Genomic DNA, 56917 nt, shown 5'->3' on the forward strand with positions numbered 1-56917 from the left:
GTCCCCGACGAGGCGCGCACCTTCGGCATGGAGTCGCTGTTCCCGTCCCTCGGCATCTACTCGCCCAAGGGCCAGACGTACGAGCCGGTCGACCGCGACCAGCTGATGTACTACAAGGAGGCGAAGAACGGCCAGATCCTCAACGAGGGGATCACCGAGGCCGGTTCGATGGCCGACTTCATCGCCGCCTCCACGGCGTACGCCACGCACGGCGAAGCGATGATCCCGTTCTACATCTTCTACTCGATGTTCGGCTGGCAGCGCACGGCCGACCAGATGTGGCAGCTCGGCGACCAGCTCGGCCGCGGCTTCCTCGTCGGCGCCACGGCCGGCCGTACGACGCTGACGGGCGAGGGCCTCCAGCACGCCGACGGCCACTCGCCGGTGATCGCGGCGACGAACCCGGCGGCGCTGACGTACGACCCGGCGTTCGCGTACGAGGTCGCGACGATCGTGAAGGACGGCCTGCGCCGCATGTACGGCGAGGCTCTGCCCGGTGAGGACCCGAACGTCTTCTACTACCTCACCGTCTACAACGAGCCGCTGCCGCAGCCCGCGAAGCCGTCGGCCCCCGGCGTCGACGAGGGCATCGTCAAGGGCCTGTACCGCTTCAACACCGTGGAGTCGGCAGGCGTGGAGGTGTCCGGGGCGAACGCTCCGCGCGTCCAGCTGCTGGGCTCCGGCACGGCGATCCACTGGGTCCTTCAGGCGCAGAAGCTGCTCGCCGAGGAGTGGGGCGTGGCGGCCGACGTGTGGTCCGCGACGTCCTGGACCGAGCTGCGCCGCGACGCCCTGGAGGCCGACGCGGCCCTGCTGCGCGGCGAGGAGCGCGTGCCGTACGTCCGGCAGGCGCTGCAGGGCGCCGAGGGCCCGGTGCTCGCGGTCTCCGACTACATGCGCCAGGTCCCGGACCAGATCGCGCAGTGGGTCGAGCAGGACTACTCCTCGCTGGGCGCCGACGGCTTCGGCCTCTCCGACACCCGTGAGGCGGCACGCCGCCACTTCGGCGTCGACGCGCAGTCGATCGTCGTCGCGGCCCTGGCCCAGCTCGCCCGCCGCGGCGAGGTAAAGGCCTCGGCCGTGAAGGAGGCCCGCGAGCGGTACGGCCTGTAAGGGCTCGGTTCCACCTCGGTGAGTTCGGCACCGCCGGGCTGCCGCGTGATGGTCGAGCGCCCTTGCGGCGGAGAGGGAACCGGCGAGATGCGGCTGCCGGTGACGTCTTCCCGCCGCGACGGGTGCCCGGCCACGGCGCCGGTGACCGGCGGTGCCGAAGTCGTCCCGGCCCCACTGTCGGTGGTGCCGGGCACCATGGGCGTATGCGTGCTGCCCGGCTGATCAAGATGGTGCTGCTGCTCCAGTCCCGTTCCTCCATGACCGCCGCCGAGCTGGCGCGGGAGCTGGAGGTGTCGGAGCGGACGGTCACACGGGACGCGCAGGCACTGTCCGAGGCGGGCGTCCCGGTGTACGCGGACCGGGGGCGGGCCGGGGGGTACCGGCTGATCGGCGGGTACCGGACCCGGCTGACCGGGCTGGCCCGGGGCGAGGCCGAGGCGCTGTTCCTGTCGGGCGTGCCCGGGGCGCTGCGGGAGATGGGGCTGGAGGACGCCGCCTCCGCCGCCCGCCTCAAGGTGTCCGCCGCGCTCCTGCCGTCGCTGCGCGATGCCTCCCGTACCGCCGCACAGCGGTTCCACCTGGACGCGCCGAGCTGGTTCCGGGAGCCGCAGACGCCCGAACTGCTGACCGCGGTCGCGGACGCGGTGTGGGACGACCGGCGGATCGACGCGCGCTACCGCGTCCGGGAGGCCGAGGTGGCGCGCGGGCTGGAGCCTTACGGGCTCGTGCTCAAGGCGGGGGTCTGGTACTTGTGCGCGAGGGTGCCGGGGCGAGGCTCCTTCCGGGTCTACCGGATCGACCGGTTCACGGCGGTGGAGGCGGGCCGGGAGCGCTTCGAGCGGGACGACGAGTTCGACCTGCCGGGCTTCTGGGAGGAGCGGGCCGAGCAGTTCGCGCGGTCGATCCTGCGGGCCGAGGTCGGGATACGGCTGTCGGAGGAGGGGGCGCGGAGACTGCCGCACGCCGTCGATCCGCTCGCCGCCCGTCAGGCGCTGGGATCCGCGGGGCCCGCGGACGGCGACGGGTGGGTGACGGTGACCCTGCCCGTGGAGTCCGAGGAGGTCGCCCACACCCAGCTCACGGCGCTCGGCCCCGAGGTCGAGGTGCTGGCGCCGGAGAGTCTGCGGGCGCGCTTCTCGGACGCCGCGCTGCGGCTCGCCCGGCTGTACGGGACATAACAATCCGTCGCACTCCGCGTGCGCCCCACCCGTCCAGGGCCGATGCTGGACCCGTGATGGACGAGACGGAGTTCTGGGAGCTGGTCGACGACGCCCGCGATGCCGCCGGGGGCGACCCCGAGGATCAGGCCGACGTGCTCGTGGAGCGGCTGCTCCAGCTGGACCCCGAGTCGGTCCTCGACTTCGCCCGTCACTTCGAGTCCCGCTACAACCGCGCCTATACCTGGGATCTTTGGGGCGCCGCCGCGGTCCTGCTGGACGGGGCGAGCGACGACGCGTTCGACTTCTTCCGGTGCTGGCTCATCGGCCAGGGACGTGAGGTGTACGAGCCCGCGGTGCACGAGCCCGACGCGCTCGCCGACCTCCTGGACGACTTCGACGAGGAGGTCGACGGCGACGGCGAGGACCTCGGCTACGCCGCCGACGAGGCATACGAACAACTAACCGGCACCGTCGCCCCCGACCTCGGCATCCCGCCGGCGGCCCCCGAACCGGAGGGCGCGCCCGTGGACTTCGAGCACGACCGGGTGCTGGCGGAACGGTTCCCCAGGCTGTGGGAGCGGTTCAGGTCCTGACGCTGAGAGCATCCCCGGCCGGGACCTGGCCTCATGCCGCGACCCGGCGGCGGGTCGTGTCCGACGCGATGTACGCCTGCGCCTGGCCGATCCCGACCGCGTGGTGCCGCGGTGCCTTGTTCGCCTGGTCGAGGGCGGACGCCGTCGCGGCGGCCGGTCCCAGGACGACGGTCGCCACCGCGCAGACCACGGTCCACACACGACTGCTGCCGCTGACGCTGCTGCTCATGATCCCCACCTCCGGTCGGCTTCTGGTGAAGACCGTAGATCGCCGGCCTCGGAATGCCCTGCACAGCGGCTGTGCCGTTCCTGTGAACCGCACGTCCGGCCTCATTTGCGGCCCTGCAGCCGCGCCGCCCGCTCCCTGATCTCCGGCAGGCGGACGCTGAGGGCCGCGCCCGGGCAGCTCGTCATGTAGCCGTCGTCGTGGCCCGCGAGGGCGGGCAGGACGGCGGCGGTGCCGGCCGCGTACCGGCTGTGGCTGTTGCTGGAGACCAGGTGCACCCTCGCGCGCGGGTCGATGTCCGCGAGGCCGAGTTTCCAGGCGGCCAGCGCGGCGATCGCGTCGGTCATCGCCCGGGGCACGGCCACGCCGGCCGTGAAGGTGCCGAGGGCGGCGATGCCCGCGGTGCGGTGGTTGAAGCCCTGGGTGTGGGCTCCGGTGACGGGGCGGTCTGTGCCGCCGGCGCGGCCCTCGTAGATGGTGCCGCAGCGGTCGACGAGGAAGTTGTAGCCGATGTCGTCCCACTGGCGGGCGCCGGTCTGGCCCGCGGCGATGTAGCGGATGACGCGGGGGGTGTCGGCGCAGTCGTAGTCGTTCGGCGAGTCGGTGTGGTGGATGAACACGGCGACGACCTCGTCGTCGTAGCGCGGGGGCGGGCGGGTGCGGTCGTAGTCGGCGGGCGCCCAGGCCGACCTGGGCACGATGTGCGGTCTGGGCGCGTGGTGGTGGACGGCGGGACGGGCCACGGCGTCCGATCGCGCCGCCGGCGCGCCCGTACGGTCGACGCCGATCGCGCACAGCGCCAGCGCGAGGGCGGCGGCCGTTCCGGGCAGACAGGCCAGCGGCACGACCGCGGCGCCGGGTATTCGTACCCGGCGGCGCTTCCGTGCGCCCCGCGGCCTTCGGAAGACACGCATGGTCCCACTCTCCGACGGATTCGTTCCGCCCGCGATGTGTGCTGTGCCGTCCGGTGGAACCAGCGTCCCGGTCCGAGACGTTTTCCGGGGTACACGCACGCGTGGCCGGTTCCGGGCGCCACGCGCGCGTGGCTGATCACTGGGCCCGTCCCGCGCGTACTAGGTGACGACGCCCCTGGGTCCTGGAGAAAGGCGGCCTCGTGGACCTGCTCGACATCCTGCTGTTACTGGTGGTCCTGGCCTACGCTGCCTCCGGCTACCGGCGGGGACTGGTGGCCGGCTGTGTCTCGCTGGCCGGCTTCGTGGGCGGTGCGGTCGTCGGTGTGTGGGGGCTGCCGTGGGTGATGGACCTGGTGGCTCCGGGGACGACGACGGCCACGGTGACGGCGGTGCTGACCGTGCTGGTCCCGGCGGTGGCCGGACACGAGGTGGCGGGGCGCCTCGCGCTCAGGCTGCGGCGCGAGCTGGACCGTTCCGGCAGGGGTCCGCTCCGGGTGGCCGACGGGGTCGGCGGGGCCGCGGCGAACTCGGTGGCCGTGCTGATCGTGGCGTGGGTGGCCGCCAGCGTGCTGGGCGCGTCCTCGTCCCCGCTGGTCACGACGGCGATCCGGGACTCGACGCTGCTGGGCACCGTGCAGGACGCCATGCCGGACACCACCCCCACCTGGTTCTCGCGCGCCACGTCCGCGCTCGCCGAGGCGGGCTTCCCGCAGGTCTTCAACCCGTTCGAGAGCGAGTCGACCGCCGAGGTCGCGAGGCCCTCCGGCGACAGCGTCACGACGAGCGCCACGAAGGCCGCCAAGCTCAGCACTGTGAAGATCGAGGGCGCCTTCGGCAACCAGGGCCGCGAGGGCAGCGGCTTCGTGTACGCGCCGCGGCACGTGATGACCAACGCGCACGTGGTGGCCGGCATCGACGAGCCCAGCGTGCGGATCGGGGGCGTCGGGCGGTCGTACGAGGCGCGGGTGGTGCTCTTCGACCCGGACAAGGACGTGGCGGTGCTGTACGTCCCCGGCCTGAGCGCCCCCGTGCTGCGCTTCGACGACGGCGCCGCACGCGGCGACTCGGCGGTCGTGGCCGGCTATCCGCAGGCCGGCGGCCTGAACCTGCAGGCGGCGACCGTCGCGGGCCGCGTCCGGGCGACCGGCCGGAACATCTACAGCGACGCGAACGTCACCCGTGAGATCTACTCGATCCGCTCCACCGTCCGCCCCGGCAACTCCGGCGGGCCCCTGCTGACCACCGACGGCAAGGTCTACGGCGTCGTCTTCGCCCGCTCCACCTCGGACGACGAGACCGGTTACGTACTGACGGCGGCCGAGGTCTCCTCCGCCGCCGAGCGCGCGGCGAAGGAGACGGCACCGGTGGACACGGGCGAGCTGGTCACCTCGTGAGCCCGCACCGCTCAGAGACCGCGCCCCATGAACACGTCGTCGACGTACTTCCCGTCGAGGAAGAACTCCTCGGGCAGGATTCCCTCGACCACGAACCCCTCGGACTCGTAGAGCCCGCGGGCCGGGCCGTTGTGCCCGAGGACGCGCAGGGTGATGCGCCGCGCCCCCTGCCGCCCGGCCTCCGCCACCACGGCCCGCAGCAGCGCCCGCCCGACCCCGGCGCCGCGCGCCTCCTCGGCGACGACGAGCCCCTGGATCTGCCGGACGTGGGCGTGGCACGCCAGGGGCGTCGGGAAGCCCAGGCGGACGTATCCGACGACCGTGCCGCCGAGCTCGGCGACGAGGTGGTCGCGCGGCCCGAAGCGTTCGTTGAAGAAGGGCGGGTACGGCGGCCGGGGGCGCGGCTGGACGGAGTGCAGCGTGGACCAGGTGACGCGGTCGAGGAGACCGAGCGTCTCCTCGTCGTCGAGCGTGGCGTGGCGTATGTGCGGTACCGGCATGACGGTCACCCTAAGCCGGACGACGGCGAGGCCCTGGTCGGGTTTCGGCGGGTCCACTGAGCACAATGGGCGGCATGGAACGTTCCCGAATCGCGGTGGCCGGCGCGTCCGGTCTCATCGGCGGCGCCCTGGTGCGGTCCCTGACCGCGGACGGGCACGAGGTGGTGCGCCTGGTGCGCCGGGCGCCCCGGGCCGAGGGCGAGGTCCGGTGGGACCCCGAGCGGAAGTACGTCGACGCGGCCGGGCTCGCCGGGTGCGACGCCGTGGTCAACCTGGCCGGGGCGGGGGTGGGCGGGCGCCGCTGGACGGACGCGTACAAGGCGAGGATCCGGTGCAGCCGGGTGCTGGGCACGGCGGCCCTCGCCGAGGCCGTGGCGGGCCTGGACAGCCCGCCGCGGGTCTTCGTGAGCGGCAGCGCGATCGGTATCTACGGGGAGACCGGCGACCGTGCCGTGGACGAGGACGCGCCGCCCGGGGACGGTTTCCTGCCCTCGCTGTGCGTGGAGTGGGAGGGGGCCGCGGCGCCCGCGCGGGAGGCGGGCGTACGGACGGTGTTCGCGCGGACCGGGCTGGTGGTGGCCCGCGGCGGCGGGGCGTGGGGGCGGCTGTTCCCGCTCTTCAAGGCGGGGTTGGGCGGGCGGCTGGGCAGCGGACGGCAGTACTGGTCGTTCGTCGCGCTGCACGACGAGGTGGCCGCCCTCCGCCATCTCATCGACACCGACGGTCTGTCCGGACCCTTCAACGTGACCGCACCGCATCCCTTGACGAACCGTGAGGTCACCGAGGCGATGGGGCGCGTGCTGCACCGGCCCACGGTGTTCGCGGTGCCCGAGCCCGTGCTGCGGGCCGTGCTCGGCGAGCTGGCCGGGGACGTCCTGGGCAGCCAACGGGTGCTGCCGATGCGCCTGTTGGAGTCGGGCTTCACCTTCGCGTTCCCGGAGATCGAGGGGGCGATCCGGGCCGCGTTGTGACGCGGGACCCTTCGCGACCGTATGCGACCGCGTGCGACCGTGCCCTGTCGATGCGCGACTTCCTCTGGCCGGTCCCAGCCCTAACCTCGACCCGAACTCGGGTATTCCCAGGGCCGGTTGGGGGCAAGACGTCTCCACCGGCCGCGCAACCTCGAGGAGGGGCACGTGCTTGAGCCCGCGTATGAGGCGGATGTCGTCGTCGTGGGAGCCGGGGTCGCCGGACTGTCGGCGGCGCTTCGGCTGACCAGCGCAGGAGTGACGACCACCGTGTTGGAGGCCGCCCCTTGCGTGGGCGGCCGTATGTCGACCGAGAAGATCGACGGCTTCCGGCTCGACCGGATCGGACAGCTCATGTCCACCTCGTATCCCGAACTACGGCTGACACCCGGGCTCGACGCGCTCGTCCTGCGTCCCTTCGCGCCCGGTGTCCTGCTGCACGGCGACGGGCGCCACCACCGCGTGGACGCACCGCCGACCGCGAGGGGCGCGAGGGGCGCACTCCATGCTGTGCGCGCCCTGGCAAGCGCCCCCTTGAGCACTCCCCGCCCGGCGTCCGTGCCCCGGGTCCGCGCGAGTGCCCCGCCGGGTACCGCCGTCGCGCCCCTCCGGCTCCGCGCCGCGCTCACCCGGCTCGCGGCCACGCCCGTCGAACGGCTGCTGTCGCGCCCCGAACTGCCCGCGGGTCAGGCCCTCGCCGCCCGCGGAGTCCCCGGCCGCACCATCGGCGGCTTCCTGCGCCCGCTGCTGGCCGCGCTGCTGTGCGATCCGGAGCTGACCACGTCCAGCCGGTGTGCGGACCTCGCGCTGCGCGCCTTCGCGAGCGGGCGCCTGTGTGTGCCCGAGGGCGGCGCCGAGGTGCTGCCGGAGCTGCTCGCGCAGGCGCTGCCGCCGGGCACCGTGCACACCGGTGTGCGGGTCACAGCCGTCTCCACGACGTCGGTGAGCACCGCCGAGCACGGCGAGATCCGCTGCCGGGCCGTGCTCCTCGCGACCGACGCCCGTGCCGCCGCCGGACTGCTGCCCGGCCTGCGCGTACCGGACTTCCACCCGGTGACGGTGGTGCACCACACGGCCGACGAGCCGCCGGGGACCGGTGCCTCCCTGCTGCTCGACGCGGACCGGGGCGGCCCGGTCGCGCACACGGCCGTGGTCAGCGAGGTGGACCCGAGCCGGGCGCCCGCAGGCCGCGCACTCGTCTCGTCGACGGTCCTCGGACCGCCGCCGGCCGACGTCGACACCGCCGTACGCGTGCACCTGTCCCGCCTGTACGGCACCTCGACCGCGCGCTGGGAGACGCTCGCCGTGAACCACACCGCGGCGGCGGTGCCCGCGATGCGGCCGCCGCACGATCTGCGGCGGCCGGTGCGGCTGATGGCGGGCCTGTACGTGTGCGGGGACCACCGGGACACCAGCACCGTGCAGGGGGCTTTGCGCTCGGCTCACCGGGCCGCCTCGGCGGTGCTGGCGGATCTGGGAGCACCCGGATCGATGCACAGCGCGGAGTCGTTGCGTGCGGCGGCCTGAAAGGAGTGTGCGGCGGCTTGCGCGATGACCGTGCCGGTCACCCAAGGGTCGCCACCTTGTCGCGGTACCCCCGTACCGGAGCCGCGTCCTTGTACGGTTCCAGTCTCCGTTCGAAGTCCCTGACGTACTCGACCGCTCGCACCGACCTCATCTCCGCCGCCTGTCCGGCCGCCTCGGCGGCCAGCTGGCAGGCCTGGTCGAGTTCGCCGAGGCCGAGGCGGGCCGAGGCGAGGACGACCCGGCAGAACAGGCGGCTTCGGGCGTAGGCGGGGGCGCGCAGCTGCAGGGAGCGTTCCGCGTGCTGGGCGGCCGCGCGGAACTGCTGGAGGTCCCGGTGGCTGTGCCCCAACTCGTCGGCGAGCTGCGCCTCGTCGAAGAACCGCGCCCAGTGCGGGACCTCGTCGCCGGGCCGGGCGGCCTCCAGGGCCCGCTCGGCACGGGCGAGGGAGGCCGTGCAGGCCCGCACCTCGCCGAGCACCGCGTGCCCGCGCGCCTCGACGGCGTGCAGCAGCGCCTGCACGACGGGCGGGGCGTTGGTCCCCACCCCCTGCTGCGCCACGCGCGCGAGCTGCACGGCCTCCCGCCCGTGCCCGAGGTAGACGGCCTGCCGGCTCATCGTGACGAGGACGTACGAGCCGTAGGCCCGGTCCCCGGCCGCCTGCGCGAGCCGGAGCGCCTGCACGAAGTAGCGCTGGGCGAGTCCGTGCGCGGCGATGTCGTACGACGTCCAGCCCGCGAGCCTCGTCAGGTCGGCGGCGGCCGCGAACAGGCGGCGGCCCGTCTGCTCGCCGTAGCTGCCGCGCAGCATGGGCTCGCACTCGTGCTCCAGGTAGCGCACGAGGGCCTGGCGTGCGTGGCCGCCGCCGTACATGTCGTCGAGGGAGCGGAAGAGGTCGCCGACCAAGCGCAGGGCGGCGATGTCGCCCGCGGTGACCTTCTGGCCGGGGCCGCGTTCGGCCGCGCCGCGCTGGCGGGGCAGCGCCGGCCGGCCCTGCGCGGGGAGACGAGTGGGCGGTTCGCCGCGGGCCACCTTGTCGTCGGGCCGTCCGATGAGCCAGTCCCGGCTGGGGACGACGAGCCCCGCCGGGGTGAACGCGATCTTGCGGAGCTCGGCGTGGCTGCCGGAGTCCTTGCGCCACAGCCCGCCGACGATGTCGACGGCCTCTTCGGGCGTCGAGGCGAACTCCAGGCCCGCGTAGACGGGCGCGCAGGCGTCGAGCCCGAGGTCCTGGGCGGTCAGGCGCCGTCCGAGGCGCCGGGTGAAGACCTCGGCGATCAGGGCGGGGGTGGTGCCGCGGGGCTGCTGACCGCGCAGCCACCGGGTGACGGACGTCTTGTCGTATCTCAGGTCCAGCCCGTGTTCGAGACCGAGCTGGTCCACGCGTCTGGCGAGACCCGCGTTGGAGAACCCCGCTTCTGCGATGAGCGCGGCGAGCTGTCGATTGGGAGTGCGCTGCGCGGGTCGTTCCGTCATCTGCGGTGGGGTCTCCTGCCTTTCGGGCCTCACGGAGGCCGCTGTGGCCGCCGCGGTGCCCGGATCGCCTGTGAGCAGCCCTTTTGGCCTCGTGAACGGCGCGAATGTAGCGGAGCGTAAGCAGTCGATCGCACCCTTCGACCTTCATTCATCCGATCGTGTGAGGATTGCCCCACGGCTGACGTGGATCGGCCGGACGTACAGTGGCGTGGGCACGCTTCGTGCCTTACGAGCTTCCGAGGGGGCGCTTGCAGTGAGTGGGTTGCGGTTCGTCCGCATGGGATTCGGTGCCGAGGCCGTCGAGTACCAGGAGGCCTGGGACGAGCAGCGCCGGGTGCACGCGGCGCGCTTCGCGGACGAGGTCCCCGACACCGTGCTGCTCCTTGAGCACCCGCCGGTCTACACGGCCGGCCGGCGCACCGCCGACAGCGAGCGCCCGCTCGACGGCACCCCGGTGATCGACGTGGACCGCGGCGGCAAGATCACCTGGCACGGTCCCGGCCAGCTGGTGGGCTACCCGATCCAGAAGCTGCCGCGCCCGGTGGACGTGGTGGCACATGTACGGCGCCTGGAAGAGGCCCTGATCCTCACGTGCGCGGAGTTCGGCCTGGAGACGACCCGGGTCGAGGGCCGCAGCGGGGTGTGGATCCTCGGCGACGCCAAGGACCTCGCGGAGCAGCGTCCGTCGATCGGCGGCCTGTCACTGGACTTCGACCCGCGGCTGCACGACGAGGAGTTCGACGCCCGCCTCAACGGCCCGGAGTACGCCCCGTCCAACGCCGGCCAGCGCCGCGAGGACCGCAAGATCGCGGCGATCGGGATCCGGGTCGCCAAGGGCGTCACGATGCACGGCTTCGCCCTGAACGTGAACCCGGACAACAAGTGGTTCGACAGGATCATCCCGTGCGGGATCCGGGACGCCGGGGTCGCCTCGCTCGCGAACGAGCTCGGCCGGGACGTGACGATCGACGAGGTGCTGCCGGTGGTCGAGCGGCACCTGAGGGGCGTACTGGAGAACGCGGAGCTCAAGCCGCGGGAGACCGGGAAGGCGCCGGCAGCGCCCAGCCCGTCCGGCGCTTGAGGACCAGGCCGTTCAGGCCGAAGCGGGGGTCTGGGCGCGGCGGCCCCCCAGCAGGGTCGGCACCACCGCCGGACATTCAAATCCACGGGCGTACCCTTGAGGGCGCCGAAGAATCAATCGCTAGGGAGCCGGTCGTGTCCGCAGTCGCACCCGACGGACGCAAGATGCTGCGCCTGGAGGTCCGCAACAGCCAGACCCCCATCGAGCGCAAGCCCGAGTGGATCAAGACCCGGGCGAAAATGGGTCCCGAGTACACGCAGATGCAGAACCTCGTGAAGAGCGAGGGCCTGCACACGGTCTGCCAGGAAGCCGGCTGCCCGAACATCTACGAGTGCTGGGAGGACCGCGAGGCGACTTTCCTCATCGGCGGCGACCAGTGCACACGGCGCTGCGACTTCTGCCAGATCGACACCGGCAAGCCCGAGGCGCTGGACCGCGACGAGCCGCGCCGCGTGGGCGAGTCCGTGGTCACCATGGACCTGAACTACGCCACCATCACCGGCGTCGCCCGTGACGACCTGGAGGACGGCGGCGCCTGGCTGTACGCGGAGACGGTGCGCCAGATCCACGAGCAGACCTCCTCCCGCGAGGCCGGCCGCACCAAGGTGGAGCTCCTCGCCCCCGACTTCAACGCCGTGCCCGAGCTGCTGCAGGAGGTCTTCGCCTCCCGCCCCGAGGTCTTCGCGCACAACGTCGAGACGGTGCCCCGGATCTTCAAGCGCATCCGCCCCGGCTTCCGCTACGAGCGCTCGCTGAAGGTCATCACCGAGGCACGCGACTACGGCCTGGTCACCAAGTCGAACCTGATCCTCGGCATGGGCGAGACCCGCGAGGAGGTCAGCGAGGCGCTGAAGCAGCTGCACGAGGCGGGCTGCGAGCTGGTCACCATCACCCAGTACCTGCGTCCGTCCGTGCGGCACCACCCCGTGGAGCGCTGGGTCAAGCCGCACGAGTTCGTGGAGCTGAAGGAGGAGGCCGAGCAGATCGGCTTCTCGGGCGTGATGTCCGGCCCGCTGGTACGGTCCTCCTACCGTGCCGGGCGGCTCTACCAGATGGCCGTCGAGAAGCGGGGTTCGTACGTCGCCTCGCAGGCCGTCTGATCGTCTGACACTCCGTCACCCCCCTTGCCCGCTCGATATGAGGCAAGCGTGTGAATTCACGCACAAGCTGCTACCCGTCAGTAACGGCCGATTCGGCGCGGTCCTGACCGTCCTCGCAGATGAGGGCCCCGTCAGGGCCGCGTCAGCGTTTCGGCCCAGCGCATCAAGGCTTCATTGGTGTTTGACCGGCCGGTCACGCCCTGGTAACACCAATCAGTGACCCTGGAATCACACCACGTACACCCTCACCCGCAGCCGTCCCGAGGGGGGACCCCCATCATGCAGGCCGCGCCCGTTCGCGCCACAGCCATTCCGACGTTCACCGACGCGCTGCGTGCGGTCGAGTCGCTGCTCATGAGCAGCGGCCAGCGCACCGCCCGCCGCAACGCCTGGACCTCCGTCCTGGAGGACCGCCGTCGTGCCAAGGACCGCGTCGAGGCCCAGCGCGTCCTGGAGCAGACCTTCACCGTGCGCTCCTGAGGCCGCTCTCCCCTTCCCGCGGGCACTGCCGTCGTCGGCGCTTGTGGGGCCACGTAGACTTCACGGCATGGCGAGGAAGGACACGGCAGCGGATGCTGCGAGCCCCGGGCGACTGAAGCAGATCGCCCTGACCTACAAGATGACCCGCAAGGCCGACAAGAAGATCGGTCTTGTACTCGCGGCTGTCGGCATCATCACCTTCGGTGTCTTCCTCGCGATCGGTTTCCTGATCGGTCATCCCATCTATCTCGGCATCCTGGGCCTCCTGCTCGCCTTCCTCGCGACGGCGATCGTGTTCGGGCGCCGGGCCGAGCGAGCGGCCTTCGGGCAGATGGAGGGCCAGCCGGGCGCAGCAGCGGCCGTGCTGGACAACATCGGCCGGGGCTGGACGACGACCCCCGCGGTGGCGATGAACCGCAGCCAGGACGTGGTGCACCGGGCCGTCGGCAAAGCCGGCATCGTCCTGGTCGCCGAGGGCAACCCGAACCGGGTGAAGAGCCTGCTGGCCGCCGAGAAGAAGAAGATGAACCGCATCGTCGCGGACGTGCCGGTGCACGACGTGATCGTCGGCACGGATGACGGCCAGGTCGAGCTGAAGAAGCTGCGCACGACCATGCTGAAGCTGCCGCGCGTGCTGACCGGTCCGCAGGTCACCGCGACCAACGACCGGCTGCGTGCGATGGGCGACCTGATGAGCAACATGCCGCTGCCGAAGGGCCCCATGCCCAGGGGCATGAAGCTGCCGAAGGGCGGACCGAAGGCCCGCTGATCCCTCCTACGTCGGAAAAGGGGCCGCCCGGATCACTCCGGGCGGCCCCTTCGTCATGTTCGTCGTGCGGGGACGTACAAGGGTCAGATCCGCACCTCGACCGTGCGGGCCAGCCGGTCGTGCAGGCCGCGGCCGTCGCGGTCCCAGATCAGGGCGGGGAGGGCGAGGAACAGCAGGACCGTGCGCAGCAGGACACGCAGCGGGTGGACGCGCCCGGTGTCCAGGGCGATCACCCGCAGGCCGAAGAGCCGCTTGCCCGGGGTGAAGCCGACCGTGCCGACCGTGACGACGATCAGTACGAACAGGACGAGCGGCGCCCAGATCTGGGCCGCCTCGTTATAGCTGTCCGTGATCAGGCCGTATGCGATCAAGAGGCACAGGCCCCAGTCGACGGCGAGGGCACCGAGCCGCCTGCCGGGGCGGGCGATCGAGCCCGGCCCCTCTTCCGGCAGACCGAGCTGCTCGCCCCGGTATCCGAAGTCGACACCGGCTTCTTCCGCGGCCGCGCGCGGCCCGGAGAGCCACGATCCGATTGCTTGCCTGTTGTCCACCCGTCCACGGTACTGCGCACCCATATGCCCCTGGGACGGCGGGGTGTCGGCGAGCTAGGCTCGAACCGAGCCCGTTAACCCCTGCGAAACAAATGAGTCACGCCCGAGAAATCACCCGTCCCTAGGGTCGAGGCCAGCGTGTGCCACCGCACTGGCCGCACGAACGAACTACCACCCCGGCACGGAACGGTCGGGAGTAGGAGGAGCTGGATGTTCCAGAACGCCGACGAGGCCAAGAAGTTCATCGCGGACGAGGACGTCAAGTTCATCGACGTCCGTTTCTGCGACCTGCCGGGCGTCATGCAGCACTTCACGCTGCCGGCGGAGGCCTTCGACCCGGACGAGGAACTGGCCTTCGACGGCTCCTCCATCCGCGGCTTCCAGGCCATTCACGAGTCGGACATGGCACTCCGGGCCGACCTGTCCACCGCGCGCGTCGACCCGTTCCGCCGCGACAAGACGGTCAACATCAACTTCTTCATCCACGACCCGATCACGGGCGAGCAGTACTCCCGTGACCCGCGCAACGTGGCCAAGAAGGCCGAGGCCTACCTCGCCTCCACCGGTATCGCGGACACCGCGTACTTCGGCCCCGAGGCCGAGTTCTACGTCTTCGACTCCGTCCGCTTCGCCACCAGCGCGAACGAGTCCTTCTACCACATCGACTCCGAGGCCGGCGCCTGGAACACCGGCGCCATCGAGGACAACCGTGGTTACAAGGTCCGCTACAAGGGCGGCTACTTCCCGGTCCCGCCGGTCGACCACTTCGCCGACCTGCGCGCCGAGATCTCCCTGGAGCTGGCCAACTCCGGTCTCCAGGTCGAGCGCCAGCACCACGAGGTGGGCACCGCCGGCCAGGCTGAGATCAACTACAAGTTCAACACGCTGCTCGCCGCCGCCGACGACCTCCAGCTCTTCAAGTACATCGTGAAGAACGTGGCCTGGCGCAACGGCAAGACCGCGACCTTCATGCCGAAGCCGATCTTCGGCGACAACGGCTCGGGCATGCACGTCCACCAGTCCCTGTGGAGCAACGGCGACCCGCTGTTCTACGACGAGGCCGGCTACGCGGGCCTGTCGGACACCGCCCGCTACTACATCGGCGGCATCCTCAAGCACGCCCCGTCGCTGCTGGCCTTCACCAACCCGACCGTGAACTCGTACCACCGTCTGGTCCCGGGCTTCGAGGCCCCGATCAACCTGGTGTACTCGCAGCGCAACCGCTCCGCCGCGATGCGTATCCCGATCACCGGCTCGAACCCGAAGGCCAAGCGCGTCGAGTTCCGCGCCCCGGACTCCTCCGGCAACCCGTACCTGGCGTTCTCCGCGCTGCTGCTCGCGGGCCTGGACGGCATCAAGAACAAGATCGAGCCGGCCGAGCCGATCGACAAGGACCTGTACGAGCTGGCTCCCGAGGAGCACGCGAACGTCGCGCAGGTCCCGACCTCGCTCCCGGCCGTCCTCGACTCCCTGGAGCGCGACCACGAGTTCCTGCTCGCGGGCGACGTCTTCACGGCCGACCTGATCGAGACGTGGATCGACTTCAAGCGCGCGAACGAGATCGCTCCGCTGCAGCTGCGTCCGCACCCGCACGAGTTCGAGCTGTACTTCGACGTGTGATCGGCCCACGCGTGGCCGACGCGTGAGCCGTCCGGCGCCCCCGTTCCTGTTTCTCAGGGCGGGGGCGCCGTCGTATGGTTTCCGGCACTGCTGTTCGAGATATGTGACTGGGGGATACGGGGATGTCCGAACAGGACGACTTCCAGGGAGAGTTCGACCTCAAGTGGGCTGACAACGCCGAGCACAAGGAGCCCTCCGCCCGGGCCCGGATGCTCGCCGCGCGCTGGAAGGAGAACCCTCCCGAGCCGCAGCCCTTCCGCGCCGACCCCGAGCCGTCGGCACCGCGCCGCTCGTCGTGGGTCTCGACGGCCATCGTGCTCGGCAGCGTGGCCGCGATCATCGTGCTGCTCGGATACGCGAGCTACCGCACGCCGTACTAGGGCGTGGCGGCCGGGATCCTCTGAGGTGTGACACAGGTTCCGAGGCTCGTGGGGAGCCTTTGCAGCCCCCAGAGCTGATCGGGACCTCCTCATGAAGGGGTCGGGTGCACACTGGGCAGTGGGACGAGTGCCTGAACTGCGGGGTGATGCAGATGCAGAGCCGCTTTGGTACCGACCGGCGACTGACCGTGCGGATGACGGTCACGCTGTTCCTGCTCGGGCTCCTGTACGTGGCCTTCGTCGCCGCGTTGATCGTCTTGCTGAAGTCGTGGCTGCTGGTCGTCGTGCTCGTGGGGGCGATGTTCGTCGCGCAGTTCTGGTTCTCCGACCGGATCGCGCTGTTCGCGATGCGCGGGCGGGTCGTGGAACGGGAGGAGTATCCCGAGCTGCACGCGGTGGTGGACCGGCTGTGTGCGATCGCGGACATGCCCAAGCCGGTGGTCGCCGTGTCGCCGATGGACATGCCGAACGCCTTCGCGACCGGCCGCAACCCCGACAACGCCGTGGTCTGTGTGACCACCGGGCTGCTGCGGCGGCTGGAGCCGGCCGAGCTGGAGGGCGTGCTCGCGCACGAGCTGTCGCACGTGGCGCACAAGGACGTCGCCGTGATCACGATCGCGTCCTTCCTGGGCGTGATCGCGGGGCTGATCGTGCGGTTCGCGTTCTACTCACAGCTGTTCGGCGGGGGCCGCAGGGACCAGAACACCGCCGTCGTCTTCGCGGCCGTGATGGGAGTGTCGGCGGCCGTGTACGCGATCAGCTTCCTGCTGATCCGGGCCCTGTCCCGGTACCGGGAGCTGGCGGCGGACCGGGCGGCGGCGCTGCTCACCGGCCGTCCCTCGGCACTCGCGTCCGCGCTCACCAAGGTCTCGGGCGACATCGCCCGGATCCCGACCAAGGACCTGCGGACCGCACAGGCCTTCAACGCCTTCTACTTCACCCCGGCGCTGGGCTCCGAGCCCGGCGTGGCACGGCTCTTCTCCACCCACCCGAGCCTGGAGCAGCGACTCGGCCAACTGGGGCGGATCTCCGCCGAGTTGGGCGAGGCTGCGCGACCCGGGAAGGCGGACTGAGGATGGGCTTGCTGGACATCCTGCTCGGCCGGACGAAACCGGTCGCGCCCGACCTCGACCAGCTCTTCGCGCTGCCCTCGGCCGCCGTGACCCTGGAGGCCGCGGCGGGCTTCACGCCGACCGGGAACGGCGCGGTGTGCTTCGCCACGGTCGAGGGCGCCGCCTTCGAGCAGACGCATCGCGAGGTCCAGGCCCTGCTCGACGCGGACGCCGACCGGGACGGCCCGCCGGTGGAGCTGCGCCGGGACGAGTACGGCTACTCCTGGCTGGTCTCACGCCGCACCCCCGACCAGCTTCCCCTGCTGGTCAACGATCTGCACGCGGTGAACAGTGCGATGGAGGCCAACGGCTTCGGCCCGCAGCTGCTGTGTTCGCTCGCCGGGTTCCAGGACCCGGAGGGCCGGCGGCTCGCGCTCGTCTACCTCTACAAGCGCGGCACCTTCTACCCATTCGCGCCGCTGCCCGGCGCGGGACAGCGGCGCGACAACCCGCTGGAACTGCGGGTCAGGGCGGCACTCGCGGACGACCTGCGGATCGAGCAGGACCTGAACCGCTGGTTCCCGGTGTGGGGCGCCCCGGGTCTGTGACCTTCGGACGCCTGGCTCACCGGCGGTCTCATCCGCTCTGTTCGCGCTCCTGACGGCGGGTCTCGAAGGGGCGCTCGCGGCGGTAGCGGCGCTCCCACTTGGCCTGCTGGTCACGACGGTCGCGGTAGGCGCGGTAGCTCCCGGGCGCGGGCCCCGGGGCGGGTCCCCCTGGGGCGGGTCCCCCCGAGGAGGGACCTCCGGCCGTGGGCGCCGAGGACGAGCTCCGCCCGTACTGCGTGTACAGGAAGAGCACGGCGACGGCGGCGAGCCACCAGATGTGGTTTCCGAATCCCAGGACAACCAGGACGACGGTCCCGGAAATGACGATGGTGCCCATCACGGGCCTCCGTGGGCGTGGGTTGGTCCGAGCGGTGATCGGTGTCTGTGACGGGGCGCTGGGGGAAGGGCGGCCGTCCGTCGGTGCGTAGAGAGTAGCCCCGAGTCCGCCGGGTGATGCCTGTCCTGCGGAAAGCGGTGGTGGGCGCCTCCGTAACGCCTCTCCAGCGTAGGGAAGCGGTCACTCGGCGTGCATCTCCTTTTCCCGCGGCGTGGAGCCGGGGCTCGTGAGTGAATGGGGGCATGAGTGAACTCCTGCCTTTCACGCACGAGTACGACGGTGAACGCCTCAGCTGCGTGTACGGCGGCGGCGGTCCGGGAGCGGCCACCGCCGTCGCACTGCACGGTGCCGGCAACGGCAGCAAGGAGCGGTTGCTGCCGCTGCTCGGCGAGTTCACGGCACACGGCTGCCACGCCCTCGCCCTCGATTTCTCCGGGCACGGCGAAAGCACCGGGGAACTCTCGGAGTTGAGTCTGCGGCGGCGCTTCGAGCAGGCCGTGTCCGTCATCGACGCCCGGGTTCCCGCGGACGGCCCGCTGATCCTGGTCGGGTTCAGCATGAGCGGCCAGACGGTGGCGGATCTCGCCGCGCACTACGGGGACCGGGTGGCGGCGCTCGGGCTGTGTGCGCCGGCCGTGTACGCGGCCGAGGCGTGGGACGTGCCGTTCGGCGAAGGGGACGGCCGGTTCAGCGGGATCATCCGCCGGCCGGACGGCTGGCGCGGGGCGCCGGCCCTCGACGTGCTGCGGGCGTACGAGGGCCGGGCGGTGCTCGCGGTACCGGGCACGGACGACGTCATCCCGCCCGCCGTGACCGATGCCGTCCAGGACGCACTGGCCCGGCGCGCGCAGTTCACGCGCTTCGAGCTCCCCGGCGCCGACCACATAGTGGGCCTGTGGTTCCGTGACCACGCAGACGACCGGCGGGAGTTCGTTGACGCGGTGCTGGCCGGCCTCGGTGACCGGGGCTGGACGGCGACCCGCACCTGGGTGGCCAAGCAGCTCCCGCAGGGCCGGACGGTGACGGGCACGCGCTTCCTCTCCGGCGGCTGGAGTTCCCAGATGCGCCGGCTCGCTCTCGACGACGGCACGGACCTCGTCCTGCGTTCCTTCGTGAAGCCCTTCTTCCGACGGCACGCCCCCGGGCTGCTCACCCGCGAGGCCTCCGTCCTCACCCTGCTGGCCGGGGAGGACGGCGTCCCGGCCCCCGAGGCGGTGGCCGTCGACGCCACAGCCGAACACTGCGACCACCCTTCGCTGCTGATGTCCCTGCTGCCGGGCCGCGTACGGCTCGACGAGGAGGACCTCGACCGCCGGCTGGACCTGCTGGCGGCCCAACTCGTACGGATCCACGGGGTCGTGCCCGGGGAGCGGCCGCGCCCCTGTCAGGCGTGGACATCTCCGGAACGGGTGCGCACACCGCGGGGCGCGCTGTGGGAGCGGGCCGTGAACGTGATCCGCCGCGACCCGCCGCCGTACGAGGGGTGCTTCCTGCACCGGGACTTCCACCCCGGGAACGTGCTGTTCACGGGGGCGGGCGCGGAACTGCGGATCAGCGGGGTCGTCGACTGGGCGGAGACCTCGTGGGGCCCCGCCGACCTCGATGTCGCGCACTGCGCGACGGCCCTCGCGCTGCTGCACGGCCCGGAGCACGGCCTGGGCTTCCGGGAACGGTACGAGGCGCAGGGCGGGCTGATGTCGGCCGACGGGCCCGACCACCTGTACTGGCGGCTGATCGACGCCCTGGCCTACTCCCCCGACGCGGCGAAGCCGGCGGGCCCGTGGCGGGAGCTGGGGCGGACGGACCTGACGGCGGAGGTCCTGGGCGGGCGGCTGGAGGAGTACGTGCGCGGACTGGTCGAACGGTACGGCTGAGCCCGCTCTCAGACCCCCGGCTCCGCCCGCACCACGCCCGCCGCCACGGCCGCGCCCAGCGCCGCGTGGTCGGCGTCGGTCTGGTCGGCGTAGCTCAGCGCGAACTCCGCGACGGCCCTTTCGAAGGTGTCCGCGCCGCCCAGATAGGCGGCGATCGCGACGCGGTCGCCGGAGCGGGCGTGCGCGCGGGCCAGCGTGGTGCCGCACAGCCGGGCGTAGGCGAGCAGGTCGGCCGGGCCCATCCCGGCCACGTCCGCGGAGCCCTTCATGTCGCGCAGCTGCCGCCAGTAGAAGGCGCGGTCCTGCGGCCCGGTCATCCAGCCGAGGAAGATGTCGCCGGCGGCCTGCAGCAGCCGCTGCCCGGCGACGACCCGGTGCCCGGGATGGACGTACGGGCCGCTGGGCAGGTGCTCCTCCAGTACGGACCTGCGGGCCTCCTTGATCTGCAGGAACAGGGGGTCGTCGGAGTCCCGTCCGGCGAACAGCACGATGAAGCAGCGCATGCCGACGCTGCCGACGCCGACGGCCTTGCGGGCGGCGTCCACGAAGCGGAAGCGGTCCAGGAGCAGACGGCGTTCCTCGGAGAGGGTGGAGCGGTAGTCGCTGAAGCTCTTCCGCAGGGTGGCGGTGTCGGCGGCGCCGGCGGGTTCGAGGAGCGGCGGGTCGTGGATGATGCGCCGGCGGCCGTCGACGACCTCGGTCAGCTTGCCCAGGGCCTGCAGGCTGGTGCGGCGGCGGGCCCGGGTGAGGCTGGACTCGGCGCGGCGGCGGTGACGGGCGGAGCGGATGAGGGGCAGCATGCTTTCGACGTCGATGCGCTCGTACCAGACGTCGAGTTCGCCCATGCTCGCCAGCCTCCGCATGTTCACGCGGTACGCGGCCCCGGCCTCCTGCGCGGCCCGGCGCGCCTTCGCCTTGTCGTGACCGTTCTCGCGGGCGGCTGTGGCCACGCTGGCGGCGAGCCGTTTGACGTCCCACTCGAAGGGGCCGGGGAACGTCTCGTCGAAGTCGTTGAGGTCGAAGAGCACGGACCGCTCCGGCGAGGCGTACAGGCCGAAGTTGAGCAGATGGGCGTCGCCGCACAGCTGCACGGTGAGGCCGGAGTGGGGCTGGGCGGCGAGGTCGGAGGCCATCACGGCGGCCGCCCCGCGCAGGAAGGCGAAGGGCGAGGCGGCCATACGTCCGTACCGGATCGGCAGCAGCTCCGGCAGCCGGTCACGGTCCTGGCGCTCCAGCAGGGCGACGGGGTCGGGCCGCTCGACGGAGGGGATCCACAGGCCGTGCGCGGAGCGCGGGACGCGTTTGCGGGCGGCCCGGCCGCGCTCGGCGGGGCCGGCTGGGGTGGTGGTCATGTGCCCTGCCTCTGCATCACGCCTCCCTGGTCTCCTGGTGCTCCTGGTCCGCGTCACCTCCTGAACGCAGTGAAGGCCGGGCGTGGGGGCATGCGCATGCCGGGTACGGCAATCGGGTGACGGCCCCGGTTGTCAGTGGCGTCCGGGAGGATGCGGTCAGGCGGAACGGGCGGAGAAGGCGGAGAGCGGGTGGAGGTCGGCATGGTCGGCGAGCAGCGGAACATCGGTGTGGCGGAGCGCCGGGCCAGGCTGGCGCTGCGGCACCGGCTGTCCGGGACGGCGCGGGCGGCCGGCCCGGAAGAGGCCGCCGCCTCCCTTGTGGCTCTGCACGGCTCGGACCCCGCGACGGTGTACCTGGCCGTCGGCGCCCGGCTGGCCGACCCGGCGAGGACGGTGCCGGACACCGCCCGGGCGCTGTACGAGGACCGCACCCTGGTCCGTATGCACGGCATGCGGCACACCGTGTTCGTGTTCCCCGCGGACCTGACCGCGGTGGTGCACGCCTCGACCGGCCTCGCGGTCGCCGCCCGCGAGCGTGCCGGGCTGCTCAAGGACATGGCGAAGGCCGGGGCGCCGGACGCGGCCTGGCTGAAGGAGGTCGAGGAGTCGGCCCTGGCCGCGCTGGCCCGGCGCGGCCAGGCCACGGCGGCCGAACTCGCCGAGGACGAGCCGCGTCTGCGGGAGCAGTTCGCGTACGCGGCCGGCAAGAGCTACGAGGGTCTGCACACCGTTTCGACGCGCCTGCTGAGGGTGCTGGGCGTGGAGGGGAAGGTCGTCCGGGGCCGCCCTCTCGGTTCCTGGACGTCCAGCCGGTTCCGCTGGGCGGTGGCACCCGAGCACCCCGAGCTGGACACGGCCCGGGCGCAGGCCCGCCTGCTGCACCACTGGCTCACCGCGTGCGGGCCGGCCACGGAGGCCGACCTGAGGTGGTGGACGGGCTGGCGGGTCACGGACGTCCGCAGGGCGCTGACGGCGATCGGCGCGCGACCGGTGTCCCTTGACGAGGGCACGGGGTACGTTGTCGCCGGCGACGACGCTCCGGTGGCGGGACCGCCCGAGCCGTGGGCCGCGCTGCTGCCGGCCCTCGATCCGACGGCGATGGGATGGCAGCAGCGGGACTGGTACCTCGCACCGGAGCTGCGCCCCCGGCTGTTCGACTACAGCGGCAACGTCGGGCCCACGGTGTGGTGGAACGGCCGCGTGGTGGGAGGCTGGGCACAACGGCCGGACGGCGAGATCGTGTGGCGCCTGCTGGACACGGACGGCGTGGGTCGGGAGGCGCGGGCGGCGATCGCGGCGGAGGCGGAGCGCCTGCGGGGCTGGGTGGGAACGACCCGGGTGACGCCTCGGTTCCGGACGCCGCTGGAGAAGGAGTTGTCGGCGTAGAGCTGGGCAGTTCGGCGCCGGTCAGGCCGAAGCGGGGGGCTGCGGCCCCCGGTGACGCCCGCACCAGCGCCGGGCACGCCCGAAACAGGGCGCACCCGGCGCACCGGCTCAACGCGAGTATCGGATCAGCGCTCGCACCATGTGGCACGTCGTGTCCGAGGGCGGGTGTACGCCGATCAGTTCCGCCGTGCTCCGTATCGTCTCGTTGCGGGCCTGGTTGGGCACGTACACGCCCGAGTCGAGCAGGGCGATGGCGAGGCGCATCGCCTTGAGGCGGCGGTTGTGGGTGACGTACCACTCGCGCGGGCGGCCCGGCGGCAGCGTCCGCTTCTCCACGGGCGCGTACGGCAGATCGAGCAGCACAGGGTGATTCGCGGTGGACTGGGTGGGCAACGGCTTCTGCTTCAGTGCGGCAGCGGGCACAGGCATCCTCCTGTCGCGGTCAGGGCGCCCCCTCCGGGGTTCGGCCACCCCGGCAACGCCCTCGAACACTGCTTCTATTCTACTGCCCGCCACTGACAAGAGCCCCTGGCCACAAGGGCTTTCGGGGAGGCAGTGCCGCAGGTGGGGCACGGGTCTGGCGTACCGTGGGCGGCATGGAGATCTGGATCAACCCGGCCTGTTCGAAGTGCCGCAGCGCGCTCACCCTGCTGGACGCCGAGGGTGCCGACTACACCGTCCGCCGCTACCTGGAGGACGTACCGGGCGAGGACGAGATCCGGGAGGTTCTCGGCCGGCTCGGTCTCGAACCGTGGGACATCACGCGCACCCAGGAGGCCGCCGCCAGGGAGCTCGGCCTCAAGGAGTGGCCGCGGGACGAGACTTCGCGCGACCGGTGGATCAAGGCCTTGTCCGAGCACCCGAAGCTGATCCAGCGCCCGATCATCACGGCCGAGGACGGCACGGCGGTGGTGGCCCGCACCGACGAGGCCGTACGGGATGCCCTGTCCCGGTAGTCCGGCGAGGCGGAGCTCACGCGGCAGACGGAGGGGCTGCTCCAGGACGTCGCCGACACCGTGGTGGCCTACGAGGAGGGAAAGAGCGGGGGGAGCCGAGGCCGTTGATCAGATATGTGATGCAGGTTACTTCAGTGACTCCTGTAACCGCTGAGTAACTTCGTTCGGGATCTCGTACCTACCGACGTACGCTCCCCGACCTCTTCAGGAGGCGCGCATGTCACGCAGGAGAACTCTCAGCACCAAGAAGAAGATCGCGCTGCTGGTGAGCGCGGCGTCGGTGGCGGGAGGCGGTGCGTTCGTCATGGCGAGCACCTCGAACGCCGCCGCCCCGCAGGCCGCCGCGGAGTCGTCGGTCTGCCAGGGACTCGCCACCGCCCTCGGCAACAACCAGAAGTTCATCGACGGCCAGCGCGCCAATCCGGACGCGCAGTCCGCGGCACGGATCGCCAACCGCGAGGCGGTCGTCGCCCAGATCAAGAAACAGCAGGAAGCGTCCGGCTGTGTCGTCGGGGAGTCGGCTCAGGGCTCCCAGGCGTCGCAGCCTGCGCAGAACGGCCAGCAGGGCGGAGGCCAGCAGGCAGGGGGCGCACAGCCCTCGCAGACCGCCCCCGCGGAAAACGCGAACGGGAACAACGGGAACAACGGCGGTGGCGCTGCCGCCTCCGGCCAGCAGGTGTGCAACGGCTCGACCGTCACCCTGTCCGGCGAGGGCGGGGCGCCCGCCGCGTCCAGCAACCAGTTCCCGGCGGGGACCAAGCTGAAGGTCACCAACCTGGACAACAACAAGTCCACGACGGTGGAGGTCACTTCGGTCTCCGGCAGCTGCGTCCTGCTCAACAACGCGGCCTTCGAACAGGTCCGGGAGCCCGGCAAGTTCCTGATCCGCCGAGCAGTGATCGAGAAGGTGGGGTGAGGCAGAGGCGCCCAGGAGATCGATGAGGCGGCGGCACCTGTTGCCGCTGTTGCCGCCGCCTCGTACGTGTCACCGGTCCGGCCGCTCCCGCCCAGGAGCAGCCCGGACCGGCGGGTCAGCGGCCGGCGACCGTTACGGGGGTGGCGGTCGCCGGCCGCGTACCGCTGCCCGCGCCCCCTCGGGGCCGCATCCGTTCCCCTCGCATACGAGCCGCCGGAACACCATCCGTCTGCGACTGCGAACGATCCCTCTTCGCCGACGGCCGGGCCGCACAGCCGCCTCACACCGTGAAACGCGACACAGTGCAACCCGGTAACACGGGGTTCACATTCGAGCAATGATCGGGAAATCGCCTGTTGACAGGCTGCCGGGCATCGAAGGCGGCGCCCCAGTGCCGCAGCGCCGCAGCACCCGCAAGTGCGCCTAGACCCACCCCCGAAGGATGTGGCCCGTGACCTTCAAGGCTGAGTACATCTGGATCGACGGCACCGAGCCGACGGCCAAGCTGCGTTCCAAGACCAAGATTCTGGCCGACGAAGCCAAGGGTGCCGAGCTGCCGATCTGGGGCTTCGACGGGTCCTCCACGAACCAGGCCGAGGGCCACGCCTCGGACCGCGTCCTCAAGCCGGTCTTCACCTGCCCCGACCCGATCCGCGGCGGCGACGACATCCTCGTCCTGTGCGAGGTCCTCAACATCGACATGACGCCGCACTCGTCCAACACGCGTGCCGCGCTCACCGAGGTCGCCGAGAAGTACGCCGCCCAGGAGCCGATCTTCGGCATCGAGCAGGAGTACACCTTCTTCGACGGTGCCCGCCCGCTCGGCTTCCCCGAGGGCGGCTTCCCGGCTCCCCAGGGCGGCTACTACTGCGGTGTCGGCGCCGACGAGATCTTCGGCCGTGAGGTCGTCGAGGCCCACCTCGACAACTGCCTGAAGGCGGGCCTGGGCATCTCCGGCATCAACGCCGAAGTCATGCCCGGCCAGTGGGAGTTCCAGGTCGGTCCGCTGGCCCCCCTGGAGGTCGCCGACCAGCTGTGGGTGGCCCGCTGGCTGCTCTACCGCACCGCCGAGGACTTCGGCGTCTCCGCCACCCTCGACCCCAAGCCGGTCAAGGGCGACTGGAACGGCGCCGGCGCGCACACCAACTTCTCCACCAAGGCGATGCGCGAGGGCTACGACGCGATCATCACCGCGTGCGAGTCGCTGGGTGAGGGCTCCAAGCCGCTCGACCACGTCAAGAACTACGGCGCCGGCATCGACGACCGTCTGACGGGCCTGCACGAGACCGCCCCGTGGAACGAGTACAGCTACGGCGTCTCCGACCGCGGCGCCTCGGTCCGTATCCCGTGGCAGGTCGAGAAGGACGGCAAGGGCTACATCGAGGACCGCCGTCCCAACGCCAACGTCGACCCGTACCTGGTGACCCGCCTGATCGTCGACACCTGCTGCACCGCGCTGGAGAAGGCCGGCCAGGTCTGATCCTCCCCGCCACAGCCACGCGAGGGGCGCCCACCACGACGGTGGGCGCCCCTCGCGCTGTCGGTGGCGCGTGCCGTGGTGGGGGCGTGGAGACCGGTGAAGTCGGCAACGCCGACTTCACGCCAAGGAAGCGTCCGAGCAGTGAGAGGAGGGTCCTGCCGAAGCCACGCGTCTGCTTCAATGGGGTCATGGCCAGCTTCCAGAAGTCCACCGCGACGGGTCGCCATGACCTCGAGCCCTTCTGGCCTTCCCGTCAACACCACGACTTCGACCGGGTGTGTTGCCGCGCGATGAACGCGCCGGCCCTCTAAAGCCGCACACCCCGGCCTTCGGCCGGCGCGAAACGACGTACGTCCTCGACGGGCCCCGAACCCCCGGGCCGTCGGATTTCCGACGAACTCCTCGCGCGAAAGAGCTGACATCTCATGGCGACCACTCGTTCCTTCTCCACCGCCACCCTCACCGCCCCGTCCGCCACCGCCCCGTCCGCCACCGCGGCGACCGGACCCGCCCGGCACCGGCTGCGCGCCGTCGACCGCGACGAGGTGGTCGACGTCACCGACTTCCTGCCCCCGGGTGCCACCTGGCTGCCCGCTCCCCAGCACACCCTGCCCGCCCTGCCTGGCCGGCCGCCGATGGTCGGCTACCTCGTGCTCGTCCCGGCCGACCAGCAGCCGCCGTTCCCGCCGGTGGCAGTACCCGACCTCGCCGAGGCCGGCGAGCCGGCCGACGAGGAGGGCGCCCCGCTCGTCCGCGTCGACACCGTGCAGCGCACCGCCGAGGTGGACGGGCACGAACTCGATCTCACATACCTGGAGTTCGAGCTGCTCGCCCACCTTGTCGCGCACCCGAACCGGGTGCACACGCGCGACCAGCTGGTCACCACGGTGTGGGGCTACGGACACGTGGGCGACGGCCGCACCGTCGACGTCCACATCGCCCGCCTGCGCCGCAAGCTGGGCGCCGAGCACCGGGGCACCATCCAGACGGTGCGGCGGGTCGGCTACAAGTACACGCCGGCGACCGGGCGTTGACCGTTTCCCGGACCCCTTCTGCTCTCCTGACAGCAGATTCCCGTTCCGTCCCGGGGCCGGATCGTGCACAGTCACCGGCATGAGACTTCTGATGCTGGGCGGCACCGAGTTCGCGGGGCGGGCCGTCGTGGAGGCGGCGCTCGGGCGCGGCTGGGACGTGACCGTCTTCCACCGGGGACGGCATGTACCCGTGGCCGGGGTGCGGTCCCTGCACGGGGACCGCACCGAGCCCGACGGACTTGCCGCGCTGGCCGAGGGGGGCGAGTGGGACGCCGTCGTCGACACCTGGTCGGCGGCGCCCCGGGCGGTACGGGACACGGCGCGGCTGCTGCGGGGCCGCGCCGCACGGTATGTGTACGTGTCGAGTTGCTCGGTGTACGCGTGGCCCGCGCCGGCCGGTTACACCGAGAACGCGCCGCTGGTGGAGGGCGCCGAGCCCGACGCGGACCGGACCGACTACGCCCGCGACAAGCGGGGCGCCGAGCTGGCCGCGGTCGCGGCCTTCGGCGCGGACCGCTCCCTCCTCGTACGGGCCGGGCTGATCCTCGGCCCGTACGAGAACATCGGCCGGCTGCCGTGGTGGCTGAACCGGATCGCCCGCGGCGGACCGGTTCTGGCCCCCGGGCCGCGGGATCTGCCCCTGCAGTACGTCGACGTCCGCGATCTCGCCGAGTGGATCCTCGGTGCGGTGGAGCGGGAACTGAGCGGGCCGGTGAACCTCGTCGCCCCGCAGGGACACGCCACCATGGGCACGCTGCTCGACGCGTGCGTGGACGCCACCGGCGCGACCGCGGAACTGCGCTGGACCGACCCCGAGGTGATCCTCGCGGCGGGCGTCGAGCCGTGGACCCGGCTGCCGGTGTGGGTGCCTCCGGGGAGCGAGGAGCATGCGTCCCTGCACAGCGGGGACGTCTCCCGCGCCCTCGCGGCGGGCCTGAGCTGCCGACCCGTCACCGAGACCGTGGCCGACACCTGGAGCTGGCTGCGGGAGATCGGCGGTACCGCCCCGCAGCGCCCGGACCGGCCCGCGGTGGGCCTCGATCCGGAGCTGGAGGCGAAGGTGCTCGCGGCGGGTGGGGGTGCAGCCGGCACCACCCCCTGACCCGGCGCCCGAGCCTCCCGACGCCCAATCCTTGATTTGCGTTACCTGTGCGGAAGTTGGGGCCGAATTGTCTCTCGAATCTCACAGCAATTCCCGAGTCGGCTGAACACCTGTGGGACCGCCTCCGTATGAATGGGAGCCGCTTCACTCCTGTCGGGCGCCTCGATGCTGCCCCGCAAGGAAGTCAGAGGAGTTCCATGGGACGCAACACACGAAAACGCCGTACGCCGCTGGCCACCAAGGCCATTGCCGCATCGGCGGCCCTAGCGCTCGGTGGGGGCGGGCTGATCTGGGCGAACTTCTACGCTTCGGCGCACGAGACGAACTCTGCGCAGAACCAGACCAAGGCCGCGGCCGCGCAGGTCGCCACCATCTCCTGCCCGGACGTGGGCCAGAAGCTGACGAACGTGCCGAGCCGGGCGCGTACCGGCGTGGCCACGGAGCTGGCGAACCTCGACAAGCAGATCACCGAGGCCTACGCCCGTCTCGCCTCCACGCGCCAGGCCCAGGCCAACGACGCGAACTTCGTGCAGAACGCGATCGTCGGCCCGCTCAAGGAGAAGCGGACCGCGACGATCGACCGCCTCAGGACCAACATCCAGCGGGTCGGCGGGTCGTTCTCCAACTCGCTGAGCCAGCTCGCCGCCTGTACGACGCAGACCGCAGCCCCGCAGACCAACGCCGGTGAAGGCGACGGCCAGCAGGACGACGGTCAGCAAAACGACGGGCAGGACAACGACGGGCAGCAGCAGGACGACGGTCAGAACAACAACGGCCAGCAGCAGGACGACGGTCAGCAGCAGGGTGGCGACAACGGCCAGCAGCAGGGCAACGGCGGCCAGGGCGGCAACGGCCCGGTGGCGGCGGACTTCGTGGACATCACCCAGGTCCAGGGCGACGCCCAGCTGGGCGTGGGCGCGAACGGGCTCAAGGCGAACGGCGACAGCGGTTCGCGGGGCAGCTTCACCACGAGGTGCGGCACCAACGGGAACGACAACCACAACACGGACAACGTGATCGTCGCCCCCGGTGTCACCAACGGCGCGCACCACCTGCACGACTACGTCGGCAACCAGAACAACGACGCGTTCGCGAGCGACCAGGAGCTGGCGGGGGCCGGCACGAGCTGCCAGAACCAGGGCGACAAGTCGTCGTACTTCTGGCCGGTGCTGCGTCTGCAGGACGGTACGCAGGACTTCGACCAGAACAACGACGGCGGTGGCAAGGAGGGCAACGTCGGCAAGATCCTCCAGCCCGCCCAGGCGCAGCTGAAGTTCGTCGGCAACAAGAGGGGCAACGTCGTCGCGATGCCGACGGCCCTGCGCATCATCACCGGTGACGCCAAGTCCTTCGTCAACGGCCTCGGGAACGCCAACGTGAACTGGAGCTGCACCGGCTTCGAGAACAAGGTGCAGCTGGAGGACAAGTACCCGATCTGCCCCCAGGGCAGCCAGGTGGTCCGGACGACCAACTTCCAGAGCTGCTGGGACGGCCAGAACATCGACAGCGCCAACCACCGCACGCACGTGGCGTTCGTCCAGGCCGACGGCACCTGCGCCAACGGCTTCAAGGCGATCCCCCAGCTCCAGGTCCGTCTGGTCTACGACGTCCCGGCCCCGCAGATCGAGAACGGCCAGGTGGTGAACCCGTACGCGGTGGACACCTTCCCCGAGCAGCTGCACAAGCCGGTCACCGACCACAACGACTTCATCAACTTCTTCTCCCAGAACCTGATGAACAAGATGGTCGACTGCATCAACACCGGCAGGCGCTGCGCGTGATCCACCGAGAAGGCCGGCGGCGAGGTTTCCTCACCGCCGGCCTTCTGTGTGCCGGGCCCGGTCAGTGTCCGGAGTGCGTCGCGCCCTCGGAGGGCTCGTGCGGCTCGTGCGAGGAGTGGTCCGCCCCTTCCTCGATGTCGCCGCCGAGCGTGTTCCGCAGCGCCGCCACCGTCCTGCTCTCGCCCACGGCCACCCACTTGCGGCCGACAAGGTAGTGACCGCCGTAGTCCTTGGCCCCGTTGATCCACTCGCGCTGGCCGCGGTCGGTGGCGAAGGTCGCGAGGATGAACTTGCCGTCGGCGTTCTTGCAGATGGCCTGGCGGATCTCGTCGGCGTCCGTCTGCATGTCCGGCGTGCACTTCACCTCGGCGGCCAGGTGCTCCAGGCTGCCGGTGGCCGCCTCCGGCACCACCTTCGGGTCCGCGTCGGAGCCGCAGCCCGCCAGCGCCAGCACCAGCGCGGCGCCGCACAGCGCGAGCATCGGTCGGGTCACCTTCATCTGTCCTCCCTGCAAGAGCCTCGTCCTGGATACGGCTCCCGCGCACGGAGCACTCAAAATACCGCTGCCGTTCCCCGGCTCACCCGTGCGAAAGTGTGCCGGTGCGCGCCGGCGCCCCGTCTGCCGCGCTGCCAGCGGTCCACGGCGAACCACGCCCGTCTGCTCGTGGAATCCGACGGGTAACTCTCCGCAGCCTGGTGACCATCCAACGATTCGCTCGTTCTGCTGAACGTGCAGTCACAGGATGTCGCCCCGCGCCGCCCCGCCCATGCCGCCTCCGATCCGGTCGTCGACGTCGCACAGGCCGAGGCCGCGCTCGTCGAGCACTACCCACGGCTTGTCAGGCTCGCCTACCTGGTGCTGCCGCCGGGCCTGGGCCGGAGCCGGCGGGTCCTGACCGCGCACGCCCTCGCCCAGCGCGCCCTGCCCCGGGGCCGGGCCGCGTCGCCCGTGATCCCGGCCCAGTCGACCGGCCGCGACGGCGACCCGGGCTACGCCTACGTCCGCCTCCAGGTGGTGCGTACGGCGCTGGAGGCGGGCCTGCCGCTCAGGCGCAGGGCGTGGCCCAAGCGGTCCCAGCTGCCGCCGCTGCTGCCCCAGGTGTGGGGCCTGCGCCTGTTCCCGCGCTCGGGCGGCGCCGACGAGCTCGCCCTGGACCAGCAGTTGTCCGCCCTCTCCGGCCCGGCCCGCGCCGCGTATGTGCTGCGCGGCCTGGAGAAGCTCCCGGAAGGAGCCGTACGCAAGGTCCTGACCGCCGCCGGTGTCGTGGACCCGGACAGCGCTCTGCGCGAGGCTGACCGTGTCGGGGCCTGGTACGCGCTGCTCGACTCCCCCGAGTTCGACCCCTGTTCGCTGCAGGCCCGGCCCACCGACCTGATGCGGCGCAGGCAGCACACGAAGGCCGCGCTCGCCGCCGCGGCGGCCATCGCCGTGTGCGGGGCGCTGCTCGGCCTGCCCAGCGGCGGCTGGGGCCCCGACGGTGCCGCGGCGCCGTCGTACGCGCAGAACCCGGCGGCCCAGGCCGCCCTCGATCCGGGCCGGCTGACCAAGGTCGCCGCCACCGCGTGGGAGTCCGCCGCGCGCACCGACTTCTCCGTGTGGCCCGCCCGTGGTGAGCTCAAGGGCGACACGGCGCTGCTGCGCCGCGCCCTCGCCGTCTGGGCCCGCCCCGGGGAGACCGTCCGGGTCTCGGCGACCACCGGCACCCCGTCCGGCGGCCCGGCCGGCCCGCCCCAGCTCCTGTACGCCGGGGCCGTCGACAGCGCGCGCGTGGTGATCTTCTACGACGGTCTGCGCATCGCCCGTTACGCCGAGCCGAAGGACGGCACACAGGGCGCGGCCCTCGACTTCGCGCGGGTCGACGGCGCCACGGGGGCCGAGGCGGCGGCCGTGGTCCTCGGCCGGGCGGACGGCAACGTCCGCTATCTGACGGCGCCCTGGGTGAGGAAGGCAGCCGAGCGGGACCTCGTGAAACCGGGCGCCGGGGCGATGGACCTCGCCCTGACCGACGGCGTCACCGCGCCGCTGGCCGGCCCCGCCACACAGACCGGCGCCTGCACGTCGTGGAACGTTCTCCAGCTGACGGACAACTCGGGCACGCGCCTGCTGACCGACCTCGGTGAGCTGGTCCCCGCCCACCTCACCGCGGGGCGGCCCGGCTCGCCCGGCGAGGCGTCGGGCGCGGGGGCGCTGCGCACCTGGTCCCCGTTCGCCTGCTCGCTGGCGTCGGTGCGCTCGGCGGGCGTGCGGAGCGTCAACGCGTGGGCGTACGCCGAGCAGCCGCTGCCCGACGCGAGCGGGTCGGCCGAGTGGGTGTGCACACGGGCCGAGACCTGGCGGGGCGGCGGGACACGGGTGCTGGCCCAGTTCGACACGCCGGACGGGGCGTACGGGGCGGTGGCCGCCAAGGCCGAGGACACGCCGGCGTGCGGTCCACGTGATCCACATGTGCTCGCCGGGGTGCTGTGGAAGTCGGAGACGGGGGCCTGGTATCTGCTCGGGGCGGGAAGCCGGGGGACTTCGTCGGTGAGTGCGACGGGCCGGGTGCACGGGACCGCCCAGGGCAACCTGCTGGCCGTACGGGCGAAGCAAGGGGCTCGGGCGGAACTGAAGGGGACCTTGGAGGGCGGGCGGACGATCAGCGGGCTGCGCTGACCGAGGATGCCTTGAAGGTCGCACTCCGGTGAACGACCGTGGCTGATCCGGTCCGTTCGAGGCCGGATCCGATCGGTAAGGTGTTCGTATGACTACCGGAGTGCGCCGCAGAATGGGCGTCGACGAGCGACGCCAGCAGTTGATCGGCGTCGCCCTCCAACTGTTCAGCCGCCGCTCGCCCGACGAGGTCTCCATCGACGAGATAGCGTCGGCGGCCGGCATCTCGCGCCCGCTGGTCTACCACTACTTCCCCGGCAAACTCAGCCTGTACGAAGCGGCGTTGAAGCGTGCCTCGGAGGATCTGGCGGGCCGGTTCGCGGAGCCGCACGAGGGGCCGCTGGGGGCGCGGCTGCTGCGGGTGATGCGCCGGTTCTTCGACTTCGTCGACGACCACGGGCCCGGTTTCTCGGCACTGATGCGCGGCGGACCGGCCGTCGGGTCGTCGACGACGAACGCGCTCATCGACTCCGTACGACAGGCCGCGTACGACCAGATCCTTTCGCATCTGCGCGTCGAGAACCCGCCCGCGCGACTGGAACTGGTCGTCCGCTCCTGGATCTCGCTCGCCGAGTCGACCGCGCTGATCTGGCTGGACGGCCGGCGTATCCCGCGCGCCGAGCTGGAGGTCCAGCTCGTGCACGACTTCGCCGCGCTGGCCGCCGTCAGCGCCGCGCACGACGAGGAGATGGCCTCGCTCTTGCGTCACATGCTCAGGGACGAGCCGGCCGACGGACCGTTCGGCGAGCTGATGGGCAAGCTGATGGCGCTGGCCTCCTAGGTCCTGTCGTCAGAGGGCCCTAGAACTTCCGGTACGACGCGTCGAGGTCGCAGACCTCGACGGAGGCGTGCAGGACGAACCCGTCGTCCTCCACGTGCTTGCTCAGCAGTTCGAGCACGGTCTCGGTCAGCCTCGCCTTCGTCTCGACGGTGCGCCCGGCGAGCAGTCCTATCGTGACGTGCACGATCGCGTGGCCCTGCTCCTCGGGGTCCTCGTACCCGAACGCGGTGTAGTCGCTCGCACGGAACTGGGTCTTGCACGCCTTTGGCTCGGCGGCCGCGATCTCGACCGTCGCGGTGTGCATCGCCCGGGCGAAACCGGCTCGGTCGAAGGCGGAAGCCATCGTGGCGGAGTAGGCGACGGTGATCTGCGGCATGAGCACTCCTGTTCCGGGTCGCCCGGTTCCGGGTCGACAGGACTCACCCTAATTCGTCCGTTGCAGCGCCAGCAGGGCGATGTCGTCCTCCCGGTCGTGGCCGAAGCAGGCCAGGAGCGTGTCGCACAGGGCGTCCAGGCCGGGCAGAGCACCGGCGGCGGCCGCACGGAGGTGCTCCATCGAGGCCGCGAGGTCCGTGCCCCGTGTCTCGATCAGGCCGTCCGTGACCATGAGGAGCCGGTCGGTGGGCTCGAGGAACAGTTCGGTGGGCGGCGGGTGGGGCAGGTCCAGGCCGAGCAGCGGGCCGGAGGCCTGGGCGTAGTCGGCCCGGTTGGTGTCCCGGATGACCAGCGGCGGGATGTGGCCCGCGTTGGCGATGCGGGTGCGCCCGGTGCCGGGGTCGATGAGGGCCAGGCAGACGGTGGCCGTGACGTCGGGGTGGTAGCGCTGGAGCATCCGGTCGAGGCGCTCGGCGAGCACGGCCGGGTCGCTCTCGTCGACGCCGTAGGCGCGCAGCGCGTGCCGGATCTCGACCATGACGGTCGCCGCGTCCAGCGAGTGCCCGACGACGTCGCCGACCGCGGTGAGCACCCCGTCTTCGGTGCGCAGCGCCGCGTAGAAGTCGCCGCCGATCTCGGTCTGCGGGGACGCGGGCACGTAGCGGACCGCGACGTCGAGGCCCGGCAGTTCGGGCAGCCGGTGCGGTTGGGGAAGGAAGCTGTGCTGGAGCGTGAGGGCCACGTGCCGCTCGACCCGGTACATGAGCAGCGGCTCGGCGGCGAGCGCGGTGGCCTGGGCGAGCCGGACCACCAGGGCCTCGGCCTCGGGGTTCACCCGGCGCATCCCGCGGGTGGGCGTGGCCAGGCACACGCGGGCCTTGCCGTCCTGGGTGAGGACCAGCGCCAGGCGGGCGTCGTGCTGCCCGCCGGGCCGGAAGAACCCGGCGGGCCACAGCGGCGACGGCACCGTGGTGATGTGCGCCCCGGCCTGCCCACGGGTGAGCCGCCGGAGCAGACCGGCGACGGCACGGTGGGCGCCGTCGTCCGGCAGCGCGAGTGAGGTGCGGTCCCGGGATGTGCCGCGGAACAGCTCGTCGTCCTGGCTGAGGACGAAGACGGCGGCGGGGCCGCCGGTGAGCCGTGCGGTGCCGTCGGCGGCGGCGTCGGCGAGTTCCTGCAGGGAGCGTGCCGCCTGGATGGCGACGATCGTCTCCGACAGCAGCGTCAGCCGCCGTACCAGCGCCCGGTCGTCGGCCCGCAGCCGCGCGGCGCGCACCGCGGCCCGGACCACCGCCTCGATCTCCTCGGGTTCGGCGGGCACCGTCAGATACGCCTCGCCGCCCGCGTCCAGACCGTGGCAGCGGTCGCCCGGGGCCACCGCGGCGGCCGAGAAGTGGACGACGGGCAGGCCGGCCATGTGCGGCCGGGACTTGAGCCGGCGGCACAGTTCGAAGCCGCTCATGTCCGGCAGGTCCACGTCGACGAGGGCCACGTCGGGCAGGACGCCCTCGCGCAGCCGTACGTCGAGTTCGACGAGGGCCTCGCCGCCGGTGGCGACCGGGACGACCTGATGGCCGGCGCGGCGCAGCACCGTGCCCATGGCGTACCGGCTGGCCGCCACATCGTCCACGACCAGCACGGTCGTTTCTGTCTGCTTGCCGTTGACGTCCATCTGTCAGCCCTTGGACAGCACCGGTGGGGGAGAACGGGTTCCCGGTCTGCCCCACCAAGGTAGTGCTCTTGTCAGGCGATACGGGAGAACACTGCGACAGTGCGCCCCGGAACGGCGAAGGTGCCCGATACCCGCTCATAGGAGGCGGACTTGACGATAGAGTCCGCCCCCGACGCCTGCACCGGGTGCAGCCGGTAGCCGGTCCCGGCCAGTGCGTCGATCTGCTGCTCCTGCGTCTTCGGCGTCGCGTTGAACACGACGACGAGGTCACCGAGCTCCATGGTGATCACACCGGGCGTCTCGTCCTTGCCGGACAGCGGGAAGGACAGCTTCGACTGCACCTGGCCCGCCGTGCCGAGGGAGAAGCCGCTCTCCGTCGTACGGATCTCCAACAGGTCCCGGTACGCGGCCGACGCGCCCTCGATCTGCTCGCAGCCGGCCTTGACCGCGCCCAGCAGGGGTTTGGCGTAAGGCCACTTGGACGCGTTGTCGGCCGCCAACGGCAGTCCGCGCCCGAAGCCGTTGCCGTCGGCGCAGTTCCAGTGGACGGCGTTGAACCAGTCGCCGCTGTCGTACGAGTTGCGGTCCAGCGACTTGGAGCGCAGCAGGTCCGAGCCGGCCTGGGAGAGGGACGGGCCCTGGGAGAGGGCGGCCGTCGCCATCGCGAGGACCTGCATACGGGCCCGGTCGGACGCGGAGGTGTCCTTGGGCAGTTTGTACGTCAGCGCGTCGAACAGCGACTCGTTGTCGTGGGCGTCCGCGTAGGCGAGGGCGTCGCCGGGTGCGTCCGCGTAGCCGGCCGGGGCGCCGTTGTAGTCGACCTGGGCGCCGGTGACCTCGTTGCCGTCGGTGTCCGTGAAGCGGTACTGGGCGAGGTTGCCGCTCAGCCCCACCTTGATCAGGTCCTGGTAGTGCAGGAGACGGGCCTTCTGCTCGGTGGAAGTGCCGTTGCCGGTGGACGAGTTGGGGTCGGTGTACAGCCCGGACGCGAAGCCCTGGAGGCCCGGGTCCGAGTCGAAGGGGCCGCCGCCGCGGACGGCGTCGCGGGCACGGTCGGAGAAGGTCGCGATGCCGGTCCCCGCCATGTTCTTCTGTGTGGCCTGCACGAAACGGGAGTCGTCGGCGGCCTCGCCGAAGTTCCAGCCCTCGCCGTACAGGATGATCTTCTTGCCGTCGACGCCGTCCTTCGTGGGCGTCAGCGCGTCCAGGGCCTTGCGTACGGCGAGGATGTTGGCCTTCGGGTGGTGGCCCATGAGGTCGAAGCGGAAGCCGTCGACCTTGTACTCCCTGGCCCAGGTGACGACCGAGTCGACGACCAGCTTGCCCATCATGGCGTTCTCGGTGGCCGTGTTGGCGCAGCAGGTGCTGTTCGCGACCGAGCCGTCGGCGAGGAGCCGCTGGTAGTAGCCCGGCACGATCCTGTCGAGGACGCTCGTGTCCGCCTGGCCGCTCGCCGCCGTGTGGTTGTAGACGACGTCCATGACGACCCTGAGGCCGTCCTCGTTGAGCGCCTTGACCATCCTGCGGAACTGGACCGTGCGGGCGGTGCCGTCCGGGTCGGTGGCGTACGAGCCCTCGGGGACCGTGTAGTGGTAGGGGTCGTAGCCCCAGTTGTAGGCGTCCTTCGCGGCGACCGCGGCGACGCACTCCTGCTGCTTGTCGGAGTCGGCCGGGTAGGAGGCGAGGTCGCAGTCGGTGGCCTGCTGGTCGGACTTCTTCTCGGGGATGGTGGCGATGTCGAAGGCGGGCAGCAGATGGACATGGGACGTGCCCGACCCGGCGAGCTTGCGCAGGTGCTTCGAGCCGTCACTGCCCTTGTCGGTGAAGGCGAGGTACGTGCCGGGGTCCTTGGCGGTCTTGTCCGCCACCGAGAAGTCCCGGATGTGCAGTTCCTGGATCTGGGCGTCCCTCATCGGTACCGCCCTGGGCTTGACGAGACCGGGCCAGCCGCGCGGGGCGAGGGACTTGTCGTCCAGGTCGACGACGAGACTGCGCTCGGAGCCGGCGGTCAGGGCGACCGAGTAGGGGTCGGTGACCTTGTTGGTGACGACCTTGCGGACGCTGGGTGCCCACACGGTCACGACGTACCGGTAGGGCTTGTTCTTCCAGGACCTGGGGCCGGTGACGGACCAGACGCCGGTGGCGGAGTTCCGCTTCATGGCGACGGTGGAGCCGTCGAGTTCCAGTGAGACGTTCCGCGCGGTGGGCGCCCACACGGCCAGCGTGGGACGGCCGTCCCGGAACGTCGGTCCGAGCTCTGCCTTCGTCGCGCCGGGGTACAGATCGTCGAGTGCGCCGGCGATCTGGACGCCGGTCGCCGCCGGTACGGCGCCGTTCGCGGCCCGCTGGGAGGCGACGAGCTGGCCGCGGAGGGCCGCACGGACCCGGTCGCGGTCGCGTGGGTCGACGGACCAGGCGGTGTAGTTCTTCAGGTGGGGGAACTTCGCCTTCTGGGCGTCGGTGAGGGTGGTCTTCCTCAGCCGCAGCCAGCGCTCGTCGTCGCTGGTCAGCGCCCCGTCCTTGACGGCGATGGAGCCGCTGCGGGAGTACAGCAGCTGGGTGGAGGCGGCAGCATCGGAGCCGTTCCACGCGACCGTGTTCCGGTCGATCCAGACCGCCTTGGAGGTGCTCAGGTCGAGCGCGGCCGCGGAGCCCGCCGGCTGCGGGAGCAGGTACTTCTCCTGGCCGTTCAGCAGCCACACCTCGTGGCCGTTCGCCGTGAGGTCGAGGGACTGGTCGGCGGGCAGGTCCTTCTCGTCACCCTTGTGGATGATGTAGCCGAGGCTGCCGGCTCCGTCGGTGAGCGGCACCTCGAAGACCGCGCCGTAGGAGTCGGTCCGCACCGGCTTCAGGGGGTCCGACCACTCGGTGGGGTTCGCGGCTCCGGTCCACACGTGCAGGCCCCAGCCGTCGTGGTTCCCGTCGGCGCGGTGGTAGTGGAGGACGGCCTTGGTCCTGTCCTGCGCCGGGTAGTCGGGCCGCTCGGTCCGTACGGCCTCCTTGCCCTGCTCGATCCAGATCTCGCCGGTCCTGGTGACGTCGATCGTGCGGTCGGCGGAGACGTCCTTGGTGCCGTCCTCGTCGATGACCAGGAAGCCGACGGACGAGGCCCCGGGCCTCAGCTTGACGTGGGCGAAGGCGCCGTACGCGTCCCGGCCGGTGAAGGCATGGCTGTCGGGCCAGTCGGTCGACTCGCCGTCGGCGAGGTCGCCCCAGGCGTACAGCCCCCAGTCGTCGTAGTCGCCGTCGGTGCGCTTGTAGTGGACGACCGCGTAGTCGCGGGAGGAGGCGGTGGGTGTCTCCTCGGCGGGCGGGGCACCGGTGACGCTCTGCGCCGTGGCGCTCGACGTCCTTCCGGCGGAGTCGGTCACGACCGCCTTGTAGCGCAGGGCCGTGCCGGCCGGTACGTCCTCGCCGATGGTCTGCGTGACCTTGTACGGGGCGTGGTCGGCGGAGCCGAGCGTCTTCCACTCGCCGTTGCCGACCTGGGCGGCGAAGACGACCCGGTTCAGCTGTCCGCCGTCGACGTCGGCGCCGAGCTCCACGGTGCCGGTGACGCCCGTGCCGGGGGCCTTGAGGGTGATCGTCGGCTTGGTGGCCGGCCGGGCGAGCCTGCCGGCCGCCTTGAGGACGATCGCGGAACCGGCCGGGACGTTGACGGTGATCTTCTTGTCGGCGCCGGACTTCACGGTGTCCTCGGTGCCGTGGATACCGCGGTACGTCGTCTCCGCCGAACCGGTGGCGAAAGTCGCCGTCTTCGCCGAGCCGGCGTTGTTGAAGGCGACGACGTACTCGGTCCTGTCGGCGCCCGTGCTGGTCCGGGTGAAGGCGTACACGCCGGCGCCGTCGGCCGCGTAACGCTCGGTCTGGACACCGTCCGTGAGGGCGGGGTTGGCCTTGCGGAGCCGCGCGAGTCCGGAGATCTGCCGGTAGAGCGGCGCGCTCGTGTCGTACGCGTCGCTCGCGTGGGTGCGCTCGGTGCCGATCTCGTCGTCGTCGAGGTAGTCGGCGGTGCGGGAGGCGAACATCGTCTGGCGGGCGTCCTTGTCGCCGCCGGAGCCGGTGAAGCCCTGCTCGTCGCCGTAGTAGACGACGGGGTTGCCGCGGCTGAGGAACATCAGCTCGTTGGCGAGCCCGTCCTTGGCGAGGAGTTCGGCATCGGACGCCTTGGGGTTGTCCTGGTTCAGGAAGTACCCGATGCGGCCCATGTCGTGGTTGCCGAGGAAGGTGACCTGCTCATAGGCGTTGGCCTTGTCGGTCGTGTACTTGTAGTCGTCGCCGAAGACGGAGGCCAGCTTCTGGGCGCTGCCGCCCTGGGAGGCGTACTGCCGTGCCGCCTCCTGGAAGGGGAAGTCGAGCGTGGCGTCGAGGCGGCCCCGGGTGACGTACGGCGAAGTGATCGACGTGTCGGCGGAGTAGACCTCGCCGAACATGAAGAAGTCGTCCCGGCCCTGCCTGGCCGCGTAGGCGTCCAGCGCCGTGGCCCACTGGGTCCAGAACTCCATGTCGACGTGCTTCACGGTGTCGATGCGGAAGCCGTCGATGTCGAAGTCCCTGACCCACCGCCGGTAGATCTTCTCCATCCCGCCGACGACCTCGGGACGCTCGGTCCACAGGTCGTCGAGGCCGGAGAAGTCGCCGCCCTCGGAGCTCTCGCCGGCGAAGGTGGAGTCGCCGCGGTTGTGGTACATCGTCCGGTCGTTGAGCCAGGAGGGGACCTTGAGGTCCTTCTCGGCGGCGGCGACCGTCGGCGTGCGCGGGAACGAGTCGGCGTCCACGGCGGGGAATCCGGACGTCCCGTCCGCGTAGTCGGCGTCGTCGAAAGGCTCGCCGTCCTTCGTCAGATAGGGGAAGGCGCCCTTGGAGAGGTAGTCGTAGGACTTCTCCTCGTAGTCGACGACATCGGCGGTGTGGTTGGTGATGACGTCGAAGAAGACCTTCATGCCCTTGGCGTGCGCCTTGGCGATGAGGGTCTCGAGGTCCTTGTTGGTGCCGAAGTGCGGGTCGACCCGGGTGAAGTCGGTGATCCAGTAGCCGTGGTAGCCGGCGGAGGCGTTGGAACCGGTGCCCTGCACGGGCTGGTTCTTGAAGATCGGGGCCATCCAGATGGCGGTGGTGCCGAGGCCCTTGATGTAGTCGAGCCTCTTCGTCAGGCCCTTGAGGTCGCCACCCTGGTAGAAGCCCTTGTCGGTGGGGTCGTAGCCGGTGGCCAGGCGCGAACCGGTGAGGCCGCCCTCGTCGTTGGCGGTGGTGCCGTTGGCGAAACGGTCCGGCAGGACGAAGTAGAACTGCTCACGGGTGTCGTCGTGCCGGGCGGGCTGGGCGGCGAGTTCCGCGTCGGAGGGCGGCGGGGGCGGGGTCTCGGCGCGAGCCGCGAGCGGCTGCACGAGGGCTGCGGCGAGCGCGGCGACGGTGACGGCCGCGAAGCGTCTGGCATGTGGCGCGGTGCGGCGCGTCGGGGGCGCCGGCCAACTCGGTATCACAGGCGGGAACTCCTTGCGATTGCGGCTCTCTCGGGTCCGACCCCTGCGCCACGGCACGGCCTCGTCGGCTTCGTCACCGGGCGTCCGCGCGACCGTATCGCCTGCGAAAGGTTTACAGCAAGACCCTTGAAACTCATAGCAAGCAGTTTCATCGGCACGCTCGGCACCTCGGCGACGGGGGTCCGTACCAGTGCAGCGGGTACGGACCCTCCCCTGTCAGCAGCTGGATCTGCCGGCGTAGATCGCGAGCGCCGTGTCGGCACCGAGGGTGGCGGTGAACTGTCCGCCGGAGTTCACCGTCACCGGCGTGTTGCCCTGCACGTTGCAGTACGTGCCCGCGGGCAGCGACGTCTGGTACGTCCGGGACAGCGGGCCCGACTCGTGGTTGATCGCCACGTAGCCCTTGCCGCCCCGGCCGAAGGCGATCGCGTCGCCGCCGTTGTCCCACCAGTTCGTCACCGACTCGCCGCGCGTCGCGTTGCGGAAGGCGACCATGGACTTGATCTCAGGCCAGGCGTGCTGGCATTTCCAGCCGTCCTGCCAGCAGGCGCGGACCGTGCCGCCGTTGGGCGGACCCGCGTCCGTGTCGGACCACTCGTAGGCGGAGTTGATGTCCGGTGCGCCGTACGGGTAGGCCAGCATGAAGACGTTCGCCAGGGTGTAGGCGGCGCCGTCCTTGTAGTTGAGGGTCGAGCCGTTGCGCTCCGTGTCGTGGTTGTCCACGAAGACACCGGAGACGCCGCTGTTCATGAAGCCCCAGCCCTCGCCGTAGTTCTTCAGGTAGGCGAGGTTCTCGCTGTTGAAGACGCGCTTGAGGTCGTACGCGTAGCGGAACTCCTGGACGTCGCCGTTGCCCGTGTACTCCGTGGGCCGGACTGCCTCGCCGCTGCCGAAGATGGCCTCCTGCTTCCAGTACACCGAGGACTTCGTCAGCCGGGACTTGATGTCGGCCAGGTCGGCCGCGTCGGTGTGCTTGGCCGCGTCGATTCGGAAGCCGTCCACGCCCAGCGTGAGCAGGTCGTTCATATAGCCGGCGACGGCCTGGCGGACGTAGCCCTCGCCCGTGTCGAGGTCCGCGAGGCCCACCAGTTCGCAGTGCTGGACGTTCCAGCGGTCGCTGTAGTCGGAGACCTGGTACGTGCAGTCGTCGAAGTCGTAGGCGGAGTACAGGCCGGGGTAGTTGTACTTCGTGTACGACGACCCTCCCGTCCCCGTGCCGCTTCCCGCCGCCATGTGGTTGATGACGGTGTCGACGACCACCTTCACGCCCGCCGCGTGGCAGGTGTCGACCATGTTCCGGAACGCCGTGCGGTCGCCGAGCCGACCCGCGATCTTGTAGCTGACCGGCTGGTACGACGTCCACCACTGCGAGCCCTGTATGTGTTCGGCCGGCGGGGAGACCTGGACGTAGCCGTAGCCGGCGGGGCCGAGTGTGTCGGTGCACTCCTTGGCGACCGAGGCGAACTTCCACTCGAACAGGACGGCGGTGGCGTCCTTCGTGCCGGGCGGGGATGCCTGCGCGACAGACGGGGTCATGACAAGGGCGGACGCCGCGAGGGCGAGGGCCCCGGAGAGGGTTCTGCGTGCCATGTGGGGTTCCTTCGTCATTGAAGGCACTTGCTGAAATCTTTCAGCAAACTTTCGGTGACGCAGATGTTAAAGGCCCGCCACCTGAAAAGGCAGCGGGCCGTGTGAAGGTGATGAAGGAACCTTCAGCGGGGCCGTCAGGACGTGGTGAACCACACCGTCGTGTCGCCCGGCACCTTCGCCTCGCCGTCCGCCTCGGACACCTCACCGCTGGCGAGCAGCACCCGCCCGTACGCCGGCGTCGTCACCGACTCCGCGCCGGTGTTCGCGACGCACACGAACTCCCCGCGCCGGAAGGCGAGCACGCCCTCGGGCGCCCGCAGCCACTCCACCGAGTCGCCCGCGCCCAGGTCGGCCTGATCGCGGCGGACGGCGAGCGCGGCGCGGTACAGCTCCAGCGTCGAGCCCGGCACGCCGTCCTGCGCCTCGACGCTCAGCTCGCCCCACGACTCCGGCTGCGGCAGCCAGCTTCCCCCGCCGCCGAAGCCGTACGACGATCCGGTGCGCGTCCACGGGATCGGCACCCGGCAGCCGTCCCGGAAGCCGTCCTGGCCTTCACCCCGGAAGTAGGCCGGGTCCTGGCGTACCTCGTCCGGCAGGTCGACGACGTCCGGCAGGCCGAGCTCCTCGCCCTGGTAGACGTACGCCGATCCCGGCAGCGCCAGCATCAGCAGCGTGGCCGCCCGGGCGCGGCGCAGACCGAGAGCGCGGTCGCCGGCCAGACGGATCTGGGTGCCTAGGCCGGGCGGGTTGGCGAAGCGGGTGGCGTGCCGGGTCACGTCGTGGTTGGAAAGGACCCAGGTGGCGGGGGCGCCGACGGGGCGCATGGCCTCCAGGGTGCGGTCGATGACCGTGCGCAGTTCGGCCGCGTCCCACTCCGTGGCCAGGTACTGGAAGTTGAAGGCCTGGTGGAGTTCGTCCGGGCGGACGTAGTTCGCGGTGCGCTCGACCGTCGGAGTCCAGGCTTCGGCCACGAAGATGCGTTCACCCGCGTACTCGTCGAGGACCGTGCGCCACTGGCGGTAGACGGCGTGCACGCCGTCCTGGTCGAAGAACGGCATGACATCATTGCCCAGCAGCTTCAGCTGGTCGTGGGAACCGAGGTCGGGGAGGCCGTCCGCCTTCACCAGGCCGTGTGCCACGTCGATGCGGAAGCCGTCCACGCCCATGTCGAGCCAGAAGCGCAGGATGGAGCGGAACTCGTCGCCGACGGCCGGGTGCTCCCAGTTGAAGTCGGGCTGCTCGGGGGCGAAGAGGTGCAGATACCACTCGCCGGGGGTGCCGTCGGGCTCGGTGACCCGGGTCCAGGCGGGCCCGCCGAAGATCGACTCCCAGTCGTTGGGCGGCAGCTCGCCCTTCGCGCCCTTGCCGGGGCGGAAGTGGTAGCGGTCCCGCAGTGGCGATCCGGGGCCTTCCCGCAGGGCCCGCTTGAACCACTCGTGCTGGTCGGAGGAGTGGTTGGGGACCAGGTCGACGATGATCCGCAGGTCCAGCTCGTGTGCGTCGCGGATCAGCGCGTCGGCGTCCAGGAGGTTGCCGAACATGGGGTCCACGGCACGGTAGTCGGCCACGTCGTAGCCGGCGTCGGCCTGCGGCGAGGCGTAGAAGGGGCTGAGCCACACGGCGTCCACGCCGAGGTCGCGCAGGTACGGGAGGCGGGTCCGTACGCCCTCCAAGTCTCCCATGCCGTCGCCGTTGCTGTCGGCGAAGCTGCGCGGATAGACCTGGTAGATCACCGCGTCCCGCCACCAGTCGCGGCGCTGGGCGACGGTGGCGACAGCCGCTTCGGGGTGGGTGGTTTCTGCCGGGTCGGCGGAGTGCTGTGTCATGGCGTCCTTGATGCGTGCGGGGTTCGGGTCATGGAGCTGTGGGTGTACGGCGGCGGGTGACGAGGCGGCCGCCGTGCCCGCGGGGTCGGACGGGGCACCGCGGCCGCCGCCCACGCGGTCAGGCGCGCGGGAGCATCCGGGGAGGGCCGAATGGCATCAGCCCTTCGTGCCGCCCGCGGTCAGGCCGGTCACCAGGTTCTTCTGCACGAAGTAGAAGAACGCGGAGACGGGTATCGCGATCAGCACCGCGGTGGCGGCCATGAGGTTGCGCTGGGCATCGTGCTCGCTGACGAAGGTCTGCAGACCGACCGCGAACGTGTACTTCGTGTCGGACAGCATGAACGTCGAGGCGAACGCCACCTCGCCGAAGGCCGTGAGGAAGCTGTAGAAGGCGGCGACCGCCAGGCCCGGCTTGGCGAGCGGCAGGATCAGTCGCGCGAACGTGCCGAAGGGGGTCAGCCCGTCGACACGCCCTGCCTCGTCGATCTCGAACGGGATGGTGTCGAAGTAGCCCTTCATCAGCCACGCACAGTACGGGACGACGGTCGAGCAGTAGACAAGGATGAGACCAGGGTACGTGTCGATGAGCTGCAGGTCCGAAAGGATCTGGTACATCGGCACCATCAGTACCGCTACCGGGAACATCTGGGTCAGCAGGAGTACCCACATGAACTTCTTGTAGCCCGGGAAGCGCATGCGCGAGACCGCGTAGCCGGTGGTGGCGGAGATGATCACACCGATGGCTGTGGTGCCGAGCGTGACGACCATCGTGGTCAGCAGCCAGTCGAAGAACTGCGTGTGCTGCAGGACGAATGTGTAGTTGTCGAGTGTCATCTTGCCCCAGATGCGCCCGGGGTGCAGATAGTCGTCCTTGTCCGGGCCGAGGGACAGGAAGACCAGCCAGGCGACGGGGAAGAGCGCGATCAGGCTCGCGACGATCAGGATGCCGTGGGAGGCGAGGCGCGTGGCCGGGCCGCTCTCGCCACGGGTGCGCACCTTGCGCGGCTCGGCGGCCCCGGAGTCCTGGCCGGTCACCGCGCCGGGGGTGTCAACAGTGGTGGTGCTCATGGGGACTCCTGCCTCAGATCGCGAGCTGCTGGTCATTGCGGTTCAGCCAGCGGCGGTAGAAGGAGGTGAAGACGATCAGGATGGCCAGCAGCAGGATGCCGTAGGCAGCCGACTGCGCGAAGTCGCGCGGCTGCTGCCCGAAGCCGAGGTAGTAGGCCCAGGTGACGAGGATCTGGGCGTCGGGGGCGGTGTTGCCGAACAGCAGGAAGATGATCGCGAACTGGTTGAAGGTCCAGATGATGCCGAGGAGCACGACGGTGGAGCTGACGGACCTGAGGCCCGGCAGGGTGACGTACCGGAACTGCTGCCAGGCGCTCGCGCCGTCCATCTCGGCGGCCTCGTAGAGCGAGGTGTCGATGGACTGGAGGCCGCCGAGCAGCGACAGCATCATGAAGGGGACGCCGCACCAGGTGTTGACCATGATCGCGGCGAACCGCTGCCAGAAGGTGTCCTCCAGCCACAGCGGTGACGGCAGGTGGAGCGCGTCCAGGGCGGAGTTGATCACGCCGCCGTCGGCGAGCATGAAGCGCCAGCCGAAGACGGTGACGAAGGTCGGCACGGCCCAGGGCAGGATCAGGATGAGCCGGTAGAGGGTCCGCCCGCGCAGCTTCTGGTTGAGCAGGAGGGCGAGGCCGAGGCCGATGACGTAGTGCAGGGTGACGCAGAGCGCGGTCCAGACGATGGTCCAGACGAAGTGCGACCAGAAGCGCTCGTACGCCGTGGGACCCCACAGGATGTCGGCGTAGTTGTCGAGGCCGATGAACTTGTAGGTGGCGTCGATGTGGTTGACGCCGATCGTGCGGGCCGTGTTGAGGCTGTTGGCGTCGGTGAGGGTGAGGTAGACGCCGTACACCAGCGGGTAGATCACGAGGACGCCGAGGACGACGACCACGGGCGCGATCATCGCGTAGGCGTACCAGTGCTTCTGGTATCCGTGCTTGAGGCGCTGGAGCCGCCCGGGGCGCGGCGTGCGGTCACCTCGGGTCTTTCCTGTCGCGCGATCGATGGCGACTGTCATGGTTCGACAACCTTCTTGAAGATCGGCAGCTCTACGGCACTACGGGGTGGCTGGACGCAGGACGGTGGCCGTCGCATCTGTCCCCCGGGCAGATGCGACGGCCACGCGGGCCTACTTGGTGAAGTCCTGGACCAGCTTGGCGATCGCGGTCTCGGCGTTGCCCAGACCCTTGTCCAGGGACTTCTTGCCGCCGGCGATCTGCGGCAGCTCGGTGTCCAGCGGGCCCCACAGGGAGCTGTACTCGGGCAGCGCCGGGCGCGGCTGGGCGTTCGGCAGGACGCCCTGGTAGCCGGCGATGCCCGGGTCGGCCTTGACCTCGGCGGTGTAGGCGTCGTCACGCGTCGGCAGCGTGGAGTTCTTCAGGGCGATGGCCGCCTGGGACTTCGCCGAGGTCATGAAGTTGACGAACTTCTGCGCGGCCTTCTGGTGCGCGGCGTCCGAGCCGGCGTAGATCGACAGGTTGTGGCCGCCGGTCGGAGCGCCCGCCTTGCCGGTGGAGCCGGCCGGGACGGTGGCGATGCCGAGGTTGGCCTTGTCCTTGAAGGCCGAGCCCTTGTAGAAGTTCGTGATCTCCCAGGGGCCCTGGATGATCGCGGCGACCTTGCCGCTGACGAACGCCTCCTGGATGTGGGCGTAGGCGTCGGCGGTGGTGTCGGCCTTGTGCAGGCCCTTGCCGTCGAACAGGCTCAGCCAGGTCTCGTAGCCCTTCTTCGCGGCGTCCGAGTTGACGGTGATCTTCTTGGCGGCGGCGTCGACGGTGTCGGTGCCCTCGCCGTAGAGGAACGTCTGGGCGTAGTAGGCCTGGGTGGAGCCCCAGTAGCCGTCGACACCGGTCTTGCTCTTGATCGTGGCGGCGGCCTTCTTCAGGTCGTCCCAGGTCTTGGGGGCCTCGACGCCCGCCTTCTCGAAGAGCCGCTTGTTGTAGACCAGCGCGAGGGTGTCGGTGACGAACGGCACGCCGTAGGTCTTGCCGTCGTACTTGGCCTGCTCGATCAGGTTGGGCTGGAACTTGCTCCGGTCCGCGAGGGCCTCGGTGCCGTCCAGCGGCTGGAAGAAGCCCTTCTTGGCGAAGGCGGGGGTCCAGCCGACCTCGGAGCGCAGGATGTCCGGGGCGCCCTTGGAGCCGGCGGCCGTGTCGAACTTGTTCTGCGCCTGGTCGAAGGGCACGTTGACGTACTTGACCTTGATGTCCTTGTTGGCGGCCTCGAACTCCTTGACCAAGGCCTGGTACGTCGGCGCCTCATTGGTGGCGTTGGATGTGTCCCACCACGTGATGGTGACCGGCCCGCTCGACTTGTCGCTGCCGCTGTCGTCCCCGCCGCAGGCCGTCGCCGCGAGAGCGAGGGACGCCACCAGCGCGGTGGCCGCTATGCCACGCCGCATGAGTTCTCCTTGAGGGTGAAAGCCCGTGTGGTGCAGGTGGCGGTCCCGTCCGCCGCTCCTGCCGTCTTGCCGACTGCGCCGTTGCGGCGGCCGGGCGACGTGAACGTAACAGCGTTGAAAGCGTTGCGAAAGACCTTGCTGCAAAAAAGTGCAAGAGACCTCCGAAGTTATCCGGACGTGACGCGCGAGCGACCGTCACGAGACCATTATTGGCACGGTAGAACCGCCACAGAGCAGGGCAGGGGCCGACGTGCAAGACTCTGCAAGCTCTTGCCATCACTTTCACGAGGGAGCGCGATGACGCAGCAGCGCGGACAGGGCCGTTCCACAGGGCGCCCAAGGCGTCCGATTGGTGTGCAAGGTGACACCTGGCCGGTACAGTCCACCCCTGTGACCACACGGCTAGCCGACATCGCTGCTCAGGCGGGGGTGAGCGAAGCGACCGTCAGCCGCGTCCTCAACGGGAAGCCGGGTGTCGCCGCCACCACCCGCCAGTCCGTGCTGGCCGCACTCGACGTGCTGGGCTACGAACGCCCGGTGCGTCTGCGGCAGCGCAGCGAGGGCCTCGTGGGCCTGATAACGCCGGAGCTGGAGAACCCGATCTTCCCGGCGCTGGCCCAGGTGATCGGCCAGGCGCTGACCCGGCAGGGCTACACGCCGGTCCTCGCCACCCAGACTCCCGGCGGGTCCACGGAGGACGAGCTCACCGAGATGCTGGTGGACCGCGGGGTCGCCGGAATCATCTACGTCTCCGGCCTGCACGCGGACACCACCGCCGACATGCAGCGCTACGAGCAGCTGCGGGCGCAGGGCGTGCCCTTCGTGCTCGTGGACGGCTTCTCCCCGAAGGTGCAGGCGCCGTTCATCTCCCCCGACGACCGCGCCGCGATGACGCTGGCGGTCACGCACCTGGTGTCGCTCGGCCACACCCGGATCGGGCTGGCGCTGGGCCCGAAGCGCTTCGTGCCGGTACAGCGCAAGATCGAGGGCTTCGTCCGCACGATGCAGGACCAGCTGGGGCTGAGCCCGCAGGCCATCGAGGCGGAGCTCGTGCAGCACTCCCTGTACACCCTGGAGGGCGGGCAGGCCGCCGCCACCGCGCTGATCGACCGCGACTGCACCGCGGTGGTCTGCGCGAGCGACATGATGGCACTGGGCGCGATTCGGGCGGCCCGGCAGCGGGGTCTGGACGTCCCGAAGGCCGTCTCGGTGGTGGGCTTCGACGACTCCCCGCTGATCGCCTTCACCGATCCCCCGCTGACGACGATCCGTAAGCCGGTCCCGGCGATGGGCCAGGCAGCGGTGCGCACGCTCCTGGAGGAGATCGGCGGGACGCCGGCGCCGCACAGCGAGTTCGTGTTCATGCCGGAGCTGGTGGTGCGCGGCTCGACGGCCTCGGCACCCGGGGACCGGAATCGCCCATGATCACCCGACGTAGAACATGCGGCGCGAACCCGACGCGGGGATGATCTGAGGGTAACGCTTTTCTGGCAGACTCTGTGCCTATGGGTGAGACGACCGTGACGCCACCGGAGGGCCTCGGAGAGGTCGCTCCGCACCCCGTCGCGAACGACGCGGCGGGGCAGGGCCAGCTGCGCCGTCTGCGCACCCCCCGCCGTCCCCGGCTGTGGTTCGAGATCCTGCTGATCGCTGTGAGTTACTGGACGTACTCACTGGTCCGCAACGCGGTCCCGGAACAGAAGGTCCAGGCGCTGCGCAACGCCGACTGGATCTGGAAGGCCGAGCACCAACTCGGCATCGCCGTGGAGCAGTCCGTCAACCAAGCCGTGAACTCGGTGAGCTGGCTCGTCGTCGGTATGAACTACTACTACGCGACGTTGCACTTCGTGGTGACGCTGGGCGTCCTGGTGTGGCTGTACCGCAGACACCCGGGCCGCTACGCGGCCACCCGGCTGGTGCTGTTCGCGACGACGGTCGTCGCCCTGGTCGGTTACTACCTGTATCCGCTCGCCCCGCCCCGTCTGATGAACGGCGGCGACTTCATCGACACCGTCATGGTCCATCAGACCTGGGGTTCGATGGCCTCCGGCGACCTGAAGAACATGTCGAACCAGTTCGCCGCGATGCCGTCGATGCACATCGGCTGGTCCGTGTGGTGCGGACTGACCGTCTTCGCGCTGGCCAGGGTGCCGTGGGTCCGGGTGCTCGGCCTGCTCTACCCGGCGGCGACCCTGGTGGTCATCGTCGCCACCGCCAACCATTTCTGGCTGGACGCGGTGGGCGGCGTGCTGTGCCTGGCCTTCGGCTTCGCGGTGGCCTGGGTCTGGTACGGGGCGCTGCCGTACGCTCTTCCCCGGCCCACGCCGGTGAAGCCGTGCGCCCGGTCCACGACCGACGACGTCACGTCGCCCCGGCATCCCGTAGCGCCTCGATGAACGCTCCCGGGGCGGGCTGGGGCGGGGCCGTCTCGCACACGGCCGCGTAGATCGACCGCACCGGTTCCGGTCGCCTGGCCGTCGTGGCCACGGGGCTGGGGCTGACCCGCTGGCGGCCCGCACCGGCCCGGTGCGCGGCCTGCCGTACGGGCCGGCATTCCGCCCGGCGCCCCGACCTGCCATGCGACCGCCGTGACCTTTCGTGACCCTCCGTGACCTGCCGGGCCTGCCGTTTCGCCCAGACCGCGGAGCTGCCGTCACCCGCCCTTCCGCACGGCCCGCCCGACCTACCGTGACCTGCCGTTCCCGGAGGCGTAGAACAGCTCGTCCACCACGCCCCGCGCCCTTCGCGTGGTCCGCCGGTAGTCGTCGAGCATGTCGCCCACGTGGCCGGGTCCGTACCCCAGATAGCGCCCCATCGCGACGAGTTCACGCCCGCCCGACGGGAACGTGTCCCCGGCGCGACCGCGCACCAGCATCACCGCGTTGCGTACGCGGGTCGCGAGCACCCACGCCTCGTCCAGTGTTCCGGCGTCCTCGGCGGAGATGAGGCCGGCGGCGCACGCGGCGGCCAGGGCGTCGCGGGTGCGGGTGGTGCGCAGCCGGGGTTCCGTCGAACCGTGCCGCAACTGGAGCAGCTGCACCGTCCACTCGACGTCGGACAGGCCCCCGGGCCCGAGCTTGGTGTGCAGCTTCGGGTCGGCGCCGCGAGGCAGCCGCTCGGACTCCATTCGGGCCTTCAGACGCCGGATCTCGCGCACGGCGTCGTCGCCGAGCCCGCCGGCCGGATAGCGCAGGGGGTCGATCAGTTCGACGAACCGGCGGCTCAGCTCCTGGTCCCCGGCGACGGGTTCGGCCCGCAGCAGCGCCTGCGACTCCCACACCAGGGACCAGCGCCGGTAGTAGGCCTCGTACGACTTCAACGTCCGTACGAGCGGTCCGGACTTGCCCTCCGGCCGCAGGTCGGCGTCGATGAGCAGGGGCGGGTCGGCGCTGGGGATCTGGAGCAGTCGGCGCATCTCGGAGACGACCTTGCCCGCCGCGTCGGCGGCTTCCCGCTCGTCGACGCCCTCGCGCGGCTCGTGCACGAACAGGACGTCCGCGTCGGAGCCGTAGCCGAGTTCGTGGCCGCCGAAGCGGCCCATGCCGATGACGGCGAAGCGGGTGGGCAGGGTGTCGCCCCAGCCCTCGCGGACGACCGCGCGGAGCGTACCGGCCAGGGTCGCGGCCGTGAGGTCGGAGATCGCGCCGCCGACGCGGTCCACGAGGGCGCCCTGGTCGGCCTCGGCGGGCTGGGCCTCGGTGCCGTAGGAGCCGACGATGTCCGCGGCGGCCGTACGGAATAGTTCGCGGCGGCGGACGCCGCGGGCCGCGGTGACCGCCTGCGCGGCGTCGTCGGCGCGGCCGACCGCGGCGAGGATCTCCTGCTCCAGGTGGGCCCGTCCCCGCTGTTCCAGCCCGCCGCCGTCGCCGTCGCCGAGCAGCGCGACGGCCTCGGGCGCGCGCATCAGCAGGTCGGGGGCGAGCCGGCCGGCGGACAGCACGCGGGCGAGGTTCTCGGCCGCCGCGCCCTCGTCCCGGAGCAGCCGCAGATACCAGGGGGTCTTGCCGAGGGCGTCCGACACCTTGCGGAAGTTGAGCAGGCCGGCGTCCGGGTCCGCGGAGTCCGCGAACCAGCCCAGCAGGACGGGCAGAAGGGTGCGCTGGATGGCGGCCTTGCGGGTGACGCCGGAGGCCAGCGCCTCCAGGTGACGCAGCGCGGCGGCGGGATCGGCGTACCCGAGCGCGACCAGCCGCTCGCGGGCCGCCTCCGGGCTCAACCGGGCCTCACCGGACGCGAGTTGGGCGACGGCGTCGAGCAGCGGGCGGTAGAAGAGCTTCTCGTGCAGACGTCGTACGACGCTGGTGTGCCGTTTCCACTCGCGGTTGAGGTCGGCGACCGGGTCGGCGCGCAGCCCGAGGGAGCGGCCGATGCGGCGCAGATCGGCCTCGTCCTCCGGGACGAGGTGGGTGCGGCGCAGCCGGTAGAGCTGGATGCGGTGCTCCATGGAGCGCAGGAAGCGGTAGGCCTCGTCGAGCTGTACCGCGTCCGCGCGGCCGACGTAGCCGCCGGCGGCCAGCGCCTGCAGGGCGTGCAGGGTGGTGCCGCTGCGCAGGGAGGCGTCGGCCCTGCCGTGCACCAACTGCAGGAGCTGCACGGCGAATTCGACGTCCCTGAGGCCGCCGGGTCCGAGCTTCAGCTCGCGGTCGATCTCCGCGGCCGGGATGTTCTCGACGACCCGGCGGCGCATCTTCTGCACGTCGGCGACGAAGTTCTCGCGCTCGGCCGCCTTCCACACGAGGGGTTCGAGCGCGGCGACGTACTCCTCGCCGAGTTCGATGTCCCCGGCCACCGGGCGGGCCTTGAGCAGCGCCTGGAACTCCCAGGTCTTCGCCCAGCGCTGGTAGTAGGCGAGGTGGCTGCTGAGCGTGCGCACCAGCGGACCGTTCCTGCCCTCGGGGCGCAGGTTGGCGTCCACGGGCCAGATCGAGCCTTCGACGGTCGTCTCCGAGCAGACCCGCATCATGTGCGAGGCGAGCTTGGTCGCGGCACGCAGCGCCTTGCCCTCGTCGGCGCCCTCGACGGCCTCGCCGACGAAGATGACGTCGACGTCGGAGACGTAGTTCAGCTCGTGGCCGCCGCACTTGCCCATCGCGATGACCGCGAGCCGGCACAGCGCGGAGTCGTCGGGCGCGGCGGCCCGCGCGACGGCGAGGGCGGCGCGCAGGGTCGCGGTGGCGAGGTCGGCGAGTTCGGCGGCGGTCGCGGCGAGGTCGGTGGTACCGCACACGTCGCGGGCGGCGATGGACAGCAGGCAGCGCCGGTAGGCGACGCGCAGGGAGACCGGATCGGTCGCCCCGGCGAGGCCGCGCTCGAACTCCTCCACCCCGGGGTGGAGGTCACGCGGCTCGTACATCACGAGCGCCTGCCAGTCGCTCGGGTGCCGGGCGAGGTGGTCGGCGAGCGCGGCGGAGGCGCCGAGCACGCCGAGCAGCCGGTCGCGCAGTGGTTTGGCCGCTATGAGCGTGTCGAGCAGTTCACGCCGGGCGGCGGGGGTGCGCTGCGCCTCCAGCAGCCGTACGAGACCCTGCAGGGCCAGGTCCGGGTCGGCGGTCGCGCCCAGCGCCTCCAGCAGCACCGGGTCGTCGCGCACGGGAGCGAGTTCCGCGCTGTCCAGCAGGCGCTCGGCGGCCGAGGGGGCGGTGAAGCCGTGCCGCAGCAGCCGCGTGAAGGTACTGCTCCTGCGCCCCGGCGCCGTCATCGTCGGCCTCCCGTGTGGATCAGCCTCGTACGAGCCGTGGATCTCGCTCGTACGAGCCGTCGGATCAAGGTCGTACGCGCTTGAGCCTAACCGGAGAGCCTGCGGGCGTCCCCGACCCGACCGGTGAGATCTCTCGACTGGCACGGTCTCCCCTTTGTTCCGAGCATTCTTTACGAGGAGGAGAGCCCATGGTGAACCACGCCCCGCAGACCCGTCTCGACCCCCGCTACAGCGACCCGGAGGCCACCCCGGCCACCTGGACCGAGGCCGAGGCGCTGCTCGCCGAGGCCGAGCTGTTCTGGATCTCGACCGTACGGCCGGACGGGCGGCCGCACGTGACCCCGCTGCCCGCGGTGTGGGCGGACGGCGCGCTGCACTTCTGTACGGGGCCCGAGGAGCGCAAGGCGAAGAACCTGGCGGACAACCCGCACGTCGTGCTGACGACCGGCACCAACGCCTGGAACGAGGGCTACGACCTGGTGGTGGAGGGCGAGGCCGTGCGCGTGGCCGACGACGGCAGGCTGCGCCGGCTCGCGTCGGCGTGGGAGTCCAAGTACGGCGGTTTCTGGCACTTCGAGGTGCGGGACGGCTACTTCCACCACGGCCCGGGACACGCCCTGGTATTCGCGGTGGCGCCCGGTACGGTTTTCGGCTTCGGTAAGGGGGAGCCGTTCAGCCAGACGCGGTGGCGGTTCGGGTGACGCAGGGCTGACGCACGACAAGGGAGTCGTCATGGACATGAGCCTCGAAGTGGTGCTGCTGCCGGTCTCCGACGTGGACCGGGCCAAGGAGTTCTACCGGGACAAGGTCGGCTTCCACGTCGACCTCGACGGCGAGGTGATGGAGGGCGTCCGGATCGTCCAGCTCACGCCGCCCGGCTCCGGCTGTTCGATCGCGCTCGTCGACGGGCTCCAGGTGCCGACGGGGACGCCGCGGCCGGGGACGTACCACGGGATGCAGCTGTGCGTCACGGACGCCAAGGCCGCGTACGAGGAGCTGACCGCACGTGGCCTCGACGTCACCGAGCCCCAGCAGTTCGCACCGCAGGACGGCGCCACGTTCATGTACTTCAAGGACCCGGACGGCAACGGCTGGGCGATCCAGGAGTACCGGCGCAGGGCGACCGAGCCGCTGCACCAGGTACTGGCCAAGCTGGCAGCCCGGTAGCGCCCCGGCCGCCGGGCTGGTGAGACGCACCGGTGCCGACGGTCCTCGCCCGTGGGCACCGGTTGCCGGATCAACGGCAAACCCGCTCTGACCTGCGCTTACAGCACCGGCAGGTTCTTCTTCAGCTCGAAGGCGGTGACCTCGGAGCGGTACTCCTCCCACTCCTGGCGCTTGTTGCGGAGGAAGAAGTCGAAGACGTGTTCGCCCAGCGTCTCGGCGACCAGGTCGCTGCGTTCCATCAGGGTGAGGGCCTCGCCCAGGTTCTGGGGCAGGGGTTCGATGCCCATCGCGCGGCGCTCGGAGTTGGAGAGGGCCCAGACGTCGTCCTCGGCGCCCGGCGGGAGCTCGTAACCCTCCTCGATGCCCTTGAGGCCGGCGGCCAGGAGCACCGCGTACGCCAGGTACGGGTTGGCGCCGGAGTCGATGGAGCGGACCTCGATGCGGGCCGAGCCGGTCTTGCCGGGCTTGTACATCGGGACGCGGACCAGGGCGGAGCGGTTGTTGTGGCCCCAGCAGATGTAGGACGGGGCCTCGCCGCCGGCGCCGGCCGTGCGCTCCGAGCCGCCCCAGATGCGCTTGTAGGAGTTGACCCACTGGTTGGTGACGGCCGCGATCTCCGCAGCGTGTTTGAGCAGGCCCGCGATGAAGGACCGGCCGACCTTGGAGAGCTGGTACTCCGCGCCGGACTCGTAGAACGCGTTGCGGTCGCCCTCGAAGAGGGAGAGGTGCGTGTGCATGCCCGAGCCGGGGTGCTCGGAGAACGGCTTCGGCATGAAGGTCGCCTGGACCCCCTGCTCCAGCGCCACCTGCTTCATGACCAGGCGGAACGTCATGATGTTGTCCGCCGTCGAGAGCGCGTCGGCGTAGCGCAGGTCGATCTCCTGCTGGCCCGGGGCGCCCTCGTGGTGGGAGAACTCGACCGAGATGCCCATCGACTCCAGCATGGTGATCGCCTGGCGGCGGAAGTCCATGCCGATGTTCTGCGGGGTGTGGTCGAAGTAGCCGGAGTTGTCGGCGGGCGTCGGGCGTGAGCCGTCGAGCGGGCGGTCCTTCAGCAGGAAGAACTCGATCTCCGGGTGGGTGTAGAAGGTGAAGCCCAGGTCGGAGGTGCGGGCGAGGGCACGCTTGAGGACGTAGCGCGGGTCGGCGAAGGACGGGGAACCGTCCGGCATGAGGATGTCGCAGAACATGCGGGCGGTGCCCGGGGCCTCCGCGCGCCACGGCAGGACCTGGAAGGTCGACGGGTCCGGCTTGGCGATCATGTCGGACTCGTAGACCCGGGCGAAGCCCTCGATCGCGGAGCCGTCGAAGCCGATGCCCTCGTCGAACGCCTGCTCCAGCTCGGCGGGGGCCACGGCGACGGACTTGAGGAAGCCCAGCACGTCCGTGAACCACAGGCGTACGAACCGGATGTCGCGCTCCTCCAACGTCCGGAGCACGAACTCCTGCTGCTTGTCCATCTTCCGCTTCCCCATCCTTGCTGGTCAGGCCACCCGCCTCCCGTACCACAGGAGGCGGTAGGGCACCTGAGCATCCCACCACAACACCATTTCATGCGTGTTGCGCACCTTGATCGTCCGACCGGCCGCGGGGTGAAGGCCTCACGTACGGCAGGTGTACCGCTCTGGAGCCCATCTTGCCTGCTCGGGCCGACATCCGTAATGGCCGCCCCACCCCCGCCTCCGTGAGCGACACCACTCCGCTTAAATTTGCATCTCAAATGCAAGTTTTACTACGGTGCCGATCAGTTGAGCCCAAGGAGCCCCGATGCTGTCCGAGCAGTCCGCCGCCACCGTCCGCGCCACCCTCCCCGCCGTCGGAGCCGCCATCGGTGAGATCACCGAGCGCTTCTACAAGGGCCTGTTCACGGCCCACCCGGACCTGCTGCGGGACCTCTTCAACCGCGGCAACCAGGCCGCCGGCACCCAGCGGCAGGCCCTGGCGGGCTCCATCGCCGCCTTCGCCACACATCTCGTCGAGCACCCGGACCGGCGGCCCGACGCGATGCTCGGCCGCATCGCCCAAAAGCACGCCTCCCTGGGCGTCACGCCCGAGCAGTACGCGGTCGTCCACGAGCACCTCTTCGCCGCCATCGCCGAGGTCCTCGGCGAGGCCGTCACGCCCGAGGTCGCGGCCGCCTGGGACGAGGTCTACTGGCTGATGGCGAACGCGCTCGTCGCCATCGAGAAGCGGCTGTACGAGGAGGCAGGCGACCCCGGCTGGCGGCAGTGGGAGGTCGTCGGGCGCGTCACCGAGACCGCCGATGTCGCCACCTTCCGGTTGCGGCCCGTCGACGGCGGGAGGGCGGCCGGCTTCCGCGCGGGCCAGTACGTGTCCGTACGCGTCGAACTCCCGGACGGCGCACGTCAGATACGCCAGTACAGCCTCTCCGGGGCGCCCGGCGCGGAGGCGGTGCGGCAGATCAGCGTGAAGCGGGTGAGCGGCGACGCCGACACGCCCGACGGCGAGGTCTCGCAC

General features: G+C 71.0%; 48 protein-coding genes (2 of these 48 only partly in view). 29 read left to right on the top strand and 19 right to left on the bottom strand.

Annotated elements, in window-relative coordinates; all coding sequences use genetic code 11:
* The 3 genes from aceE to ACZ562_RS18955 form a co-directional block, all read left to right on the top strand.
* Window positions 1-1113, top strand: the end of a protein-coding gene (gene aceE / locus ACZ562_RS18945; protein ID WP_471180113.1) for a pyruvate dehydrogenase (acetyl-transferring), homodimeric type. Its footprint begins 1593 nt before the window's first position; 1113 of the gene's 2706 nt are visible here — the last part of the coding sequence; its start codon lies beyond the left edge, outside the window; it ends in the stop codon at window positions 1111-1113.
* A gap of 203 nt (window positions 1114-1316) precedes the next feature.
* Entirely contained in the window at window positions 1317-2291 is a 975-nt protein-coding gene (locus tag ACZ562_RS18950; RefSeq protein ID WP_471180115.1) for a helix-turn-helix transcriptional regulator, read from the top strand.
* 56 nt (window positions 2292-2347) lie between these two features.
* Window positions 2348-2866 carry a DUF4240 domain-containing protein gene (locus ACZ562_RS18955; protein ID WP_471180330.1) on the top strand — a complete coding sequence of 173 codons (519 nt, stop codon included), beginning with the start codon at window positions 2348-2350 and terminating at the stop codon, window positions 2864-2866.
* 31 nt (window positions 2867-2897) lie between these two features.
* Here ACZ562_RS18955 and ACZ562_RS18960 read toward each other — a convergent pair whose 3' ends face one another.
* Together ACZ562_RS18960 and ACZ562_RS18965 are read right to left on the bottom strand one after the other, a co-directional pair.
* A complete protein-coding gene (locus ACZ562_RS18960; protein WP_471180117.1) occupies window positions 2898-3095 on the bottom strand; it encodes a hypothetical protein in 198 nt (65 codons plus the stop codon).
* Between the two features lie 101 nt (window positions 3096-3196).
* On the bottom strand, window positions 3197-4006 hold the full coding sequence (locus ACZ562_RS18965) for a peptidoglycan recognition protein family protein (RefSeq protein ID WP_471180119.1): 810 nt from the start codon (window positions 4004-4006) through the stop codon (window positions 3197-3199).
* Between the two features lie 200 nt (window positions 4007-4206).
* Between ACZ562_RS18965 and ACZ562_RS18970 the strand changes: the two genes are divergently transcribed.
* On the top strand, window positions 4207-5400 hold the full coding sequence (locus tag ACZ562_RS18970) for a MarP family serine protease (protein WP_471180120.1): 1194 nt from the start codon (window positions 4207-4209) through the stop codon (window positions 5398-5400).
* A gap of 11 nt (window positions 5401-5411) precedes the next feature.
* Here the strand turns inward: ACZ562_RS18970 and ACZ562_RS18975 are convergent, their stop codons facing one another.
* The gene (locus ACZ562_RS18975; RefSeq protein WP_471180122.1) at window positions 5412-5900 is read right to left on the bottom strand and encodes a GNAT family N-acetyltransferase; all 489 of its coding nucleotides are present in this window, start codon (window positions 5898-5900) and stop codon (window positions 5412-5414) included.
* 74 nt (window positions 5901-5974) lie between these two features.
* Here ACZ562_RS18975 and ACZ562_RS18980 point away from each other — a divergent pair, with 74 nt between their 5' ends.
* Both ACZ562_RS18980 and ACZ562_RS18985 read left to right on the top strand, forming a co-directional pair.
* A complete protein-coding gene (locus tag ACZ562_RS18980; protein WP_471180123.1) occupies window positions 5975-6871 on the top strand; it encodes a TIGR01777 family oxidoreductase in 897 nt (298 codons plus the stop codon).
* Window positions 6872-7036: 165 nt separating this feature from the next.
* Entirely contained in the window at window positions 7037-8395 is a 1359-nt protein-coding gene (locus ACZ562_RS18985) for an NAD(P)/FAD-dependent oxidoreductase (protein ID WP_471180124.1), read from the top strand.
* A gap of 37 nt (window positions 8396-8432) precedes the next feature.
* On the opposite strand, the gene ACZ562_RS18990 is transcribed toward ACZ562_RS18985, so the two are convergent.
* The gene (locus ACZ562_RS18990; protein WP_471180126.1) at window positions 8433-9869 is read right to left on the bottom strand and encodes a regulator; all 1437 of its coding nucleotides are present in this window, start codon (window positions 9867-9869) and stop codon (window positions 8433-8435) included.
* A gap of 253 nt (window positions 9870-10122) precedes the next feature.
* Here ACZ562_RS18990 and lipB point away from each other — a divergent pair, with 253 nt between their 5' ends.
* The 4 genes from lipB to ACZ562_RS19010 all read left to right on the top strand — a co-directional run bounded on the left by lipB (window position 10123) and on the right by ACZ562_RS19010 (window position 13299).
* Entirely contained in the window at window positions 10123-10950 is an 828-nt protein-coding gene (gene lipB / locus ACZ562_RS18995) for a lipoyl(octanoyl) transferase LipB (RefSeq protein ID WP_471180128.1), read from the top strand.
* A 134-nt stretch (window positions 10951-11084) separates the two neighbouring features.
* On the top strand, window positions 11085-12050 hold the full coding sequence (gene lipA, locus ACZ562_RS19000) for a lipoyl synthase (protein WP_471180130.1): 966 nt from the start codon (window positions 11085-11087) through the stop codon (window positions 12048-12050).
* A 279-nt stretch (window positions 12051-12329) separates the two neighbouring features.
* Window positions 12330-12530 (top strand): SCO2195 family GlnR-regulated protein, encoded by a 201-nt coding sequence (locus tag ACZ562_RS19005; RefSeq protein ID WP_471180133.1) that lies wholly within the window; start codon window positions 12330-12332, stop codon window positions 12528-12530.
* A 67-nt stretch (window positions 12531-12597) separates the two neighbouring features.
* On the top strand, window positions 12598-13299 hold the full coding sequence (locus ACZ562_RS19010; protein ID WP_471180135.1) for a DUF4191 domain-containing protein: 702 nt from the start codon (window positions 12598-12600) through the stop codon (window positions 13297-13299).
* 83 nt (window positions 13300-13382) lie between these two features.
* On the opposite strand, the gene ACZ562_RS19015 is transcribed toward ACZ562_RS19010, so the two are convergent.
* Window positions 13383-13850, bottom strand: a complete 468-nt coding sequence (locus tag ACZ562_RS19015; RefSeq protein ID WP_471180138.1) for an RDD family protein — start codon at window positions 13848-13850, stop codon at window positions 13383-13385.
* 210 nt (window positions 13851-14060) lie between these two features.
* On the opposite strand from ACZ562_RS19015, the gene glnA (ACZ562_RS19020) reads away from it, so the two are divergent.
* From glnA (ACZ562_RS19020) to pspAB, 4 genes are all read left to right on the top strand, one after another.
* Window positions 14061-15470: a type I glutamate--ammonia ligase gene (glnA, locus tag ACZ562_RS19020; RefSeq protein WP_471180140.1), complete on the top strand. Its 1410-nt coding sequence runs from the start codon at window positions 14061-14063 to the stop codon at window positions 15468-15470.
* A 122-nt stretch (window positions 15471-15592) separates the two neighbouring features.
* Complete coding sequence (locus tag ACZ562_RS19025) at window positions 15593-15850, top strand: SCO2583/SCO2584 N-terminal domain-containing protein (protein WP_471180143.1); 258 nt, start codon at window positions 15593-15595, stop codon at window positions 15848-15850.
* Window positions 15851-16002: 152 nt separating this feature from the next.
* Window positions 16003-16923, top strand: coding sequence for a zinc metalloprotease HtpX (gene htpX / locus ACZ562_RS19030; RefSeq protein ID WP_471180332.1), 921 nt, complete (start codon window positions 16003-16005; stop codon window positions 16921-16923).
* Window positions 16924-16925: 2 nt separating this feature from the next.
* Complete coding sequence (gene pspAB / locus ACZ562_RS19035; RefSeq protein WP_471180145.1) at window positions 16926-17510, top strand: PspA-associated protein PspAB; 585 nt, start codon at window positions 16926-16928, stop codon at window positions 17508-17510.
* Between the two features lie 28 nt (window positions 17511-17538).
* On the opposite strand, the gene ACZ562_RS19040 is transcribed toward pspAB, so the two are convergent.
* Entirely contained in the window at window positions 17539-17847 is a 309-nt protein-coding gene (locus ACZ562_RS19040) for a hypothetical protein (RefSeq protein WP_471180148.1), read from the bottom strand.
* 242 nt (window positions 17848-18089) lie between these two features.
* On the opposite strand from ACZ562_RS19040, the gene ACZ562_RS19045 reads away from it, so the two are divergent.
* Window positions 18090-19721: an alpha/beta fold hydrolase gene (locus tag ACZ562_RS19045; RefSeq protein WP_471180151.1), complete on the top strand. Its 1632-nt coding sequence runs from the start codon at window positions 18090-18092 to the stop codon at window positions 19719-19721.
* 8 nt (window positions 19722-19729) lie between these two features.
* Here the strand turns inward: ACZ562_RS19045 and ACZ562_RS19050 are convergent, their stop codons facing one another.
* Window positions 19730-21073 (bottom strand): DUF2252 domain-containing protein, encoded by a 1344-nt coding sequence (locus ACZ562_RS19050; protein ID WP_471180154.1) that lies wholly within the window; start codon window positions 21071-21073, stop codon window positions 19730-19732.
* Between the two features lie 201 nt (window positions 21074-21274).
* Between ACZ562_RS19050 and ACZ562_RS19055 the strand changes: the two genes are divergently transcribed.
* Entirely contained in the window at window positions 21275-22459 is a 1185-nt protein-coding gene (locus tag ACZ562_RS19055) for a winged helix DNA-binding domain-containing protein (protein WP_471180157.1), read from the top strand.
* A 108-nt stretch (window positions 22460-22567) separates the two neighbouring features.
* On the opposite strand, the gene ACZ562_RS19060 is transcribed toward ACZ562_RS19055, so the two are convergent.
* Complete coding sequence (locus tag ACZ562_RS19060; protein WP_471180160.1) at window positions 22568-22882, bottom strand: hypothetical protein; 315 nt, start codon at window positions 22880-22882, stop codon at window positions 22568-22570.
* A 173-nt stretch (window positions 22883-23055) separates the two neighbouring features.
* On the opposite strand from ACZ562_RS19060, the gene ACZ562_RS19065 reads away from it, so the two are divergent.
* The 6 genes from ACZ562_RS19065 to ACZ562_RS19090 all read left to right on the top strand — a co-directional run bounded on the left by ACZ562_RS19065 (window position 23056) and on the right by ACZ562_RS19090 (window position 29728).
* A complete protein-coding gene (locus ACZ562_RS19065; RefSeq protein WP_471180162.1) occupies window positions 23056-23415 on the top strand; it encodes an arsenate reductase family protein in 360 nt (119 codons plus the stop codon).
* Window positions 23416-23632: 217 nt separating this feature from the next.
* Complete coding sequence (locus tag ACZ562_RS19070; RefSeq protein ID WP_471180165.1) at window positions 23633-24331, top strand: RlpA-like double-psi beta-barrel domain-containing protein; 699 nt, start codon at window positions 23633-23635, stop codon at window positions 24329-24331.
* Window positions 24332-24782: 451 nt separating this feature from the next.
* Window positions 24783-25811 (top strand): glutamine synthetase, encoded by a 1029-nt coding sequence (gene glnII / locus ACZ562_RS19075; protein WP_471180168.1) that lies wholly within the window; start codon window positions 24783-24785, stop codon window positions 25809-25811.
* Between the two features lie 425 nt (window positions 25812-26236).
* On the top strand, window positions 26237-26845 hold the full coding sequence (locus ACZ562_RS19080; RefSeq protein WP_471180171.1) for a winged helix-turn-helix domain-containing protein: 609 nt from the start codon (window positions 26237-26239) through the stop codon (window positions 26843-26845).
* A 79-nt stretch (window positions 26846-26924) separates the two neighbouring features.
* Complete coding sequence (locus ACZ562_RS19085; protein WP_471180174.1) at window positions 26925-27947, top strand: SDR family oxidoreductase; 1023 nt, start codon at window positions 26925-26927, stop codon at window positions 27945-27947.
* Window positions 27948-28144: 197 nt separating this feature from the next.
* Window positions 28145-29728 (top strand): DUF1996 domain-containing protein, encoded by a 1584-nt coding sequence (locus ACZ562_RS19090; protein WP_471180176.1) that lies wholly within the window; start codon window positions 28145-28147, stop codon window positions 29726-29728.
* 61 nt (window positions 29729-29789) lie between these two features.
* On the opposite strand, the gene ACZ562_RS19095 is transcribed toward ACZ562_RS19090, so the two are convergent.
* The gene (locus ACZ562_RS19095; RefSeq protein ID WP_471180179.1) at window positions 29790-30227 is read right to left on the bottom strand and encodes a hypothetical protein; all 438 of its coding nucleotides are present in this window, start codon (window positions 30225-30227) and stop codon (window positions 29790-29792) included.
* A 231-nt stretch (window positions 30228-30458) separates the two neighbouring features.
* Here ACZ562_RS19095 and ACZ562_RS19100 point away from each other — a divergent pair, with 231 nt between their 5' ends.
* Window positions 30459-32381, top strand: a complete 1923-nt coding sequence (locus ACZ562_RS19100) for a hypothetical protein (RefSeq protein WP_471180182.1) — start codon at window positions 30459-30461, stop codon at window positions 32379-32381.
* An 88-nt stretch (window positions 32382-32469) separates the two neighbouring features.
* Entirely contained in the window at window positions 32470-33159 is a 690-nt protein-coding gene (locus ACZ562_RS19105; RefSeq protein ID WP_471180184.1) for a TetR/AcrR family transcriptional regulator, read from the top strand.
* Window positions 33160-33178: 19 nt separating this feature from the next.
* Here ACZ562_RS19105 and ACZ562_RS19110 read toward each other — a convergent pair whose 3' ends face one another.
* From ACZ562_RS19110 to ACZ562_RS19145, 8 genes are all read right to left on the bottom strand, one after another.
* A complete protein-coding gene (locus ACZ562_RS19110; RefSeq protein WP_471180187.1) occupies window positions 33179-33535 on the bottom strand; it encodes a 5-carboxymethyl-2-hydroxymuconate Delta-isomerase in 357 nt (118 codons plus the stop codon).
* A gap of 48 nt (window positions 33536-33583) precedes the next feature.
* Window positions 33584-35206 (bottom strand): SpoIIE family protein phosphatase, encoded by a 1623-nt coding sequence (locus tag ACZ562_RS19115; RefSeq protein WP_471180189.1) that lies wholly within the window; start codon window positions 35204-35206, stop codon window positions 33584-33586.
* Window positions 35207-35277: 71 nt separating this feature from the next.
* On the bottom strand, window positions 35278-40689 hold the full coding sequence (gene pulA, locus ACZ562_RS19120) for a pullulanase-type alpha-1,6-glucosidase (protein ID WP_471180192.1): 5412 nt from the start codon (window positions 40687-40689) through the stop codon (window positions 35278-35280).
* A 216-nt stretch (window positions 40690-40905) separates the two neighbouring features.
* Window positions 40906-42279 carry an alpha-amylase gene (locus tag ACZ562_RS19125; protein ID WP_471180195.1) on the bottom strand — a complete coding sequence of 458 codons (1374 nt, stop codon included), beginning with the start codon at window positions 42277-42279 and terminating at the stop codon, window positions 40906-40908.
* A 134-nt stretch (window positions 42280-42413) separates the two neighbouring features.
* Complete coding sequence (locus ACZ562_RS19130; RefSeq protein ID WP_471180198.1) at window positions 42414-44105, bottom strand: glycoside hydrolase family 13 protein; 1692 nt, start codon at window positions 44103-44105, stop codon at window positions 42414-42416.
* 156 nt (window positions 44106-44261) lie between these two features.
* Window positions 44262-45173 carry a sugar ABC transporter permease gene (locus tag ACZ562_RS19135; RefSeq protein WP_471180201.1) on the bottom strand — a complete coding sequence of 304 codons (912 nt, stop codon included), beginning with the start codon at window positions 45171-45173 and terminating at the stop codon, window positions 44262-44264.
* Between the two features lie 13 nt (window positions 45174-45186).
* Entirely contained in the window at window positions 45187-46191 is a 1005-nt protein-coding gene (locus ACZ562_RS19140; RefSeq protein ID WP_471180203.1) for a carbohydrate ABC transporter permease, read from the bottom strand.
* A gap of 111 nt (window positions 46192-46302) precedes the next feature.
* Window positions 46303-47574, bottom strand: coding sequence for an extracellular solute-binding protein (locus ACZ562_RS19145; RefSeq protein WP_471180206.1), 1272 nt, complete (start codon window positions 47572-47574; stop codon window positions 46303-46305).
* A 390-nt stretch (window positions 47575-47964) separates the two neighbouring features.
* Between ACZ562_RS19145 and ACZ562_RS19150 the strand changes: the two genes are divergently transcribed.
* On the top strand, window positions 47965-48999 hold the full coding sequence (locus ACZ562_RS19150; protein ID WP_471180209.1) for a LacI family DNA-binding transcriptional regulator: 1035 nt from the start codon (window positions 47965-47967) through the stop codon (window positions 48997-48999).
* An 80-nt stretch (window positions 49000-49079) separates the two neighbouring features.
* Window positions 49080-49970: a phosphatase PAP2 family protein gene (locus ACZ562_RS19155; RefSeq protein WP_471180211.1), complete on the top strand. Its 891-nt coding sequence runs from the start codon at window positions 49080-49082 to the stop codon at window positions 49968-49970.
* A gap of 287 nt (window positions 49971-50257) precedes the next feature.
* On the opposite strand, the gene ACZ562_RS19160 is transcribed toward ACZ562_RS19155, so the two are convergent.
* Window positions 50258-53272: a bifunctional [glutamine synthetase] adenylyltransferase/[glutamine synthetase]-adenylyl-L-tyrosine phosphorylase gene (locus tag ACZ562_RS19160; RefSeq protein WP_471180214.1), complete on the bottom strand. Its 3015-nt coding sequence runs from the start codon at window positions 53270-53272 to the stop codon at window positions 50258-50260.
* 188 nt (window positions 53273-53460) lie between these two features.
* Between ACZ562_RS19160 and ACZ562_RS19165 the strand changes: the two genes are divergently transcribed.
* Window positions 53461-53973, top strand: a complete 513-nt coding sequence (locus ACZ562_RS19165; RefSeq protein ID WP_471180217.1) for a pyridoxamine 5'-phosphate oxidase family protein — start codon at window positions 53461-53463, stop codon at window positions 53971-53973.
* A gap of 31 nt (window positions 53974-54004) precedes the next feature.
* Window positions 54005-54439 (top strand): VOC family protein, encoded by a 435-nt coding sequence (locus ACZ562_RS19170; protein ID WP_471180220.1) that lies wholly within the window; start codon window positions 54005-54007, stop codon window positions 54437-54439.
* A 98-nt stretch (window positions 54440-54537) separates the two neighbouring features.
* On the opposite strand, the gene glnA (ACZ562_RS19175) is transcribed toward ACZ562_RS19170, so the two are convergent.
* Window positions 54538-55899, bottom strand: coding sequence for a type I glutamate--ammonia ligase (gene glnA, locus ACZ562_RS19175; protein ID WP_471180223.1), 1362 nt, complete (start codon window positions 55897-55899; stop codon window positions 54538-54540).
* A 307-nt stretch (window positions 55900-56206) separates the two neighbouring features.
* Here glnA (ACZ562_RS19175) and ACZ562_RS19180 point away from each other — a divergent pair, with 307 nt between their 5' ends.
* Window positions 56207-56917, top strand: the 5' portion of a protein-coding gene (locus ACZ562_RS19180) for a globin domain-containing protein (RefSeq protein WP_471180226.1). The gene runs 480 nt beyond the window's last position; the window shows 711 of its 1191 coding nt (coding positions 1-711); its start codon is at window positions 56207-56209; its stop codon lies beyond the right edge, outside the window.

It is taken from the genome of Streptomyces sp. NPDC040410, from assembly GCF_055595715.1.

Excerpts from the sequence above, each read along its gene's own strand:
- ACZ562_RS19145 (WP_471180206.1), bottom strand. The coding sequence starts at position 47,574 with ATGCGGCGTGGCATAGCGGCCACCGCGCTGGTGGCGTCCCTCGCTCTC.
- ACZ562_RS19135 (WP_471180201.1), bottom strand. The coding sequence starts at position 45,173 with ATGAGCACCACCACTGTTGACACCCCCGGCGCGGTGACCGGCCAGGAC.
- ACZ562_RS18990 (WP_471180126.1), bottom strand. The coding sequence starts at position 9,869 with ATGACGGAACGACCCGCGCAGCGCACTCCCAATCGACAGCTCGCCGCG.
- glnA (WP_471180140.1), top strand. The coding sequence starts at position 14,061 with ATGTTCCAGAACGCCGACGAGGCCAAGAAGTTCATCGCGGACGAGGAC.
- ACZ562_RS19070 (WP_471180165.1), top strand. The coding sequence starts at position 23,633 with ATGTCACGCAGGAGAACTCTCAGCACCAAGAAGAAGATCGCGCTGCTG.
- ACZ562_RS19095 (WP_471180179.1), bottom strand. The coding sequence starts at position 30,227 with ATGAAGGTGACCCGACCGATGCTCGCGCTGTGCGGCGCCGCGCTGGTG.
- ACZ562_RS19090 (WP_471180176.1), top strand. The coding sequence starts at position 28,145 with ATGGGACGCAACACACGAAAACGCCGTACGCCGCTGGCCACCAAGGCC.
- ACZ562_RS18950 (WP_471180115.1), top strand. The coding sequence starts at position 1,317 with ATGCGTGCTGCCCGGCTGATCAAGATGGTGCTGCTGCTCCAGTCCCGT.
- ACZ562_RS18965 (WP_471180119.1), bottom strand. The coding sequence starts at position 4,006 with ATGCGTGTCTTCCGAAGGCCGCGGGGCGCACGGAAGCGCCGCCGGGTA.
- ACZ562_RS18955 (WP_471180330.1), top strand. The coding sequence starts at position 2,348 with ATGGACGAGACGGAGTTCTGGGAGCTGGTCGACGACGCCCGCGATGCC.
- ACZ562_RS19085 (WP_471180174.1), top strand. The coding sequence starts at position 26,925 with ATGAGACTTCTGATGCTGGGCGGCACCGAGTTCGCGGGGCGGGCCGTC.
- ACZ562_RS19005 (WP_471180133.1), top strand. The coding sequence starts at position 12,330 with ATGCAGGCCGCGCCCGTTCGCGCCACAGCCATTCCGACGTTCACCGAC.
- ACZ562_RS19115 (WP_471180189.1), bottom strand. The coding sequence starts at position 35,206 with ATGGACGTCAACGGCAAGCAGACAGAAACGACCGTGCTGGTCGTGGAC.
- glnA (WP_471180223.1), bottom strand. The coding sequence starts at position 55,899 with ATGGACAAGCAGCAGGAGTTCGTGCTCCGGACGTTGGAGGAGCGCGAC.
- ACZ562_RS19105 (WP_471180184.1), top strand. The coding sequence starts at position 32,470 with ATGACTACCGGAGTGCGCCGCAGAATGGGCGTCGACGAGCGACGCCAG.
- ACZ562_RS19010 (WP_471180135.1), top strand. The coding sequence starts at position 12,598 with ATGGCGAGGAAGGACACGGCAGCGGATGCTGCGAGCCCCGGGCGACTG.
- ACZ562_RS19055 (WP_471180157.1), top strand. The coding sequence starts at position 21,275 with ATGGTCGGCGAGCAGCGGAACATCGGTGTGGCGGAGCGCCGGGCCAGG.
- ACZ562_RS19165 (WP_471180217.1), top strand. The coding sequence starts at position 53,461 with ATGGTGAACCACGCCCCGCAGACCCGTCTCGACCCCCGCTACAGCGAC.
- ACZ562_RS19065 (WP_471180162.1), top strand. The coding sequence starts at position 23,056 with ATGGAGATCTGGATCAACCCGGCCTGTTCGAAGTGCCGCAGCGCGCTC.
- ACZ562_RS19045 (WP_471180151.1), top strand. The coding sequence starts at position 18,090 with ATGAGTGAACTCCTGCCTTTCACGCACGAGTACGACGGTGAACGCCTC.
- ACZ562_RS19170 (WP_471180220.1), top strand. The coding sequence starts at position 54,005 with ATGGACATGAGCCTCGAAGTGGTGCTGCTGCCGGTCTCCGACGTGGAC.
- ACZ562_RS19140 (WP_471180203.1), bottom strand. The coding sequence starts at position 46,191 with ATGACAGTCGCCATCGATCGCGCGACAGGAAAGACCCGAGGTGACCGC.
- ACZ562_RS19125 (WP_471180195.1), bottom strand. The coding sequence starts at position 42,279 with ATGGCACGCAGAACCCTCTCCGGGGCCCTCGCCCTCGCGGCGTCCGCC.
- ACZ562_RS19160 (WP_471180214.1), bottom strand. The coding sequence starts at position 53,272 with ATGACGGCGCCGGGGCGCAGGAGCAGTACCTTCACGCGGCTGCTGCGG.
- ACZ562_RS19050 (WP_471180154.1), bottom strand. The coding sequence starts at position 21,073 with ATGACCACCACCCCAGCCGGCCCCGCCGAGCGCGGCCGGGCCGCCCGC.
- ACZ562_RS19025 (WP_471180143.1), top strand. The coding sequence starts at position 15,593 with ATGTCCGAACAGGACGACTTCCAGGGAGAGTTCGACCTCAAGTGGGCT.
- ACZ562_RS18980 (WP_471180123.1), top strand. The coding sequence starts at position 5,975 with ATGGAACGTTCCCGAATCGCGGTGGCCGGCGCGTCCGGTCTCATCGGC.
- ACZ562_RS19155 (WP_471180211.1), top strand. The coding sequence starts at position 49,080 with ATGGGTGAGACGACCGTGACGCCACCGGAGGGCCTCGGAGAGGTCGCT.
- ACZ562_RS18975 (WP_471180122.1), bottom strand. The coding sequence starts at position 5,900 with ATGCCGGTACCGCACATACGCCACGCCACGCTCGACGACGAGGAGACG.
- ACZ562_RS18960 (WP_471180117.1), bottom strand. The coding sequence starts at position 3,095 with ATGAGCAGCAGCGTCAGCGGCAGCAGTCGTGTGTGGACCGTGGTCTGC.
- ACZ562_RS19130 (WP_471180198.1), bottom strand. The coding sequence starts at position 44,105 with ATGACACAGCACTCCGCCGACCCGGCAGAAACCACCCACCCCGAAGCG.
- ACZ562_RS19080 (WP_471180171.1), top strand. The coding sequence starts at position 26,237 with ATGGCGACCACTCGTTCCTTCTCCACCGCCACCCTCACCGCCCCGTCC.
- pspAB (WP_471180145.1), top strand. The coding sequence starts at position 16,926 with ATGGGCTTGCTGGACATCCTGCTCGGCCGGACGAAACCGGTCGCGCCC.
- ACZ562_RS19040 (WP_471180148.1), bottom strand. The coding sequence starts at position 17,847 with ATGGGCACCATCGTCATTTCCGGGACCGTCGTCCTGGTTGTCCTGGGA.
- htpX (WP_471180332.1), top strand. The coding sequence starts at position 16,003 with ATGCAGAGCCGCTTTGGTACCGACCGGCGACTGACCGTGCGGATGACG.
- ACZ562_RS19110 (WP_471180187.1), bottom strand. The coding sequence starts at position 33,535 with ATGCCGCAGATCACCGTCGCCTACTCCGCCACGATGGCTTCCGCCTTC.